General features: G+C 44.8%; 51 protein-coding genes and 2 pseudogenes. 33 read left to right on the top strand and 20 right to left on the bottom strand.

Going from position 1 to position 48,958, the window contains the following annotated elements:
• Nucleotides 1-740 precede the first annotated feature (740 nt).
• The 6 genes from BM021_RS08165 to BM021_RS15230 all read right to left on the bottom strand — a co-directional run bounded on the left by BM021_RS08165 (nt 741) and on the right by BM021_RS15230 (nt 3,862).
• Entirely contained in the window at nt 741-1,112 is a 372-nt protein-coding gene (locus BM021_RS08165; protein WP_090720548.1) for a hypothetical protein, read from the bottom strand.
• Nucleotides 1,113-1,233: 121 nt separating this feature from the next.
• Nucleotides 1,234-1,437: a hypothetical protein gene (locus BM021_RS08160; RefSeq protein WP_143074316.1), complete on the bottom strand. Its 204-nt coding sequence runs from the start codon at nt 1,435-1,437 to the stop codon at nt 1,234-1,236.
• A gap of 117 nt (nt 1,438-1,554) precedes the next feature.
• A complete protein-coding gene (locus BM021_RS08155; protein ID WP_143074315.1) occupies nt 1,555-1,869 on the bottom strand; it encodes a hypothetical protein in 315 nt (104 codons plus the stop codon).
• 683 nt (nt 1,870-2,552) lie between these two features.
• The gene (locus tag BM021_RS08145; protein WP_090720544.1) at nt 2,553-2,957 is read right to left on the bottom strand and encodes a PRC-barrel domain-containing protein; all 405 of its coding nucleotides are present in this window, start codon (nt 2,955-2,957) and stop codon (nt 2,553-2,555) included.
• A gap of 221 nt (nt 2,958-3,178) precedes the next feature.
• Nucleotides 3,179-3,418: a hypothetical protein gene (locus BM021_RS08140; RefSeq protein ID WP_090720543.1), complete on the bottom strand. Its 240-nt coding sequence runs from the start codon at nt 3,416-3,418 to the stop codon at nt 3,179-3,181.
• Nucleotides 3,419-3,607: 189 nt separating this feature from the next.
• The gene (locus tag BM021_RS15230; RefSeq protein WP_143074314.1) at nt 3,608-3,862 is read right to left on the bottom strand and encodes a hypothetical protein; all 255 of its coding nucleotides are present in this window, start codon (nt 3,860-3,862) and stop codon (nt 3,608-3,610) included.
• Between the two features lie 812 nt (nt 3,863-4,674).
• Here BM021_RS15230 and BM021_RS08135 point away from each other — a divergent pair.
• The 5 genes from BM021_RS08135 to BM021_RS08125 all read left to right on the top strand — a co-directional run bounded on the left by BM021_RS08135 (nt 4,675) and on the right by BM021_RS08125 (nt 6,049).
• Nucleotides 4,675-4,857 carry a hypothetical protein gene (locus BM021_RS08135; RefSeq protein WP_090720542.1) on the top strand — a complete coding sequence of 61 codons (183 nt, stop codon included), beginning with the start codon at nt 4,675-4,677 and terminating at the stop codon, nt 4,855-4,857.
• A 40-nt stretch (nt 4,858-4,897) separates the two neighbouring features.
• The gene (locus BM021_RS15525; protein ID WP_177186338.1) at nt 4,898-5,062 is read left to right on the top strand and encodes a hypothetical protein; all 165 of its coding nucleotides are present in this window, start codon (nt 4,898-4,900) and stop codon (nt 5,060-5,062) included.
• Complete coding sequence (locus BM021_RS16605) at nt 5,059-5,223, top strand: DUF6475 domain-containing protein (RefSeq protein WP_371116276.1); 165 nt, start codon at nt 5,059-5,061, stop codon at nt 5,221-5,223. The genes BM021_RS15525 and BM021_RS16605 overlap by 4 nt, the downstream gene beginning before the upstream one ends.
• Nucleotides 5,224-5,316: 93 nt before the next feature.
• On the top strand, nt 5,317-5,520 hold the full coding sequence (locus BM021_RS16600) for a DUF551 domain-containing protein (protein WP_090720541.1): 204 nt from the start codon (nt 5,317-5,319) through the stop codon (nt 5,518-5,520).
• 295 nt (nt 5,521-5,815) lie between these two features.
• Nucleotides 5,816-6,049, top strand: a complete 234-nt coding sequence (locus BM021_RS08125) for a hypothetical protein (protein ID WP_090720540.1) — start codon at nt 5,816-5,818, stop codon at nt 6,047-6,049.
• Nucleotides 6,050-6,391: 342 nt separating this feature from the next.
• Here the strand turns inward: BM021_RS08125 and BM021_RS08120 are convergent, their stop codons facing one another.
• Both BM021_RS08120 and BM021_RS08115 read right to left on the bottom strand, forming a co-directional pair.
• Entirely contained in the window at nt 6,392-6,694 is a 303-nt protein-coding gene (locus BM021_RS08120) for a hypothetical protein (RefSeq protein WP_090720539.1), read from the bottom strand.
• A gap of 90 nt (nt 6,695-6,784) precedes the next feature.
• Nucleotides 6,785-7,084 (bottom strand): hypothetical protein, encoded by a 300-nt coding sequence (locus tag BM021_RS08115; RefSeq protein WP_177186337.1) that lies wholly within the window; start codon nt 7,082-7,084, stop codon nt 6,785-6,787.
• 415 nt (nt 7,085-7,499) lie between these two features.
• Here BM021_RS08115 and BM021_RS08105 point away from each other — a divergent pair, with 415 nt between their 5' ends.
• Entirely contained in the window at nt 7,500-8,537 is a 1,038-nt protein-coding gene (locus BM021_RS08105; protein WP_090720537.1) for a VanZ family protein, read from the top strand.
• Nucleotides 8,538-8,575: 38 nt separating this feature from the next.
• On the opposite strand, the gene BM021_RS08100 is transcribed toward BM021_RS08105, so the two are convergent.
• Nucleotides 8,576-8,962 carry a RidA family protein gene (locus tag BM021_RS08100; RefSeq protein ID WP_090720536.1) on the bottom strand — a complete coding sequence of 129 codons (387 nt, stop codon included), beginning with the start codon at nt 8,960-8,962 and terminating at the stop codon, nt 8,576-8,578.
• A 116-nt stretch (nt 8,963-9,078) separates the two neighbouring features.
• Between BM021_RS08100 and sbcB the strand changes: the two genes are divergently transcribed.
• The 7 genes from sbcB to BM021_RS08070 all read left to right on the top strand — a co-directional run bounded on the left by sbcB (nt 9,079) and on the right by BM021_RS08070 (nt 18,227).
• A complete protein-coding gene (gene sbcB, locus BM021_RS08095; protein WP_090720535.1) occupies nt 9,079-10,500 on the top strand; it encodes an exodeoxyribonuclease I in 1,422 nt (473 codons plus the stop codon).
• 163 nt (nt 10,501-10,663) lie between these two features.
• Entirely contained in the window at nt 10,664-12,175 is a 1,512-nt protein-coding gene (gene ilvA, locus BM021_RS08090; protein WP_177186336.1) for a threonine ammonia-lyase, biosynthetic, read from the top strand.
• A gap of 238 nt (nt 12,176-12,413) precedes the next feature.
• Entirely contained in the window at nt 12,414-16,121 is a 3,708-nt protein-coding gene (locus BM021_RS08085; protein WP_256207842.1) for a chemotaxis protein CheA, read from the top strand.
• 116 nt (nt 16,122-16,237) lie between these two features.
• Nucleotides 16,238-16,528: a response regulator gene (locus BM021_RS16105; protein ID WP_256207841.1), complete on the top strand. Its 291-nt coding sequence runs from the start codon at nt 16,238-16,240 to the stop codon at nt 16,526-16,528.
• Nucleotides 16,529-16,748: 220 nt separating this feature from the next.
• Nucleotides 16,749-17,036, top strand: a complete 288-nt coding sequence (locus BM021_RS08080) for a hypothetical protein (RefSeq protein ID WP_143074313.1) — start codon at nt 16,749-16,751, stop codon at nt 17,034-17,036.
• A gap of 198 nt (nt 17,037-17,234) precedes the next feature.
• Nucleotides 17,235-17,393, top strand: a complete 159-nt coding sequence (locus tag BM021_RS08075) for an HNH endonuclease domain-containing protein (RefSeq protein WP_177186335.1) — start codon at nt 17,235-17,237, stop codon at nt 17,391-17,393.
• Between the two features lie 126 nt (nt 17,394-17,519).
• Nucleotides 17,520-18,227 (top strand): MEDS domain-containing protein, encoded by a 708-nt coding sequence (locus tag BM021_RS08070; RefSeq protein ID WP_090720531.1) that lies wholly within the window; start codon nt 17,520-17,522, stop codon nt 18,225-18,227.
• Nucleotides 18,228-18,405: 178 nt separating this feature from the next.
• On the opposite strand, the pseudogene BM021_RS08065 reads toward BM021_RS08070, so the two are convergent.
• The 4 genes and pseudogenes from BM021_RS08065 to lysS form a co-directional block, all read right to left on the bottom strand.
• Nucleotides 18,406-18,558: pseudogene (locus tag BM021_RS08065) on the bottom strand (transposase); the annotation flags it as partial.
• 198 nt (nt 18,559-18,756) lie between these two features.
• Entirely contained in the window at nt 18,757-19,776 is a 1,020-nt protein-coding gene (locus tag BM021_RS08060; RefSeq protein ID WP_090720530.1) for a glycosyltransferase family 2 protein, read from the bottom strand.
• 528 nt (nt 19,777-20,304) lie between these two features.
• Entirely contained in the window at nt 20,305-20,571 is a 267-nt protein-coding gene (locus BM021_RS15225; RefSeq protein WP_143074312.1) for a hypothetical protein, read from the bottom strand.
• A 228-nt stretch (nt 20,572-20,799) separates the two neighbouring features.
• Nucleotides 20,800-22,308, bottom strand: a complete 1,509-nt coding sequence (gene lysS, locus BM021_RS08050; RefSeq protein WP_090720528.1) for a lysine--tRNA ligase — start codon at nt 22,306-22,308, stop codon at nt 20,800-20,802.
• Between the two features lie 284 nt (nt 22,309-22,592).
• On the opposite strand from lysS, the gene BM021_RS08045 reads away from it, so the two are divergent.
• The 4 genes and pseudogenes from BM021_RS08045 to BM021_RS16100 form a co-directional block, all read left to right on the top strand.
• Nucleotides 22,593-22,874, top strand: a complete 282-nt coding sequence (locus tag BM021_RS08045) for a hypothetical protein (RefSeq protein ID WP_143074311.1) — start codon at nt 22,593-22,595, stop codon at nt 22,872-22,874.
• An 82-nt stretch (nt 22,875-22,956) separates the two neighbouring features.
• Complete coding sequence (locus BM021_RS08040) at nt 22,957-23,232, top strand: hypothetical protein (protein WP_090720526.1); 276 nt, start codon at nt 22,957-22,959, stop codon at nt 23,230-23,232.
• A gap of 746 nt (nt 23,233-23,978) precedes the next feature.
• Nucleotides 23,979-24,701, top strand: a complete 723-nt coding sequence (locus BM021_RS08035; RefSeq protein ID WP_177186334.1) for a Crp/Fnr family transcriptional regulator — start codon at nt 23,979-23,981, stop codon at nt 24,699-24,701.
• Nucleotides 24,702-24,879: 178 nt separating this feature from the next.
• Nucleotides 24,880-25,249: pseudogene (locus tag BM021_RS16100) on the top strand (IS481 family transposase); the annotation flags it as partial.
• A 194-nt stretch (nt 25,250-25,443) separates the two neighbouring features.
• Here the strand turns inward: BM021_RS16100 and BM021_RS08030 are convergent.
• The 6 genes from BM021_RS08030 to BM021_RS08005 all read right to left on the bottom strand — a co-directional run bounded on the left by BM021_RS08030 (nt 25,444) and on the right by BM021_RS08005 (nt 30,425).
• Nucleotides 25,444-26,178 (bottom strand): 2,3-bisphosphoglycerate-dependent phosphoglycerate mutase, encoded by a 735-nt coding sequence (locus BM021_RS08030; RefSeq protein ID WP_090720524.1) that lies wholly within the window; start codon nt 26,176-26,178, stop codon nt 25,444-25,446.
• Between the two features lie 8 nt (nt 26,179-26,186).
• A complete protein-coding gene (locus BM021_RS08025) occupies nt 26,187-27,248 on the bottom strand; it encodes a fatty acid desaturase family protein (RefSeq protein WP_090720523.1) in 1,062 nt (353 codons plus the stop codon).
• 18 nt (nt 27,249-27,266) lie between these two features.
• Nucleotides 27,267-27,731 (bottom strand): HIT family protein, encoded by a 465-nt coding sequence (locus tag BM021_RS08020; protein WP_090720522.1) that lies wholly within the window; start codon nt 27,729-27,731, stop codon nt 27,267-27,269.
• Between the two features lie 5 nt (nt 27,732-27,736).
• The gene (locus tag BM021_RS08015; RefSeq protein ID WP_090720521.1) at nt 27,737-28,492 is read right to left on the bottom strand and encodes a phosphocholine cytidylyltransferase family protein; all 756 of its coding nucleotides are present in this window, start codon (nt 28,490-28,492) and stop codon (nt 27,737-27,739) included.
• 22 nt (nt 28,493-28,514) lie between these two features.
• Nucleotides 28,515-29,672, bottom strand: a complete 1,158-nt coding sequence (locus BM021_RS08010; protein WP_090720550.1) for a cysteine desulfurase family protein — start codon at nt 29,670-29,672, stop codon at nt 28,515-28,517.
• A gap of 108 nt (nt 29,673-29,780) precedes the next feature.
• The gene (locus BM021_RS08005) at nt 29,781-30,425 is read right to left on the bottom strand and encodes a DNA-3-methyladenine glycosylase family protein (protein WP_256207840.1); all 645 of its coding nucleotides are present in this window, start codon (nt 30,423-30,425) and stop codon (nt 29,781-29,783) included.
• Nucleotides 30,426-30,698: 273 nt separating this feature from the next.
• Here BM021_RS08005 and mraZ point away from each other — a divergent pair, with 273 nt between their 5' ends.
• From mraZ to ftsZ, 16 genes are all read left to right on the top strand, one after another.
• On the top strand, nt 30,699-31,145 hold the full coding sequence (gene mraZ, locus BM021_RS08000) for a division/cell wall cluster transcriptional repressor MraZ (protein ID WP_090720519.1): 447 nt from the start codon (nt 30,699-30,701) through the stop codon (nt 31,143-31,145).
• Between the two features lie 22 nt (nt 31,146-31,167).
• Nucleotides 31,168-32,112 carry a 16S rRNA (cytosine(1402)-N(4))-methyltransferase RsmH gene (rsmH, locus tag BM021_RS07995; protein WP_090720518.1) on the top strand — a complete coding sequence of 315 codons (945 nt, stop codon included), beginning with the start codon at nt 31,168-31,170 and terminating at the stop codon, nt 32,110-32,112.
• Between the two features lie 5 nt (nt 32,113-32,117).
• On the top strand, nt 32,118-32,423 hold the full coding sequence (gene ftsL / locus BM021_RS07990) for a cell division protein FtsL (RefSeq protein WP_090720517.1): 306 nt from the start codon (nt 32,118-32,120) through the stop codon (nt 32,421-32,423).
• Nucleotides 32,416-34,140, top strand: a complete 1,725-nt coding sequence (locus BM021_RS07985) for a peptidoglycan D,D-transpeptidase FtsI family protein (RefSeq protein WP_090720516.1) — start codon at nt 32,416-32,418, stop codon at nt 34,138-34,140. The genes ftsL and BM021_RS07985 overlap by 8 nt, the downstream gene beginning before the upstream one ends.
• Before the next feature lie 4 nt (nt 34,141-34,144).
• Nucleotides 34,145-35,683, top strand: coding sequence for a UDP-N-acetylmuramoyl-L-alanyl-D-glutamate--2,6-diaminopimelate ligase (locus BM021_RS07980; protein ID WP_090720515.1), 1,539 nt, complete (start codon nt 34,145-34,147; stop codon nt 35,681-35,683).
• An 8-nt stretch (nt 35,684-35,691) separates the two neighbouring features.
• Nucleotides 35,692-37,083, top strand: a complete 1,392-nt coding sequence (gene murF, locus BM021_RS07975) for a UDP-N-acetylmuramoyl-tripeptide--D-alanyl-D-alanine ligase (RefSeq protein ID WP_090720514.1) — start codon at nt 35,692-35,694, stop codon at nt 37,081-37,083.
• A gap of 46 nt (nt 37,084-37,129) precedes the next feature.
• Nucleotides 37,130-38,215, top strand: coding sequence for a phospho-N-acetylmuramoyl-pentapeptide-transferase (mraY, locus tag BM021_RS07970; RefSeq protein WP_090720513.1), 1,086 nt, complete (start codon nt 37,130-37,132; stop codon nt 38,213-38,215).
• Entirely contained in the window at nt 38,212-39,624 is a 1,413-nt protein-coding gene (gene murD / locus BM021_RS07965; protein WP_090720512.1) for a UDP-N-acetylmuramoyl-L-alanine--D-glutamate ligase, read from the top strand. The genes mraY and murD overlap by 4 nt, the downstream gene beginning before the upstream one ends.
• Before the next feature lie 3 nt (nt 39,625-39,627).
• The gene (gene ftsW / locus BM021_RS07960) at nt 39,628-40,788 is read left to right on the top strand and encodes a putative lipid II flippase FtsW (RefSeq protein ID WP_090720511.1); all 1,161 of its coding nucleotides are present in this window, start codon (nt 39,628-39,630) and stop codon (nt 40,786-40,788) included.
• Nucleotides 40,785-41,876: an undecaprenyldiphospho-muramoylpentapeptide beta-N-acetylglucosaminyltransferase gene (gene murG / locus BM021_RS07955; RefSeq protein WP_090720510.1), complete on the top strand. Its 1,092-nt coding sequence runs from the start codon at nt 40,785-40,787 to the stop codon at nt 41,874-41,876. The genes ftsW and murG overlap by 4 nt, the downstream gene beginning before the upstream one ends.
• Nucleotides 41,866-43,293, top strand: coding sequence for a UDP-N-acetylmuramate--L-alanine ligase (murC, locus tag BM021_RS07950; protein WP_090720509.1), 1,428 nt, complete (start codon nt 41,866-41,868; stop codon nt 43,291-43,293). Before murG ends, murC begins: the two co-directional genes overlap by 11 nt.
• An 82-nt stretch (nt 43,294-43,375) precedes the next feature.
• A complete protein-coding gene (murB, locus tag BM021_RS07945) occupies nt 43,376-44,296 on the top strand; it encodes a UDP-N-acetylmuramate dehydrogenase (protein ID WP_256207843.1) in 921 nt (306 codons plus the stop codon).
• On the top strand, nt 44,296-45,213 hold the full coding sequence (locus BM021_RS07940) for a D-alanine--D-alanine ligase (protein WP_090720508.1): 918 nt from the start codon (nt 44,296-44,298) through the stop codon (nt 45,211-45,213). The genes murB and BM021_RS07940 overlap by 1 nt, the downstream gene beginning before the upstream one ends.
• The gene (locus BM021_RS07935; RefSeq protein WP_090720507.1) at nt 45,203-45,979 is read left to right on the top strand and encodes a cell division protein FtsQ/DivIB; all 777 of its coding nucleotides are present in this window, start codon (nt 45,203-45,205) and stop codon (nt 45,977-45,979) included. The genes BM021_RS07940 and BM021_RS07935 overlap by 11 nt, the downstream gene beginning before the upstream one ends.
• Nucleotides 45,980-45,999: 20 nt before the next feature.
• On the top strand, nt 46,000-47,238 hold the full coding sequence (ftsA, locus tag BM021_RS07930) for a cell division protein FtsA (protein WP_090720506.1): 1,239 nt from the start codon (nt 46,000-46,002) through the stop codon (nt 47,236-47,238).
• A 65-nt stretch (nt 47,239-47,303) separates the two neighbouring features.
• On the top strand, nt 47,304-48,455 hold the full coding sequence (gene ftsZ / locus BM021_RS07925) for a cell division protein FtsZ (RefSeq protein ID WP_090720505.1): 1,152 nt from the start codon (nt 47,304-47,306) through the stop codon (nt 48,453-48,455).
• 158 nt (nt 48,456-48,613) lie between these two features.
• Here the strand turns inward: ftsZ and BM021_RS07920 are convergent, their stop codons facing one another.
• Entirely contained in the window at nt 48,614-48,814 is a 201-nt protein-coding gene (locus BM021_RS07920; protein WP_090720504.1) for a hypothetical protein, read from the bottom strand.
• Between the last annotated feature and the right edge of the window lie 144 nt (nt 48,815-48,958).

The following is a 48,958-nucleotide window of genomic DNA, read 5'->3' as shown; positions in this document are numbered from 1 at the left end:
CTCAAGTTGCTCCGTTCCACTTGCCTTCCGTGCCATGATGACCTCTACCAAAGGTAAAGGCTTATATTATTACTGTTTCTATCTGTAATTGGAATAAGTCCCTCACATCGTCTTCCAGATACAATCCTAAAAAACGCATCACGTGCAGATTCGAGTTCGCCATGTCTTCCATCGACTCATCTACTCAACCACCGTTCCATATCCCCACCAGCAGCATCTTGAACAGTAGCAATCCAGGATAAGCCGGCGACCGGTGACATCCGATGCTGGCGAATAATGCTGTGCTATCGCTTCTTCTATCGGTTTCCAGTCAATCAATTCAGCTATCTGGTTTAGAAACTTCCTTTGCGGGTACGGCGCGTGACATCAAATTCTGAAAAACTCATGGCGATTACTACAATTACATGATTTAAAACATAATTATATCATTCCATGCAATTGAATGCACTTTCTGCCGTGCAAAGGTCTCGAGAAATATTAAATCGCGATGGCTGTTCTGAAATCCAAAAGAAGGGATTAATACAAGGGCCCGGCAAGGTTCGCGAGGCCTGCCGATCTGAGAGCATGAAGCACTGATTGGCAAAAATATTAATGCGAAGTTAAATTAAACTTAAGGATTTTTTAGATGTGATAAAAGTAGAAAAATCCCAACAAAAACCCGCCGGAGCGGGTTATGTTTGGTGTACTTCTCAAAAAAGAATTAACCTATTCTTTATATTAGGTAATTGAAAGTTTCTAATTTATTTCAAAGGAACAGGCTTCTGTGTTTCTAAGGGGGAATCCTCTGCAGGATCGGCACGGGGCCCATCTGAGTGCACTTCACGTTTTTCCTCGACGGTTTTTCCGGCTCTATCTTGATCTCGGGGTTTAGCTGATTCTGAGGTGTGCGCTGAATCTTCTCTATCATGCAATTTCTCTTGCACCTTGTGAGTACCTAGGGTTTCTGCTTGTTTATCTACTGTTAAATTTTTGTTTGACTCAGACAACTCGTCAAATTCTTTATGCATGGCATCTTTTTTTTCTTTATCATACTCCGCAAAGACGGAAGTACTCATAATAAAAAATAAGCTTATTATCAGAAGCATTAAAAACGGGCGGATAGTTGCTAACATAATATTCTCCTCATGACTTAATCAAAAAATTATTGTCTGCTTATTGCCAAGTCCAATCAGTTCGATATCAAACTTAAATAAAGAAAACAAAAATCTACCGCAGCGAATTTGAGTACAAGATTTATATAGTAGGGATATCCTCAACAATTACCAATTGATAATCTGATCGGCTGTTTCTATTTACTTTCTGCTCAGCGATGGCATTTTGCCATGCTGCGTTGCAACAATCTTCCTCGGATAGGTTGAAATGTTTCTTAAATTCAATCCAGTATTCAGCAATAAAACGATCAGTATTTTTGTCTTTGATCTGTATTCTCTTAATCATGTTAATTCCATTTAAATAAAAAATTATTTCTTTATTTGAAGTGGATATCGGTACGGTCCCTAACAATGGCGGAAAACCCGCCGGAGCGGGTTTGAAATACATGAACATCAAACCAAATTAATTTCTCGAAGATGATCCACCAGATGTACCAGTACCGGCTGAACCAGTTCCTGAGTCTGAGGATCCGCCTGTATCCATTGAGCCTGATCCAGAACCTGTGCTACCTGGTCGATGTCCTTCAGGGTGAGTTCCACTTTTATCAGAAGATTTTAAATCTTTCTTTTGTTCGGATTGAGATGGATAAGGCTTAGGAGCATTATCTCTATCATCCACTTTATTCTGTGTTTGGGTATAGTCCTTGTCCGCCGCAAATACTGATACACTTATAAGCAGAAACCCGCTAAGAATGGAAGCAAGTAGAGTTTTCATCATGGTTCTCCTTTTATAAAATGAGATTTCATAATGTCAAATAGTAGCTCATCAGTCTGTACGCCATAGCACATGGGGAATTATCTTGTTAACTCCTGATAACAAAAAAACCTGCCGAAGCGGTAAAGATTCGGCAGGTTGCGTAGGAACTATGTTACTGATTGAGGTAAGGTGGCTTGTGTGAAGCTAATTCGAGCTTCAATAAAAATAAATCCTGTGCTATGGATTACTTGGATTTACACCTGAAGGGCTGCTGGGATTAAAAGCTGATGGATTAGGTGAATGTAGGCTCGTAGGACGATCTGGATTAAATCCAGACGGTTGAGGAGCATTAACGCCAGAGGGGTTAAAAGGGCGCCCCGGGGCAGGTAATCCGGAAGGATCACTTGCATTGCTCCTAGAAGACCTATCAACTTGGGAATCAATGGATCTCTGTACCGATTCGTTCTCCATGATGATGCTAGACGTATCACTTTGACCAAAAGCCGAAACATTGCTTAATAAAAATATTCCACTGATTACGCAAGCCCATGCAAAATGTTTACTTTGAAACATGCTAATTCTCCTCTATAAATTAATAATTACGACAATTATTTCTAACTGTACGTTCGTTATCACCTTTTAAAGAATAAAAAACCCGCCGGAGCGGGTTAATCTTTTAAGCAATTAATTTATTGTATAGTCTCTTACACAGATTTTCTATCGGAACCATAAAACGAGCTAACGGTATTCTGCCAAGAAGGATCTGCCATATCAGGCCAGTCATCTTTATCAAATCCAGGAGCAGACTCTAATTTTTCTTTAGCAACGTCAAGAGTAAACCGCTTATTAACTGTATCCAATTTTAATGAATTCCAAGGTACAGCAAAAAGCTTATCAGCCATACCCAAAAAGCCTCCAAAAGATAGAACTGCGTAACTGACCTCACCGGTATTCATGTCCAGCATGATTTCTTTTATGTCGCCCAAATCTTCACCTTGTAAATTATAAACATCATTACCAAGTAAAGTATCTGCACCCATCAACCGAGGACCAGGACCTTTGTCATTATCTTTGTACATACCATAAGTATCACGCTCAATATAACTCATCTTTGTCTCCTTTAAATTCAAAAAATAAATACATTTTTATTTTGATAAAAATTTGAAAAAGAATCGGTGCGTTTACTAACATCAGAAACTCCTAGGTATTAAGCTGATCTGGTCTATGTGGCGGGAGAACAAGAGCCGAGATTATAAGACTGAATGGAATGAGAGTTGGTTATTGTTCCATAAAAAACCCGCCACAGCGGGTTCGATGGTTTTTATGTTTTTTAAAAAGGTAATACTGAAGAATTAAGGGTTTCAAAGTATTTTTTTGTTAGTTCTTCAGGAATTTTATTTTTATCATTCTCTTCCTCAATGAATAATTCTTCATCATTTTCAAGTAACTCATCATCATTTTCAATTAACTTATCATTATCTTTAACCAGTTCATCGTCTTCTAATATGGAGTTCATGCTTGGAATGATCTCTTCTAGATTTCTTGCTGTCTTTGCTTGCAATGTCATCATAATTACTTCAGTGTTAAAAGGTCAGTTATTAAAAAGTTGCATATTATTCTTCATTGCTGAAGAAAATATCTGTTAGTTATCACACATAAGGAATATTAAATATTTATTGCAACAAAACCCGCAGAGCGGTAGGTGGTTAGAATGTTAATTCTAATTGGAATGATAAGCTTTGCATCCGTTGATCAACCATTAATATGGTGAAGGACCTGAGCCAGTAGGGGCAATTGGATTAATACTGCCGCGATAGCGGGGAGGTTGCCCAAATGATGGGGGTACAATACTTTTTGTAGGCTTCTCTGGATGTGCCTCAGTCGTACTTGTAGAAGAATCTGGTTGTTGTTTTTGTGATGAGTCGTTGTCCTCCTTTTTATTCATGGTATTACAGCCGCTAAATATAAAGGCAGAGCTAATAATAAGCGTGATAAAGAAATTTTTCTTGACCATAATAATTGCATTCTCAGTTTAAAAAATGAACGATTAAATTATTGCACGAGTATTTTGATTGTCTGTACGGTAGAGTACCTGAAAATATAAATCCGCCGGAGCGGGTTTGCCTGAATCCAGAAAAGGATGAGCGCTTAACCTTTGGGCATTGCTGCTATGAATTTCTGCGGTCAGTGCGATCCTTTGATGTACGTATGTGACGAAACATTGCACGCGCGTCCTGACTGAAAAGCTCCAAGTGATGAAAAAGCAAAACTCGTCGAGGCCATAAAAAGCGCATCCGATGTACTGCACAAAGCAATGAAAAAGCTTAAGTATGTGGAGAGTGATTAAAGATGTCGCTCAATTTCCTATAGGTGATCGAATATCGCGCCCAGCGCAGTCGAGTATGCGTAGTTGGATGGTTGGATTTATTTATAAAACTGAGAATGAGAATGAAAATCATTTGCATAATTTAAAGATATTAGGTAATATGCTGATTACAAGTTTTACCTCCCTAAAAAGCTTGTGTCTATTACCCGGATTGCATTCTTCCTCTTTTTGTATTCCGGGTAATTTTTTAAATCCTATTACTCTTTTTTCATTTTGCCCAGTGTGTCTATACTCACTCAGATTCACTGGGTTTTTTATTGGCCTAATAAATGAAAAGAGCCTTAGGTTATCCTGTAGAAGAGCGGTATTTTTCAGGCACAAGGGCTGAAGGTTCAGCTATGTACTACCAGTTCAATATCTGTGATTCCAGATGTGAGTAAGAACGTGATGGATACGCATGCCAGTACTGTGGTGATCATCTAACACAAACCATTCTTCAGTTGATCACACTAAAAGATTATGAGAAATTTCGTGAACGGTTAGCTGGGGGTTATGGATTTTATAAAAAACAAATCAGTGGCTTTGCTCCGGATGTTTGGTGGAATGCGCTGAAGCCGTTTGACCTACCGGCGATCATCCAAGCTTTCAACCAGCGCGTGGTCAACACTAAAGCAGGAAAATGACTTACTAAGACTGTGACATTATCCGCATGCTGCAGGGGCCATGCAAGACGCTATCTCCTGGTGGCTTGGGCAAAGTCGACTGGTGGTGTACTACAAGGGCACGTATGCCAATGTGGTTTTTCTGGATCCTGATCCATCGCGTCTTGCACGACATGGGCAGGTGGAGCTCGCTGGCCGAAAACCGAAGAGGAATGGCCATTCGTGACGCGCGAGTTCGAAAATCGCTGTCGCGGATTCAGGGAGCGTAGCGAAATACCAGCTTATCCATCGATTCTGACCGGCATTGTCAACGCACACTACGAACGCCAGGGCCTTTCGCTGCAGCTGTACGTCATGGATCGGTGGTGTAAGCACTTTGTTTTGTGAAACCAAAATCAATCGATTTAACTCGTACTTCATGGACCAGCAGGGATGAGGCTGTTACACGCAGGAAATGTTTAGCAAAGATGAGATTGATTAATGCAGATAAATTGGATCAAGTGCAAAGAGCGGATGCCTCCGGATGATGACTCAGACATTATTGTTTCTGATCAAGGTAGATATTATATATTACCAAGTTACATGATTAACAGAATGCGCCGATCAGCAATTATGAATGGGTACGAATGGATACCTTACTCAGATGAAGCCTGGAAGGGATTGTTGAATAAGCGACCACCTTAATATCCATAAAGTCAAAGAACGAGGTTACTGGTGTGTTGTTTGTGGCCGGCTGATAGAACCAGAAGTTTATGGGTACGTTTATGTACATGACGATATGCTGCGCCCTTCCATAATGACATTTGATGAGGATAAAAATCCGCAATGATCAATAAATCTACTTTGTAGTACCTGGGTAAGTGTTGATTCTGCATTGGATTGGGCTGCTAAAGCTGCAATTATTAATATCATTGATGAACCATCAATTAATGAGATGTGTTGAAAATCAACAGCCTCATCATGTCAAAACGATCTTCTTATGGGATTGACGCCGCAGCAAGCTCATATGCAGGCATTTAAGATATTGCATTACGCATCAGAATGGGGTGACAAGGCATATAATCAACACATACGAGCTGAATACTGTCAATCAGAAGAAATAGAAGTTTTGATGCACCGAGTTTTATCGACATGCTTTATTCTGGCGGCGTACATCAGCCCGGGATCAGAAAACTGGTCAAGCAATATCTGGGATGTGCAAGTACAGGTATAAGGAATTACGAGAAGCTCTCCCTGTCAGATGTTTATAAATACAAGAATCAAGTTTATTCGGTATCGATAAAATTCATCAGAGAGTAATGAGTGATCTTGATATTAAAATGGTCGAAGTAGCGAGTAGGTTTGGTCGTTGGTTCTTATCAAGCTGCTTTTGTTTAGTTTAATCTGAGGAATAGTTCATGATCAATCATTTAAAGTTATTTTTGATTACTCTAATTATGGCCCTTTGTGTTTATGGTATTTATCTATTTTATGAATCAATAGTACTGGATGCTGTGCATACAGTAGATAATAATCGATGAAAGAAACCGCTACATGAGCGGGTTAGTTTAACTTGTTAGTGAGTTTTTGGATGGCTGCTGGGGTCCGCAGGTTTCTTTGGTTCATCACTTGTGGGAGAAGTAAGATTTTTAGACGTTCCAGACGGTGGTGGAGGAGCACTTAAATTCCCCTCTGTGTAGTCTCTCCGATTAGATTTATCATTAGGAGAATCTGAGGAAGGAGCCGATAACGAATGATATTCTTCTTTTTCATTTACTTTGTTCAACTTATGGGATTCAGAAACGGCATAATTGATAGTTAACAAAATAGCCATACCTGTAGCAATTAACGATAGTAATAATTTCTTGAATTGAATCATGATCATACTCCTAAGGCAATAAATAGTGCATTTAAATTATGTCCTCCGATGATTTTTTGCTCAGTTAGTTAACGCACATTAGAATCCAAGTTAATCGATATCCTTTAATTCCAACAATATTATTTGATTTAAATGACCCGTATCCTTTGGGCGCATCGGGCCGACATCGAACAGACTGGAATCGGCAGGCTTCTTGACGCGCGGCTCATCCATTTGCTTGCTAGTCTGAAATAGCAGCACGATATTGCAGGCTTCATGGGTTTTACCGTTCCAAACCAGCTCCACCTCACGCTTGCCTTCGAACAGCAAAAAGCGGTATTTGTTTGGCAGCGGCTTGTCAGCTTCAAGCCGTTTGATGATGTCGCGCTTTTCGTGATCCGTTAATTTCATTCTGTTGGTTACTCAGCTCAGTAGATTATTATCCGGTAACGGGCGTGAACACGACCCCTGTCAGTTAGCTGTATGGTAGCAATGATGTCGAAATGGTACAGGCACAGAAAGAGGTCATAGCACTTGACGGCAAAGCACAGGATGCGTTTTACTTATGCGTTGCCACAGCAGTTACTCATCAATTAACTGAAAGGAATTCATTCGATGAAAAAGCTTGTCATTATTGCACTCATCATTTTTATCGCTGGATATATCGCCTTAATGGTTCAATATTTCTAAATTACAGAAACGTTGAAGCCCTGCCTGGTGGGCCGTAATGTAGGCATGCAGCAAAAGACTGAGATGGGATATTTTGTATCTCCTGATCCTCAACACCTCATAAGAAACCCAAAGTAATAAGCGCCATATTTCCTGTATGCCTTTATTAAAAACAAATATTTTTATTTTCTTTTTTCTGACAGTTACAACCTCTGTTTCCCTTGCTTTGGTTGATCGATATCAGCAGGTAGGACCTGATTTACTAACCGATCACTGGATTACCAGGACGTCAGACAACAACTGGATTAATATCTCAGAAAATGAATTAAACCTGTTTTCCAGTAATCCACAAGCCGGTGCCATCGTTTATCAGAACCTTCCTATCATTGAACCTGGTTCTGTCTTATTTTTTTCCGCCGAGATAAAGTGCGACAAGGTAGTGCCAGGTAAAAGGCCATGGAATCTGGCAAGGCTTTCACTAGTGCAAAATAACGGGAAAAATGATCGCTGGGATCTGCTGCATGCCATTGCCATGCTCACGGGTACGCATGATTGGCAAAGCTATCACAACTTTTTTTACATTACCCATGATACTCAAGCATCGCGTGTTATTGCAGAATTAAACCACTCTACGGGTTCGCTGCAAATAAGAAATCTTCAACTTTATCCTGTGAATGAAACACAGACGTATTTATGGATCAGAGAAGTCATTCTTTTCTCATGGGGCGCTTTTTTTCTGCTATTGGTCGGTTCGTGCCTTTTTGCAGAAAAAAGATCCGTTCTTTTTCGGGTATTACTAGCTTCGGCCTTTGTTTCCATCGTCATTGGAACAAGCCTGCCAGGCTACATGAAAGAATCGGTATTGCATCAAATCGAATCTCAAATTGATACAGCCAACCCTGTGTTTAGGAATCTCGCGCCATGGGATTTAACCAAGGTCTGGCACGCATGCATCTTTTTCTTATTAGGAGTGGCGCTTTGCTGGATGATGAAAAAGGTGCCTTTTACTCAAATAATGGTGATTATTTTGATGATGGCCGCCGGTACTGAGATTGTGCAATTGTATATCGACGGCCGAACGCCTCTTGTTAGCGATTTTTTCATTGATGCGGCAGGGGGCCTTGCCGGGATCGCTTTGGTCAGGCTTTTTAGCACAAAGGAACAGTTGGCTATTCAAAAGCAAAGTAATTATTGATTTTGAATACAGTGATAACTAATGCCGATTCCTGAAAATCAGGTTTCTGCCCGATAAGCCGTTACCTGAATTTCGATCTTCATGCGCGGATCGGACAATCCTGCCGCGAGCATCATCGCAGACGGTCTGATATCGCCCAAATACTTGCGCATAATCGGCCAGCATTTGGGAAAATCCGCTGCATCCGGAAACACGTAAGTAACCCGCACCACATCCTTTATGCTTGAACCGGCTTCATGGAGTGCTGCTTCGATGTTTTTAAAACATTGTTCTGCCTGTTCCAATAAATCGTCAGAAATGGTCATTTTGCTGTAATCAAACCCTGTCGTGCCGGATACTAAAATCCAGTTGCCTTCAACCACTGCGCGCGAATAGCCGATTTCCTGCTCAAATGTGGAGCCTGAGCTGATAAGTTTACGTGCCATACTACTTTATCCCTTATTATTTGATTTAAAGAATTTTGCATAATATACAACTATAATTGCGCAACGACTACTTAAAGTGAATTCTTGGCTGTTGTTTAATTTAATCTAAAACCCCAATGTCCATAACGCTTTACTGGCATGACTATGAAACTTTCGGCGCTGACCCCAGGCGGGACCGGCCCGCTCAGTTTGCCGGTCTGCGCACCGATGAAGCGTTGAATGAAATTGGCGAGCCGCTGGTGATCTATTGCAAACCGCCGCGAGATTATCTGCCCCACCCGGAAGCCTGTCTGCTCACTGGAATTACGCCGCAAATCGCCGATGCACAAGGATATTTGGAAGCGGAATTTATTGCGCGTATTTATGCGGAATTTGCGCAGGCGAGTACTTGCGGCGTTGGTTACAACTCGTTGCGTTTTGATGATGAAGTCACGCGTTTTACCCTCTACCGTAATTTCTATGACCCTTATGCACGAGAGTGGCAGCAAGGGAATTCACGTTGGGACATTATTGATCTGGTACGTATGACGTATGCGCTGCGCCCAGCCGGTATCGTCTGGCCGCAGCAAGAGGGACAGCCCAGTTTCCGCCTGGAAGATCTGGCCGCCGCCAACGGTATCATGCATGAATCCGCACATGATGCCTTGTCCGATGTGCGCGCCACCATTGCATTGGCCCGCCTACTGCGTACGAAGCAGCCTCGCCTCTACCACTGGCTTTTTCAATTACGCGATAAGCGCCAGGCAGCAGCCCAGCTTGATTTAGTCACTCACAATCCTGTCTTGCATACCTCGCGCATGTATCCGGCCAAGACCGGCTGTACCACGCTGGTCATGCCGTTGATTACAGAACCAGGTAACAATAACAGCATCCTGGTTTACGATCTGCGGCATGATCCCAAATTGTTCCTGTCACTGGATACAAACGAACTCGGTCAATACCTGTTCACCCGCAACGACGAACTGCCTGAAGGTATGCAGCGGCTGCCTGTCAAATCGGTGAAAATTAACAAATGCCCGGCACTGGCCCCTCGGAATACATTAAATGAGGAGGCTATTGAACGCATAGGGCTTGATATGGATGCGTGTTACCGGCATTGGCAAACATTGTGCGCACATCCAGATTTTTTCCAGCGCGTGGCAACCGCATATACCCGCCGCACATTTGGACCCTGCAGCGATGTCGATCTGGCCTTATATGAAGGTTTTTTTAGCAATGCGGATGTTTCATCATTGGCGCAGGTGCGCCGCGCTTCCCCGCAAGATCTGGCAAGCATACCATTTGGTTTTCATGACTGGCGCCTCCCTGATCTGTTGTTCCGCTATCGCGCACGCAACTGGCCGTCAACATTGACGCCAATTGAGGCTGAACGCTGGGAGCAGATACGTCTGCAGCGTCTGACACAAGATGACGGTGGAAATATGACTTTTGCCGCATTCTCTGCACAGATTGCTTTAATGCGTGATACGTATACGGATGAGAATGCTTGGCGGATGCTGGATGCGTTGGAAGCATGGGGTAAAAATTTAGAATCTTGAATTTAGATCATACTTATATCGCTCATTCTCAGCAATCACAGTGGACAAGCCTCCGCAGCTTCTGATCATGATAGAATTTACTGTTTGCTTATCGATCAATATCTTAAATGCCTGATTTGGATTTGAATACCTTAATATCGTTTAGATTCGCCCATGTATTTTTATGAAAAACAATTATCTTGAAAGAATATTGACCGCTCAGGTGTATGATGTTGCAATCGAAAGCCCTCTGGATCATGTCATCAATTTATCTGAGCGCATTCATAATCAGGTATTGTTGAAGCGGGAAGATTTGCAGCAGGTTTTTTCTTTCAAGCTGCGCGGCGCATATAACAAGATGATCAAGTTATCGCCTGCGGTACGCAATCGCGGGGTGATCGCGGCTTCCGCCGGTAATCATGCACAAGGCGTAGCGCTCGCTGCCAGGAAATTGAATTGTAGCGCCACCATTGTAATGCCTGTTACCACGCCGCAAATCAAAGTGCATGCGGTGATGGGGCATGGTGCAACGGTTGCATTACATGGTGATTCTTATAACGACGCTTATGAACACGCGATCACACTAGCCAAAGAAGAGCAGATTACCTTTGTTCATCCCTATGATGACCCGGATGTGATTGCCGGCCAGGGAACGGTTGGCATGGAAATTCTGCGTCAGCATACAGGCGCTATTCACGCCATTTTTGTACCAATTGGCGGCGGGGGATTGATCGCCGGCATTGCAGCTTATGTGAAACGGTTGTATCCAAAGATCAAGGTGATCGGTGTCGAGCCGATCGATGCGAACGCCATGTACCGTTCGCTGCAAAGCGGCCGCCGTGTCAAACTGGCGCAAGTGGGTTTATTTGCGGATGGTGTGGCAGTGCGTCACGTGGGCAAGGAAACCTTCCGCTTATGCCGCGAACTGGTCGACGAAGTGATTCTGGTCGATACCGATGCTATTTGCGCGGCGATCAAGGACGTGTTTGAAGATACGCGCACGATTCTGGAGCCTTCCGGCGCGCTTTCGATCGCCGGCGTCAAAGCGTATGTGGCGCGTGAAAAAATCCTGCATAAAACACTAGTCGCTATTGCCTCCGGCGCGAATATGAACTTCGACCGCTTGCGCCATATTTCCGAACGCGCGGAGATCGGTGAACAGCGCGAAGCAGTGATGTCGGTGACGATTCCAGAGCAGCCCGGCAGTTTCAAGAAGTTCTGTAATTTACTGGGTGCCAAAAGTATTACCGAATTTAACTATCGCTACGCCGATCCAAAAGTAGCGCACGTTTTTGTTGGCGTATCGGTGCGCAATCAGGAGGAAACCCAGCAACTGATCAGCGAATTAAAACAAAGTGGTTTGGCGACCGAAGACCTAAGCAACAATGAAATGGCTAAACTACATATCCGCCATTTAGTCGGCGGGCGGGCGCATAAAGTTAACAATGAAATTCTTTATCGTTTTGAATTTCCCGATCGTCCTGGTGCATTGATGAATTTCCTGAACAACATGAGCCATAACTGGAACATCAGTCTGTTTCATTATCGTAACCATGGCGCTGACTATGGCCGCGTATTGATCGGTATTCAGGTGCCGCCGGAGGAAAAATCCGACTTCAGAACATTCCTGGAGCAATTAGGCTATCGCTATTGGGAGGAAACCAAGAATCCCGCTTACAAATTATTTCTTGCCTAATCATTGCTTATCTAGCAGAAACTTCAGCACTTAAAAGACCTTATTTTTCAGGTTTTATTCTGTTTTTGACTACCAGCTTGAGCGACTATGCTGTCACTCGCCAAGTCGTTGCCATTAAAGAATTCAAGCATCGATAAGCCCTTTTTGAGTGCTGTGTCTGGAGAAGCCCAATGGAAGAACAATTTTCTAAATTAAGACTGACAACTGGTATCACTGTAATCAAAACCAATTTACCGTCATGACCGCTCGATCCAAACTGAATATTGCTTCGATTATTGGAATCAAGGAAGGTATTTATCAAATCTTCTCCTTAATTGATCAGAATCTGGATGCCTATAGCAAGCATCCGGATAAAATTACTCCGATCAGAGATTGCAAGCATTATATTCATCAACTGAACGGCTTGCTTGAAATGCTGAGATTAAGCAGCATTACGCTGGTCAGTGAGAAGATGGAACAGTTGATCGAAGCACTTCTCACTAAGAAAATAGCGTCCAGTGCCCAGATTTGTGAGACGCTGAAACAATCCAATAAAGCATTACTCTACTATCTGAATGAACTCATTGACGGCAAGGAAGAAAATCCGCTGCGCCTGTTTCCGGCTTATCGTGAATTGATGCAGGCATATGGGTTCGAGAACGCCCCGGAAAGCGATTTATTTTTCCCCCGGCTCACGGTAAGCCCGGCGCTGAAAGCTGAATCAGTGCATATGAATGCCGATGCAATGAAGATTTCAGCCAAACAGATGGGTGCCGAATATCAGACTGGCTTGCTCAAGTGGTTGCGTGATCCATCTAATAAAGATGGCTTGCAGCAGATGGCAGACGCAGTGAATCACATCGAGACATTTCCCGGCACTACCGAAGAACGGGCTTTCTGGTGGGTAGTGGCTGGTTTTCTGGAAAATCTGCTGCAGCAAGAAGGCGATCAAATTGAACTCCCGATTCGCCGTTTATGCGGAAAAATTGAGCAAGCCATCCGTCGCCTTGCTGCGGGCACACCTGACAGTACCGCAACACTGATACGCGAATTGCTTTACCACATCGCGCACAGCGAATCAGCCAGCCAACGCATTACTGACATCAAGCGCAGCTATGCCTGGCCGGGACAGCTAGCAGAAACAGATACGCTGACACTGGAACAATCGGAAACATTGCAGCCCATACTGGACCAGTTGCGTAATATCCTGATGCAGACGAATGATATCTGGCGAGAATTTTGTACAGGACAACAGGAAAGTCTGACATCATTACTGGAATATATCGACTGGCTTAAACATTTGTCACAACAAACCGAATGTGCGCCATTAGAAAAATTAATCAATATCATTAGTAGCACTGTCACTGATTTGCATGCCCATCCTCAGGACATGAGCGAAGAACTGATTATGGAAATGGCTACCGCTTTGCTACTAATTGAAAGTATTATTGATGATTTCGCCAAGTTATCGCCGGATCTGCCACAGCAGATTGACGCCCTGGCTTCTCGCTTGCACCAGATCACGAACCAAAGTGCCGGTGAATATACGCTGGCATTTAATGCGATAGAGAGCAGAGCGCAGGAAAAACTATTACTCGCACAAGTTGCTCAAGAAATTCTGACTAATCTGGGACAGATTGAAAATATTCTGGACCAATTCTTCTTTGAGCCTTCCAAACGCTCAGAATTATCCGCACTTTCCACCTTATTCCAGCAAATTTCCGGTGCCTTGGTCATGCTGGATCTGGAGCGTGCCAATACCTTACTGGATCTTTGCCGAAGTCTGATAGAAAAGCTACTGGAACCCTCCTATGAAATCATAGAGGCAGAGCAAATTCTGCTCGTGGACGGTTTAAGCAGCCTCGGTTTCTTCATTGAGTCGCTCAAAAGCGGACAATCTGACAGCGATCAGATTATCGAAGAAGCCATCGCGTTATTTCAAATCGCTTTGCTACCTAAAACAAGTGCACTGGCGACATCAATAACCACTACTGCAGAATCAATTAGCGAAACGCAAACTGATACACAATTCATCCCTGAAGATGTACACCAGACTGCTGTTGAAATTCCACCTGAAAAACCAGCAGTACCCATAGAATCAGCAGCTGCTGCAGCGTTCTTTAAGCCTCTATTACCTGCGCAATCTGGCCTGGATGTGGAAGATCAGATCAATCAAGAATTACTTCCGGTATTTCTTGAGGAAACGCAGGACCTTCTTCCACAGATTAATAGTAAATTACGCGCCTGGCGCATGTTGCCGCAGGACGAAGACATTCACCGGACGTTACTGAGGCTGTTGCATATCTTGAAAGGCAGCGCCCGCATGACTGGGGATTTACACTTGGGTGCATTGATTCATGCCATGGAAAGTCACGTTGAATCAGCTTTCCGCAAACATCATATGCCCGATTCAGCGCTGGATCAGTTGGAGCGTGAATTTGACATCATCATTAGCAAGATTGAGCAGCTTCAGCGCAATAAGCTATCGCCGACTGCAGCCAAGCAAGTTGTAATAGCTATGGCTGCTCACACCTCGGACAACATTGATCCGCTTCAATCAAAAACCTTACGCATTAATTCCGAGCTCATGGATTCCCTGGTCAATGATTCCAGTGAAGTCATTGCTTTGCGTTCAAAAATTGAGGCGCAACTCAATCACTTTAAACAGTCGTTGCAAGATCTGGCTGAAAGTACGCACCGCTTGCACGACCAGTTACGCGAAGTGGAGATCCAGGCGGAAACGCAGATGCAATCGCACCTTGCGCAACAGCATGAAAACGAGCATGCGTTTGACTCGCTCGAATTTGACCGCTTTACCCGCTTTCAGGAGCTGACACGGCTGATGGCCGAAAGTATCGATGACATTATCACCGTGCAAGAGAGCTTGCGCACGACACATCTTGTTGCTGAAGAAGCGATCATGCAGCAATCCATAATCAACCGCCATCTTCAGCAGTCTCTGCTGCAAATCCGCGCTATCCCATTTAGCAATTATGCCGAGCGCTATTACCGCATTGCCCGACAAGTAACGGAAGATTTGGGTAAAAAAGCCCATCTGGAAATCCAAGGTATGGAAGTTGAAATCGACCGCAATGTATTGGAAGAAATTAATCCATCGCTGGAACATCTGCTGCGTAATGCAATCGCGCATGGCATCGAAGAACCGGCGCAGAGGCTACAAACAGGAAAATCGCAGACCGGGCAAGTTACTGTCCATCTGCGCCAGGAAAGCAATGAAGTGGTCATTACCGTCAGTGATGATGGCTATGGCCTGAATTTGCCGCGTATTCGCGGAGAAGCGCAGCGGCTTGGCTTGATTCAAGCAAATGAAGCGCTCGATGATGACAAAACCATGTCGCTGATCTTCATGCCAGGCTTATCGACAACGGATTCCATCACCGGAATCGCTGGCCGCGGCATTGGCCTGGACATCGTGAAGAATGACATTTCGATGCTGGGCGGCCGCATCAGTGTTCAATCTGTTCCCAATCAAGGAACTACTTTCACGATTTATCTGCCGCTCATGCTGTCTATGGCACAGACACTGATGGTACGTGCCGGAAAACAAATTTATGCCATTCCTGCCTTCATCGTCGAACACAATCGAGAATTCGATTCTGAGGCCTTCAAAAAGCTTTACCAGGATTATCGCGTTGCGTTTAATGGAAAAACATATCTGTTTTCTCATCTGTCCCATTTATTGGGCGAGTTCAATCATATTCCAGTCACTCAGCGCAGTCAGGTATTGTTTCTGCATAGCGGCACCCATTATCTTGCCATACATGTCGATGAGCTGATCAGTAACACTGAAGTCGTCGTCAAACATGCTGGACCGCAACTTTCCCAGGCGCCAGGTATTGAAGGCGCCACCATTACCGGTGGCGGTGAAATTATTCTGATTATGAATCCGGTTAAGCTACTGCAACGCAATGATGCACAACAAGCGTTCCAATACGCCTGTACCTGAATTAGCTGTTTCCGCTCGAAAAAAACCGGTTACGGTACCTACCGTTATGGTAGTTGATGATTCATTGACAGTGCGTAAAGTAACTTGCCGCCTGCTGGAGCGCGAAGGCTGCGGTGATGATTGCAAAGAATGGTGCGGAAGCCCTCGAAATACTTCAGGAGACTACTCCCGATCTCATGCTGATCGACTTGGAAATGCCTAAACTGGATGGCTTTGAATTGATCAAGAAGGTGCGCGCCAAACCGGAAACAGCTCATGTTCCGATTGTCATCATCTCATCGCGTAGCGCAGAAAAACATTGGAAAATTGCTGAGGATCTAGGGGTCAATGTATTTCTAGGTAAGCCTTATAAAGAAAATGAATTGTTGAATCATTTGTCCAGGTTTATCAGAACATCCAGAAAATAAGAGGTCGCTTATAGCGCCCCTTTAACTGGGTGCATCTTCTGGTTGTTAGCGTCCAGAGTAAAAATCCCAATAACTATTTCGTTGCATATTCTGATAGCACCTTATAAAATAGTTAATAAAATCATATAGAAAGCATATAAGAGTGCGCCTATCGCCTGGCACTTTTTAGGGCAACTTCAGTTGGCTGGGCAATGAGGGTTGGCTGGTGATCAGCAGCTTTATGCGTTATCAAAGCGAGGTGCACATTTTTTTGTATTGCCTTGTTGATGAAGCCACTGTAGAGCGTATCGCAAATGTTGGGTTGCAGCCAAGTTACGTCAGCTTATGTATAAAAGCACTGCAGCGCATTCTGCCAGAGTTGCGCCGTGACGCGATTGCTTATGACAAGACCGTACAAGCCGCTGGCTTTGACATCACAGTCGACTCGCTTCAAATATTCCCGGCATCACTTTCAAAACCGGAAATATCTACCAGGATTCAGGTGAAATTAAGAATTCAGCATTCATAAGGAGTTATTGACTATGGCGAGTATCTGCAACGTTATGTTAGTTTTGGCAGCGGCAAACCGGAAGATCCAATTGAAAAATGTCACGACAAAATCGCCAACCCCACAGTGCAATCAGAAACGTAACCAACGGTTGCGAAAGAAATTGCGGGTATCTTGCAGATTATTGAAGAACTTGTAAGCCGTGATGACATTGAGAAAATGATTTTGTGGGAGGAACTTAGCAATAATGCTTCCGACCGGAAATGTCTCTATTCAGGTATCCCGATCAGCGCAACTATGCTGTTGAGTGGCGAAGTAGAAATCGAACACATCCTACCTTTTTCGCGACACTGGATGATAGTGGCCAATACCATCTAATAGTTATCCTTAGAAAAATTCAAGCGTTTCCCTGATATGCTCAACGTATTGAGTAAAATAAAATTGTCGATATCAGCGTATTGTCTAATTTTTAAATAGCTATTACTCCTCAAAGGTAATATAGATATGAAAGAGGTCTTTATGAACCAAACAAGGCAGTTAACAAATTCATCAGGCAATCATACTGTACAAATTTGTCTCAATGAGAGCTCTCAGGTTGATTTAGTAACAGGTTACATCAAAGATGGTTTACTCAATGAAGAAGCAGTTATTGTGATAGCTAAACCCGCATTGAGACAAATTTTAAAATCAAAAATGGATGCGCTTTGTTTTGATGGACAATTTCTTAAAGATCAAGATCAAATAAAATTCTTCGATGCTGAATTTCTGCTATCGAACTTAATATCTGATGGAATTCTTGAAGAAAAAGTGTTTCAGGAATATGTAGCAGCTCCGATATATAACGCTCAATCAAATTATAAAAAAGCACGTGCTTTTGGTGAAATGGTTGATATTCTCTGGAAACAGGACCAGCACGATATGGCTATACAGCTAGAAGGTTTTTGGAAGAATTTAACCAGTACACAAGAACTCACTTTTCTGTGTACTTATTCTCTGGATAAATTGGATCCTGACTCTTACGACAATGCATTAGAGCACATCTGTAAATATCATTCTCATTTAGCTCCTCAGGAAGATTCTTATTCGATAGAACCAGGAATGGGTGGAGTAATGCTGAGTGTCTTTGGAGAAGCTTGGAATCGAGTAATAAGTAAATTCTCAGACTCTCAAAAGATTTCAACTCAGATTCAATCTACCCCAACAATTACTTAAACTTGAAAAAATGCACTAGCTCAGATCATACAGTTACCGAATTGACTGGGCATCTGTGTCAGTTGATTTGATTCAAGTTTTTACCGTTCCAGATTTGTTTTACACTGAGCAAAGTCAGGGCATCGGCTGAGGTAATGGGTATTTTGGCAGCATAGAGCTTGCTACTCAGGAGTCTTTTGGAGGGTGGCAAATCATGCCACGGAGCTCCTATTCTTAAAATCTTGAACTCTATATTGATAAACTGGCGGTTATCTCGTGCCCATCCACCTCATACAGGTAGATGCGGCTCTAATAACGTCCATACTGCATCTGAAATTTCGTGCCTGAAAATGCCGTCGTGCCTGCGATACGCTGCATTTCATTGAAATCATGGCGAATCTTCTCATTAGAGCTGGTAGTTTGCCAATTACATCATTTTTGCTATTTTTTAACGACATTACTACACAAACATCACCGATCAATTATCAAAAATTCCGAATTTATAGCGCTTCTTAAAAATAGGAGGTTTTGCAAAAATCTCTCTGAGAATTTATTGGGATGTGCTATTGCCCGTGAGTTCTTGTGCATCAATAGGTATCGATGGATCGGGTATCGACCGCATAGCTCCAAGCACAGCAGCTATCACGTAGACATTCCAAGTGTAAGCAGATAGCAGTGCATCGGCCAAGCTTTTTTTTCTGATTGCCAAAATAGCAATTACACCCAACCAGACCAGGCATTCGGCGATAATAAATATTGGAATGAACGTCATTGCTTCCAAATACGCCACAATGAATGCAAATATTACTGCGGTCAGGTGGAGTATGGGGGCAGTAAATACGAACCACGTTTGGCGTACGCAAAACCGCCACCATGGCTGTCCAAACGCGGTACGAAGATACATGCCGTATGCGTGCATGCGGCGATTTCGCCATAATCGTTTCAGCCTTTGAAAATGACTTTCCGAGTGACCTGTGTGATACACCGCGACAAGTGGTAGTCGAACCAAACGCCAGCCGTTGGCTCTCAATCGAGCGCCAAGTTCCGCTTCTTCACAAGCCGGGAGCCATCGATGCGCAAGATAATTAACAGATTCAATGGCTTTACGGCGATAAAGACCACCTCCATCAAGTTGTCCCACTTCTTCACTTTGCCGTAATGCCGATGCGGCGGAGGCGCGCCGTTTATCGGCCAGGGTTTGTATATTGGTGTCAATTAATTTTCCGGCTACACCCGCAACATCAGGACTGGATTCAAGATAGCTTATCGCTTCTATTAAGAAGCCGGCTTGTATGACCATATCGCCATCCAATACATACAAGTATTCGCCATGTGCATACTGATAGCCCAATTGAACGGCGGATGCGCATCCGCAATCGGTCTTGTGAGAAAACTGAATAACCCTTACTGAATAGTGACGTGCAATTTCAACCGTCCGATCGCTTGAAAGTGAATCAACTAAGATGACTTCACCATCGCCAATTTTCTGTATCTCAGCTAAAGCTGCTTCTAGACAGTTGGCAATCAATGTTTCTTCATTGAACGCTTTAATCAAAATTGAAAGTTTCATTGCTTGTTATCCCCTGAAACAATGGAGATTTCATCGGAGTTTTCTTCCATAGCAGATACGATTCCCATACTGTTATACCTTTCCTTAAGCCTATTCCTTTTGATTACTGCAAGTTGCTAATTATTTTCAAAAATTGTCATTCTATGTTTTTCGAATGTTTCATGGTTGTACCAGATCGGATGCTGTGTACAGTATTGCCATTTCGAATCATAACCAATCCCGCTTTTTACTGGCTGTTCACATATGATTGATAGGAACCAATTTAATGTGAGAAAAGATTTGGTTTAATTGGCTGGTATACCAAATAAACTTCCACCTGTCCATTATCTTGAGATCTTTGCACGGTCAGAAGCAGGTTAGCTGTGCAGAGTGATATAATTTGGATTTTAAATCATGATATTGAACTAATTTCCACGAGTTTTTCAGAACTTAATGTTACCCGCCACACCTGCAAATAGAATTTCTGAATCCAATAAATCAATTGAACCTAAAAACCGCAGTTACCCGATATTCTAGTGTGCCCAAGAATTAACTTGTAATCCAGACTATGAGTGGCTGATGATTGATGCCAGCCACATCAAGACTCATCTGCATACCGTTGGTGGTAATCAAGACGTGAATCGCACAAAAGGGGCTCAACACAAAACCACACCTCGTGGATGTGTTTGGTATGCCGGTCAGAGTTGTTATTACGCAGAATATCGCAGCAGATTGTACCCAGGCTTTTCTCCTGATTGAGGGATTCAGCAGAATATGTGCTTGCAGATTGCGACTACCGATAACGATTGCTGTCATCGTGCAAGCCAAAACCCAAGGTATGAATCCTGTAATACCGCCTCGCGGAGTCGAGAAAACACAGAGAGAATGATCCAGAGCTCTACCGTTCACATCACATTATAGAAAATGCATTTTTACATTCAATCGATGGTGCGGTATCGCTACGCCTTGCCAAGACTCCAGTATCCTTGCCGCTATTCAAATCCGGGGATCGCTCTTTGGGCTAATAGCTTGTGACGACACTATCTAATCTTCCTGTCTTAATTGCGGAAATAGAATGACGTCGCGAATGCTGGGACTGTCGGTCAGCAGCATGACCAGCCGGTCAATGCCAATGCCTTCGCCTGCGGTAGGTGGTAAGCCATATTCCAGTGCGCGAATGTAATCTGCGTCGTAATGCATGGCTTCCGCATCGCCGGCATCTTTGGCTTTGGCTTGCTGCAAAAAGCGGGCTGCCTGATCCTCCGGATCGTTTAATTCCGAGAATCCATTCGCGATTTCACGCCCGGCGATATATAACTCAAAGCGGTCGGTAATTTCAGCGTTATGATCATTGCGCCGTGCCAGTGGCGAGACTTCGGCCGGGTAATCGACAATAAAGGTGGGTTCAAACAGCAAATGCTCGGTGGTTTCATCAAACAAGGAAAGCTGTAAACCACCGATACCATCGTGCGGGTTATAAGGTATGTTTAATGCCTGCAATTGATTAATCAGAAAATTACGATCTTGTAACTGAGCAGCAGAATATGCCGGATGGAATTTCTGGATCGCCTCGGTAATGGTCAGGCGCATGAATGGCTTTGCTAAATCCAGCGTTTTGCCTTGATAGGTAACCTGCGTGGTTCCCAGTACTTTTTGTGCCACTTCAGCCAGCATTTCTTCTGTGAAATCCATTAGATAAGTATGGTCTTGATAGGCCTCGTAAAACTCCACCATGGTGAATTCTGGATTATGCCGCGTGGAAATGCCTTCATTGCGGAAATTGCGGTTAATTTCAAATACCTTCTCCATGCCACCGATAACCAGTCGCTTCAGATAAAGCTCAGGCGCAATACGCAAATAAAGCGCCATATCCAATGCATTGTGATGTGTGGAGAAAGGCCGTGCCGCGGCACCGCCGGGAATCGGGTGCATCATCGGGGTCTCAACTTCCAGATAATTGCGCGCAACGAAAAATTCGCGAATTGCCTGAATTACTCTGGAACGGATGGTGAACACACGGCGGGTTTCTTCGTTAGTGATCAGATCGAGATAGCGTTGCCGATATTTCTGTTCCTGATCGGTCAAGCCGTGAAATTTCTCTGGTAGCGGGCGCAGAGATTTAGTTAGTAATTGTAAATCCGTGACGCGGATCGAGAGCTCTCCGGTTTTGGTTTTAAATAAGATGCCTTGTGCACCAAGAATGTCGCCCAGGTCGTGATACTTGAATGCAGCATGCACTGCTGCACCGGTATGATCATCTGAGATATAAAGCTGAATTCGTCCGCTCATGTCCTGGATTGTGGCAAAGCTGGCCTTACCCATGACGCGTTTTAATACCATGCGTCCTGCTACTTTGACAGTGATAGGATGCTCCTCCAGCCTTTCTTTCGAAAATTCATCAAATTGTTGATGGATTTCTGCTGCTATGTGATCACGCCGGAAGGTATTAGGGAAAGCATTGCCTGCTCGGCGTAATTCAGATAATTTGGCGCGACGTTCAGCAATAATTTGGTTTTCATCTTGGAGTGTGATCGATTGATTTTCCTGGGTCATGTTAGATCTATTATGAGAATGTAAAAAGTTGTGGTTTGATTCTGATGGATTCTTGGTTGAGGGATTGCTTTCTTAAAATTAATCGGAAATTATACGCTTCATAGCCGGGATTTCAGTAATGAGTAAATGGTTTTACGCTACAGTTTTCAGATAAAAACAGATTGTAGAGTAAGCCATAGTTGTATTCTCTAAGTAAATGTCTAGAGTTCAATCATAAGTATAAGTAACTGATTATACTTGTAGATATTCAGCTATTTTGGTGGAATAGTGCACATAAATCAGTAATGACACCAAACCCGTGCATTATGATCCGCTATAAAAGCCAAAAACCACTCACGCTCAAAGGATTTGATACACCACTCGACATAATTCTTGATCTCGAAAATCGCTGGGTAAAGCTGAACGATTGCATTCCATGGGCCGAATTGGCTGAGAACTACTATAAGACACTAGAGCAGATCCGAAGAAATCCTTACTTGCAATATTTTATTGGCCTGAAAGGATTTCGGTTGGAGGCAGCCTTCGCACCCTCACTACTGATTAATGTACGTAAGTGTATGGGATAAACGGTTTGCACTGAATCCCAGCGAGGCTGACTTCAGCGACAAATCACCACTGTGAAGTACAAAACCAATACCAAGCGCTGCGATGATCGCATCGTCAGCATCAGCCAAGCCGTATATTCGGCCAATTGTCAGAGGCAAACAAGACAAGACAGCAGAATTTGGCGCCAGAATAAGCGTGAGCCTGACAGGCGAAGGACTGGCGATGTTGATAAGCTTCACTGAAGTGCCCAACATGAAGGTCATGACCTTCAAGGACAAGTTGAAACATACAAAGCGTTATGGCTACTATCCTGAAGTCGTCATTGCTGACACACTGTATGGTTTGCTGGCAACCGCAGCTCTTTCTGGAGCGCAATAACATTCGTTTCTCAGGCAAACCCCCAAGGATGCCGCAGAGATTAAACCTGAAACAAAGATGAGATAAAAACCTGAAAACACAACGTCTGCAGGGATATCGAGAGCGGATTCTGATTGAAGGAAAGTTTGAGTAGGAAAAGTATGGGATATCGCCTCAACAATATTCGAGCCAGACGCCGGTACGTCTGTAACATGGATTAATATTATCTTCCTGGTCATGAGTCTGCTTATGCTGGTGCAGGTTTTGTTGTCTGAAGAAATATGCTGCCAAAATTGCGTGTGAGTGACAAGAATCTGATAAAACAAGTCTTTTTGATAAAGGTGTGATTTATAGTAGAGCTTGGAACAAGTTGCGATAAATATATTAGAAAACCAGAGAACAATATGGAATAAAGAATTCTGAGTAAATTATTTATTTGATCATTAACCCGGAAGTCGGATTGACGGCCAGGTAGAGGATTATCTTTTGAACTCTGTTTGTTAATAATTGTATGGTAGAACCAATTTAAAAAATAGATTAAACAGAGAAATAATAAATAGCTGAAAAATAAGATTAAAAATTATAATAGACTATGAGACTGAATTGGTATAGGATAATAATAACTGATTCGACATTGTCAGGTTTAACTTCATGATATAGATGTAGCTTTCACTATGCTATTATTCTATATCTCATCCATCCTAATATAACAATAAAAAAGCGACTAAGGATGTCTTTAAGATAATTTCAGATATATGAGAAGACCTATGATTTTTAATCCGCGTGAGAATCATATTCTACGAGCACTTAGTCAATCCGAGTTTGAGCTCTTAGCTCCTCACCTTGAATTAATAAAATTGCCGCGTGCGGAAGTATTGTTTGATGTTTGTGAGAAACTAAATTATATCTACTTTCCCATCACAAGTATTGCTTCGTTATTATGCTATTTAGAAGATGGTACAAGCGTTGAGGTAGGAACGATTGGAAACGAGGGCTGCATAGGCATTTCAGTTTTCACGGGAGGTAGAACATTGACTCAAACAGTTATTAAGGTTGAAGGACATTCCTATCGAATTTCCCTCAAATCGCTGCAAAGCATTTTTGAGGAAAGTGAAGGTTGTACAAGAATATTGAAGAAGTTAATGCTTCGTTATGTCGGAACACTTTTTATACAAATGTCTCAAGCAACTGCATGTAATCGACGTCATAATATTGAACAGCAGTTGTGCAGTTGGTTACTTTTAAATTTTGATCGAATACATCCAAGTAGTTTAACAATTACACAGGAATCAATTGCACATTTGCTAGGGGTTCGCCGAGAAAGTGTATCTGACGTGGCAAAGAAACTCCGGCAAGCTGGCATAATTGATTATCGCCGCAGTTACTTTGAGCTTAAGAATAAAGAAGAACTCGAAGCCAAAGCTTGCGAGTGTTACTCAGTAATAAAAAGAGAATCAGAGCGTTTGATCGCTGACTTGCAAGCTGCTTAAGCTGAGCACAGCGTAAGCAGCCTGTGTTGATTTAATAATTTTTTAAGTTTAAGTGTATTAGTTCAGATCTGTCGTACAGAGCACTTGAAAGAAAGAGCGTTACCGGTATCGAATCCTTAATCAAACATAAAGGAAGTAACGCTCATATTGTTGAGTCCCAAAATCCAATTATCAAACAAAAGACAAAGCAAGATTATTCAATCTCGCTGAAGAATTACAAAATGTCTTCAAAGCCTGCAAGATATGGGGTAGAAAGACACGCTTTATCGTTATCAGGAATTGGTAGAGACAAACGTTCTGGAAGCATTGATTAAATCAGGATCGTGTTCTTAATCTTAAGAGTCGTGAAGCCGCTGAACAAGAAGCGGTTGTGGCTTATGCGATAGAATATCCTGCGCATGGACAGCATTGAACCAGCAGTGTGGTTACGCCATCAACTGGCAAACTTCAAAGACCGCCTTAATGCACGGGAAATCAAAATAGCCAATGAAGGCATCATTCTGAGTGATATGCAAATCGCAGCACTGGAGAAGAAGAAACAGGATGAGACCTATGCATAACTGGTTTTTTGAATAGTTTAGTATTTTTAAGTAATTGATTTTATGAATTAGAAATACATAAAAACTCTAAAAACACGTTATGCAGAGATCCCGCAAAGGTAAAAAATGAGCGCTGGATTTGTCATTAAAATAGTCGGGTATAGGCTAGATTAATGGAAGGCGGGCGTGAAACTTTAGGATGCTTAAGTCAGATAGTCCACATAATAATGCCGGATGGGATTCAGCTGCTGATCCAATTCGTAAACGAGTGGGCGGCCGGTGGCTAGTGTTAATTTCATGACTTGTTCAGGAGTGAGGTGGTCCAATAACATCATTAAAGTGCGTAGCGTATTTTTATGCGAAACGATGAGTACACGTTTCCTTTGTCGTATTTCAGGTTCAATGGTTTCTTGCCAGTAAGGTTTAAGGCGTGAGAGGGTTTGTTGCATGCTTTCCCCCAGTGGAAGCTCATCTTTATCAATGTTAGCGTAGTTGGATTGATTTCCCGGGAAACGGAGATTCTGGGCACTTATATAAGGTGGTGCTGCATCAAATTTGATTTGACAACCCAGGATAGGCCAAATGCCGAATTTTTTTACTGCTTCCCAGCGTCCCATACCTTCCAGCGCGCCATAGTGGCGCTCATTCAAGCGCCAGCTTTCGTGAATAGGTATACTCAATTGCATGACAGACAACACAATCTGTGATGTGGTTCTGGCGCGCTGCAATGGAGAGGAAAAACACAGGTCGAAGGTAAAGCCTGCCTGCTTCAACAGATAAGCTGCCTGCTCAGCTTCTTTTTCACCCTTGGGGCTTAACGCCACATCACTCCAGCCGGTGAATTTCTTGTCCCGGTTCCAGATACTTTGTCCATGGCGCAATAGAACAAGCTTGGTAATTTTTTGCGATTCTGTTGCTGAAGTGGTGGTTTTAGACATTGGCAAAGTTATGAGCGCTGCGATGTCTTTGTCGATGTGGAAGATTCATGCCAGATGTGTTTCAGCGCATCCCACAAACCGCTGCGCATTGTTTTCAGGTACTGTGTATTGTCGGTCAAGCCATTGACCAGGCGGCGCTGTGCTTTTCCCAGATTATGATACGGCATGCTCATGAAAAGATGGTGCGTGGCATGGTAACGCAATCCAACCGGTGCCCATAGTGGCGTAATCAGGAAATTGCCGGGTATGTTGATGGAATCCAGGTACTGTTCTGCTAATGTCATCTTGTGTTCTCCTGGATTGCGATAAGCGTGAGCAGCCAGTGTGCGCAGTGAGTTAAGGATGAAAACCGTCACGGCGATCAGATACCACAATATCAATATTGGATATGGGAACACTTCCAGCACTACCAGGCCAATGACGGTCGCGGCAAACAGGCAAGCGCCCAGCTCCTGCTGACGCCAGTTGAGATCGTTGCGGATAGCATTCTCAGCGCGCCGGTAGCCTGGGTCAATCGTAAGTGAAGAAGCTCGTTCCCAGACAATTTTCCGCAGTGGTGGAATCAAGTAAGACAATGGGGTTAGCAGCAGAAACCGAGCCACCAACAAGACCGGTATCAGGAAAGATAGTAATACATAGATAACCATTTCCATGGGCCTACGGGTGGCAAATGGCAGATATTCGCCATCTTTGCTAGTACCGTAGACGTCCGGTTTGTGATGATCGCTATGCACGCCGTCATAGGTAAATGACGGAATCATCAGTGGGATGCCGCAGATGATATTCCATACGAGGCGAAAATTTTTGAACGTGCCTTTCTTTAAATGCGCCAGTTCGTGCACAAAAATAGCCGAGCGATACAGCGCCAGCACAGCCACTACATAACCACCCAGTTGCCACAGAGAGAACATCGGCGATAACAGCGCCATGAAAAAAGCTGCCCAGCCCAGCGTGATATGAAACATAAAATCGATCCAATAGATCCATGGATTTGGCGTCATCAGGTCGCGCACCAAGCGATGGGCTTCGCGTAATGGAAATTCTTTGGTGTAGGGCTTTGGGTCAGTCACTTGTGTCTCGTATTCATTCTAGGGCCAGCACGTTAGCATGTGATCTATAATCAGCTGATTAGTTGCCGCATCAGTATTATTAATTTGACCCAGGCTAGGCATGGCGGGCCAGCCTGCATCGATAAATTCCATATCTGCAAACTGCCTGGGCTGTGCATAGCGCGGAATTACATGAAAATGAACATCCGGATCGACCATCATCAGCATCAGGTAATTGATTCTGTCATTCTGAAAGGCTTTTTTTAGTGCAGTCTCAATATGCCCAGTGATGGTGTGGAGCTCAGTAAAACTTTCCCGACTGAGTTCTGAGAAGGCTTTTGCAGGTTCATGGGCAGCTAAAACCAGTGCGCCGAGCGTCACCTGAACGGGACGCAACAGGACGGACCAGTATTGATATGAACGGATAATGGTTTGCGGTGCGCCAAACTTGCGCATGGTATCGTTCAAGTTGGGAGATGCTGTAGATATCGGGAGCTTATTCATGATGATTAATGATCGCTGAAAATCATACCCGCTTTGGCCAGGTCTTCGATAAAGTCAATTTCACACCAGCGATATCCTTTGACTGAACATGAATTGACCAGGCGCTGTTTTGCCAAGCTATCGATGATCGATAGATACCATGATTTCAACTCAGCCGGATGGCGCAGCGCCGATTCGACAGCCTGACTGAAAATCTGCGGGCCTTGTTCACGGAAATAAAGTAAACCGATGGATTCTGCATCAATCTGATGCGGAGGAATGATTTTGCTGACTTGTTTAACCCATCCGTTGGTGTCCAATTGTACTTTCATATCATCTGCATCGTAAGCGCTTTTATAGTCTACGCTGAGTGTAATCGGCGCCGATCCTGAATTCAAGACCTGAGCCAGGAGTGCGGGTTCAATCACCGTATCGCCATTTAACAGCAGAAAATCGCTAGTCATGGCAGCGCGTGCAATCCAGCAACTGGCGAGATTATCCGCCACTTCAAAAAAGGGATTAAACAGTATTTTTATCTTCGGGGGATTTGCATAACGCTGTTGTAAAAGTGCTTCAATCAAACCGACCTGAAAGCCTGCAATGATCGTGATTTCGTTAATGCCAACGGCAAGCAAAGCATCAATCTGCCATGCCAGAACCGGTTTGTTGGACACGGGTAGTAGACACTTAGGTGTACTTTCAGTCAATGGCAACAGTCGCCGCCCTTGCCCGGCGCTGAGAATGATGGCTTTAACCGATCGTTCGATTTGATTATTCGTCATAAATAAAATGTCTTAGGGCGCTTTAGATGGAAAGGCTGCTGATATGCCTTAGTTCTGCAGTAATGCGCTGAATGGCTTGCAAGAAATCTTCAATTTGCGCATGGGTGTTGCTGCTGCCAAGGCTCACGCGCACGGCGCAACGCGCCAGCATCGGATCAACTTGCATGGCTGCCAGTACATGGCTTTGCCCCGGATTGACGCTGGAGCAGGCAGCGCCCGCAGCGGCGGCAAAACCAGCCTTATCCAGTTTGACGACTAAAGTATCACCTTCAATATCCGGTAGCGCAAAATAACAAGTGTTGGGTATGCGTGCAGCAGCTGCGCCAAAAATGGTTGCACCCATCACTACCAGCCCTTTTTCCAGGTGATCACGCAACCGGGAAACACGCTGGGCGGTTTCTGCCATGCGGGAATGGGCTAATTCGCAGGCAACCCCAAAGCCCACGATTGCGGGAATATTTTCCGTGCCGGAACGCAGCCCGTTTTCATGGCCGCCGCCATAAATCAGCGGTTTTAATAATAGCCGTTTGTCGACGATGAGAGCTGCCGCACCTTTGGGACCATAAATCTTGTGCGCGGACAAGGTCATGGCATGCACTTTAAGCGCGGCGAAATCGACTGGAATTTTCCCTAATCCCTGGACGGCGTCGGTATGGATAATAGCGCCCTGCGCCCGCGCCATTTCAGCGATACTGGTGACATCCTGAATGACGCCCGTTTCATTATTGGCCAGCATGACGGAAACCAGTTCGGGTTTGTGCGCATGCATTGCAGCATCGGCGGCGCCCAAATCAACCTGCCCCTGTGCATTGACGGCTAATTGATGTGCCGCCCATTGGTCACAACGGCGGCGTGCCAGTTCCTGTGTCGGCTTCAAAACACAAGGATGTTCAATGGCGCTGATGAAAAGATTTGATGGTTTTAAACTATCTGCTGCACCGCGAATAAACAAGTTATTAGATTCAGAACCACCGCTGGTAAAAATAACTTGTGCTGGCTGCACACCCACTGCATCAGCCACTTGTTTGCGCGCCTTATCAATTGCTTGCCTGGCAACTCTCCCATAAGCATGGCGGCTGGATGCATTGCCGAATTCCTGCTGGAAATAGGGCAGCATGGCATCCAGCACGGCGTCATCGACGCGAGTAGTAGCATTGTGGTCGAAATAGATTTGTTCCATGAGTTTCGTGTGTGATGAATATCGATAGAAGATAAAGGCAATGATAATACTTAATGATATTTTTAATGATAAGTATTTATTTTGTGCATCGCCCATTGCTTTGGGCTGTCAGTACTCTACTGGTAAGGGGTCCAAGCTGCGCCATAAGTACCAGGTAGCTACCGAACGCCATGGCTGCCAAGGCTTGGCCAGTTCGAGCATCATTTTCTTATTTACCGGTTGATTGTCATTATAGTGTTGACTGACTGCGCGCTGTAAACCGATATCGTCCAAGGGCAAAACATCTGGGCGCTGCAAGTGAAAAATCAGAAACATTTCTGCTGTCCAGCGACCTACTCCTCTAATTTGTATCAATTGAGCGATTAAGGCTTCGTCATCCATTTCCATCCATTGAGTTTCCTTTAGCGTTCCTTGGAGAAAGTGGCGGGACAAATCCTGAAGGTAAGTTATTTTTCTGGCGGATAGTCCGCATGTCCGTAATAAATCCTGCTCTGCTGAAGCGATATGACATGGTGTAAGTTCAGGAATTGCGCTAATCACTTTCTGCCATACGCTTTCAGCGGCTTTTACGGAAATTTGTTGCCCGACGATTGAGCGCGCCAGCGTAGTGAAGGCGCAGCCTCGCGATGTGAGTATCGCCGCGCTCTCAAAGTGCTGAGTTAGACGATGCATGACTTTATCGCATGCGGCCAATTCTTGTATTGCTTGTTTCCAGTATGTGGGTGTCATGTTTACTGTGACGCGAATCTTCATAGGAAGTGTGCAATTTTTTAGGAAAGTAAACAAGCTTATTCAGGGGTATTATCGAGAGAAATTTATAATCCACATTTAATTTATGTTCTATCTTTCTTATTTATTTAGATATTTTAATGTCGATTGAGCCGCTATCGGCAATGTGATTAAGTCTTTGTCATATCGCCATATTCTTGCTTGACTATCGTATTTTTTTTCATTAAAGTGGGAAGAAGTGGGGGGATGTGGGAAATTAATTATCCCAATTAATTTTCCGTAAATATGGGAGACAGCATGTTTCGTGGTGTCACGCAACTCAGTCTGGATGCAAAAGGTAGGCTTGCGATACCTGCAAGATACCGTAGTGAACTGATGTCTTTTTGTGAGGGACGCTTGATTGTCACTGCTGATCCTTCAAGATGTTTGTTAATTTATCCTCAGTCAGCCTGGGAACCAATAGAACAAAAACTCAATAATCTTTCTAGTTTCGATCCAAGAACTCGCAGTTTGCAGAGATTGCTGGTAGGTAATGCCAGTGACGTCGAGATAGATGCCGCGGGTCGTATTTTGATATCACCGCCATTGCGTCAATTTGCTGGTTTATCCAAAGAGGTGGTTTTGGTTGGGCAAGGTGCAAAATTTGAATTATGGGATGAAGAGCAATGGAATTTGCAGATTGAGAATGCATTGGCTTTCAAGGACGGCAATATGCCACTTGAGCTAGAAGGTTTTTCATTGTGATAAATAATTTTAAAAAGAGCAGATGCACATTCCGGTGTTGCTCCATGAAGCGGTAAATGCATTAGCGATAAAACCAGATGGCATTTACGTGGATGGCACATTCGGTCGCGGCGGGCATAGCCGCCTGATCCTGTCGCGGCTTGGGGAGAAGGGCCAATTAATCGCTTTTGATAAAGACCCTGTCGCGGTTTTATCAGGGAAGACAATTGAAGATGAGCGATTTTGTATCAAGCATGGCGGTTTTTCCAGAATGCAGCAGAGATTGCAGCAGATGGGCATTGCAAGGATTGATGGCGTATTGCTGGATTTGGGAGTGTCTTCACCGCAACTGGAAGAAGTTTCGCGCGGATTTAGTTTTCGTTTAGCAGGACCGCTCGATATGCGTATGGATACTAGTAGGGGAAAGACTGCAACAGAGTGGCTTGCTTCGGTTGCAGAAGATCAATTGGAAAAGGTAATAAAGGAATATGGCGAAGAACGGTATGCTCGGCAGATTGCAAGAGCGGTTATTATGGCAAGAGCGCGGCAGCCTATTGTTACCACATTACAACTTGCCGAGATTGTCGCAACGGTCGTGCGTGCACGTCAGCGGCAGGGGGAGACTATGCGGCATCCGGCGACGCGCACTTTTCAGGCAATACGGATTTATCTCAATCAGGAGCTTGAAGAATTGTCGTCAGTTTTGCCGCAATGTGTCGAATTATTAAATCCTGGCGGGAGGCTAGTAGTGATCAGCTTTCATTCGTTGGAGGATCGAATGGTTAAGCAATTTATGCGAGCAGCGGCCAGTACGGACGAATTGCCACGGGGAGTCCCGTTGCGGGAAAAGGATTTGCAACGATTTAGTAAGCAAAAATTAAAGCTAGTCGGAAAAGCGATACGTCCGGGTAAAAATGAAGTGACTGAGAATGTAAGAGCGAGGAGTGCTGTCATGCGTGTAGCTGAAAGAATTACTTTAAATGGGTAGTCTTAATGTTCAAATTGAACATTTTCTTTGTATTGGTGTTAATTGCTTGTGCATTGGGCATTGTAACCTCACAGCATACAGCGCGTAAGCTTTTTATGGCGCTGGAGAGAGAAAAGGAAATAGAACGGAAGCTGGATGTGGAATGGGGTAGGTTGCAACTGGAGCAAAGCACATTGATTATGCATGGACGTATCGAACGTGTTGCGAGAGAACATTTAAATATGATAGTGCCCGCTGCTTCAAGCGTACAAATTGTATCGATTGGTAGCGCAGAAGATCAATCAAATTCAGGGAATCTGGGCCATGATTAAAAATGAAGCGCCACCCATCAAATTATCGGCATGGCGCTCATTCCTGTTAATGACTTTGCTGGTGCTGGGCTTAATCAGTCTAGCGGGGCGTGCTGCCTATCTGCAAGGTATGCACAATGACTTCTTGCAGGAGAAGGGAGAGTCGCGTTATAGCCGGGTGGTAGAAATGAATGCGGATCGTGGCATGATTACCGACCGGAATGGGCAAATACTGGCGATCAGTTCACCGATTGCGTCCGTGCATGTAGATCCGAAAGTCGTCAGGATAACGCCCGAACAATTGAAACAATTATCCACTTTACTTGAAATAAATAGTCAGGACATCAATGAACGCATTAACCGACAAAATAGCCGGTTTGTTTATCTGAAACGGCAGGTGGTGCCTGATATTGCCGAGAAGGTGATGAAGTTAAAGATTCCGGGAATATATTTAACGCATGAATCCAAGCGTTATTATCCAGAAGGTGAATTTGCAGCACATGTGCTAGGTTTTACCGATATTAACGATGAAGGCCAGGAGGGTGTTGAGCGTGGTTGGCAGGAAACACTTGCTGGTGAATTGGGAAGCCGTCGTGTTATCAAAGATAACAAAGGCCGGATCATTGAGAATATTGAAAAAATTCGCTTGCCCAAAGAAGGGCAAGACTTGATTCTGTCGATAGATAGAAGAATTCAATATCGTGCGCATGCAGAGCTAAAAGAAGCGGTAAAACTCAATAAAGCCAAGGCGGGCAGTATTGTAGTTTTAGATGCGCAGACAGGTGAAATACTGGCATTGACTAATTTGCCGGTTTACAACCCAAATAATCGATCAACGATTAACAATGAGAGAATTCGTAACCGGGCATTGATCGATACGTTCGAACCCGGATCCACCTTGAAGCCATTTACGGTAGCCATCGCCATGGAAGTGGGTAAGGTGAACTCCAATACTGTGATGCAAACCTCACCGGGAGTATTGCAAGTAGGCAGAAAAACCATCCGCGATGTCAATAACAAGGGAGAATTGACGGTCGCTCAGGTGATTCAGCAATCGAGCAATGTCGGAACGGCAAAAATAGCCTTGTCGCTTGCCCCGCAAACGATGTGGGAAATGTTTAATCGTTCGGGGTTTGGGACACTGACCAATTCCGGTTTTCCAGGGGAAGCAAGTGGAATATTGCGATCATATAACGCTTGGCGGCCGATCGAGCAGGCTACGATGTCTTATGGTCATGGCATCTCAACCAGTCTGATGCAGTTGGCTCGCGCTTATACAATCTTTACCAGCGGTGGCGAATTAAAACCTATATCACTGTTGAAGCAGAATATGCCTGTCATGGGGCAGCGCGTGATTTCTCGCGATACAGCATTAGCCTTGAATTATATGCTAGAGCTGGCGACTAAACCCGGGGGCACAGCGCCGCTGGCGCAAATTAATGGCTATCGCGTTGCTGGTAAAACCGGAACGGCGCATAAATTGATCGATGGTCAATATGCCAAGAAACACTATATTTCAACTTTTGTGGGTTATGCACCGGCGTCATATCCACGTTTGATCATTGCGGTAATGATTGATGAGCCCTCCGCAGGTAAATATTTTGGCGGTGCCGTGGCTGCGCCTGTTTTTAGTAAGGTAATGAGTAGTGCTTTACGCATCTTGAATATTCCACCTGATGCGCCGGCTAATAATGTGATTACCTTTACTGCGACGCCAGAAATGGATGATGAAGGATAATTTGATGGCGGCTAAAAGAAAAGCATCAAAATTATTTAATAGTCATCTGTTGGATGATGTGGGTGTGCCTGTTCATAATCTTGTCACCGATAGCCGGATAATAAAACCCGGTGATACATTTCTTGCTTATGCAGGAGAAAAAAATGATGGTCGTCGATTTATTTCGCAAGCAATAGCAGCGGGTGCCAATGCGATCCTGTGGGATCCGCAGAATTTTTCATGGAATCCGCAATGGCATATTCCTGCATTACCAGTCAGTGAATTGAAGGCTAAGGCAGGCTGGATTGCCGATTATGTCTATGGTAGTCCATCGCAAGGATTATGGATGGTTGGGATCACGGGAACCAACGGCAAGACATCCTGCTGTCATTGGTATGCGCAAGCCATGACAAGCTTGAACAAGAAAACTGCTGTGATGGGAACACTGGGAAATGGTTTTAACAGCGAGCTTGAAACCGCTGAGAATACTACACCGGATGCCACTGTATTACAGCGCTCGCTGGCAAAATTTAAACAGCAAGGGGCTGATAGCGTAGCGATGGAAGTTTCATCGCATGGCATCGTTCAAGGACGCGTCAATGGAACCACTTTTTCAGTTGCTGTGCTCACCAATTTGTCACGTGATCATTTGGATTATCACCAGGATATGGATGCCTATGCAGCCGCTAAAGCACGCTTGTTTTTCTGGCCGGGATTGAAATATGCAGTGGTTAACATGGATGATGTGCTGGGCGTCGAGTTATCACGACAGCTTGCGAATAAAACAGCAAAAATAATTGGTTATGGGTTTAGATATCCGGAACTCGGCTGTTATTCCAAACATTTTAGAATGGTCTATGGCTCAAATCTTAAAGCTGATATCAATGGGATTGAATTTGATATTCAGTATGAAGGTTGTCATGAGCATTTAAAAGTTAATTTGCTGGGTAAATTTAATGCATTGAATCTGCTGGCGGTGGCGGCAGCTTTGTTAGCAAGCGGTATCAGGCTGTCAGATGCAATCCTGGCCTTGAAAAATGTACGCTCTATTCCAGGGCGAATGGAGAAATACACAGCGATTGATCAGCCTGTTGTCATTGTAGATTACGCGCATACTCCCGATGCGCTGGAGAAAGCGCTATGCACACTGCGTGAAATTCTGCGTAATAGTCATCAAAGCAAGGGTGCAGCGCTGCGAAATCCTCGTTTGCATTGTGTGATTGGTTGTGGGGGAGATCGGGACAAAGGTAAGCGTGCATTGATTGGTGAAGTGGCGGCACGTTTGACGGATGAAGTCATTTTTACCAGCGATAACCCACGCTCTGAAGATCCTCTGAGCATTATTAAGGATATTTCCACTGGCATGGGTGCGCATCATTACCAGATAGAAATTGATCGTGCATTGGCCATTTATCAGGCAATCGATAATGCTGATCCAGGTGATATTGTCTTGGTCGCCGGTAAAGGCCATGAAAAATTTCAGGAGATAAAAGGGCAGAAAATTCCTTTTAATGATGCAGAGGTTGTGCAGCAAGTACTGAAGGATTTGACCAGGAAAGTGTGAGCACAGGAATGATGATGGTCAAACAGGCTGCTCAGGTGTTACACGCCGATTGGAGCGGAAAAGATGTGCTATTTACCGCAGTGAGCACAGATAGCCGCACACTAAAGCAAGGTAATTTATTCGTTGCTTTAACCGGCGAAAATTTCGATGGCAGCAAATTTGTTAGCAGTGCTGTTGAAAAAGGCGCCGCTGCGGCCATGGTTAATCAACAAGCAGATAGCTATGATATCCCCATCCATATTCCTTTGATTCGAGTTAAAGATACGCGATTAAGTTTAGGACAGTTGGCATCATACTGGCGCAGCCGTTTTACGTTGCCAGTCATTGGAGTTACTGGCAGTAATGGCAAGACTACCGTCAAGGAGATGATTGCATCGATACTTCGTCAAACAATTCCTGATGGTGGAGTAAAAACAGATGAACAACTGAATTATGTATTAGCGACCGAAGGTAACCTTAATAACGATATTGGCGTACCACAAATGTTATTGCGGCTGCGTCAGCATCATTGCTATGCCGTTATCGAAATGGGCATGAATCATATGGGTGAGATTTCCTATCTGACACAATTGGCGAAGCCAACGGTTGCGCTCATTACCAACGCAGGGGCAGCACATATTGAAGGATTAGGTTCAGTTGAAACAGTGGCGTACGCCAAGGCTGAAATTTTTGAAGGATTGGACCAGCAAGGAATAGCAGTGATTAATGCGGATGATGTGTATGCCCCCTTGTGGCGTAAATATGCGGGTTCGCGGCAAATCATGGACTTTGGTTTGCATGAGAAGCCTCGGATAAGCGCTGAATATCAGGTTAACGCGTTGATGAGCAGGATTAAATTGAAATTGCCAGACGGCATTGCAGAAGTGGAGTTGCACGTGCCGGGCGTACATAACATTTATAACGCATTGGCAGCGGCAGCGGCAGCGGCTGCATTAGGCATGAATAAGACATTGATCGCATCTGGGTTGGAGAATTTCCAGGGTGTGCAAGGGCGCATGCAAAAAAAGCTTGGTTTGCATCATGCTTTATTAATTGACGATACATACAATGCCAATCCAGCATCGGTTCGCGCTGCTCTGACTGTTTTGGCCGCAACTGCCGGAAAAAAAATACTGGTATTAGGCGATATGGGTGAGTTAGGTAAATCAGCCATAGATTTGCACCGCGAGATTGGCAGGGATGCCCGCAAAGCTGGGCTTGATCAGTTGTTGACATTAGGCGAATTAAGCGCTTATGCCACAGAAGAATTTGGCAAAGGTGCGAGACATTTTAATTCACTCGATGAATTGCTCAATGTGGTTGAGAGCCTGCTTGCAGAGGATGTCACTGTATTGATAAAAGGATCGCGCTTTATGCAGATGGAACGAATAGTCAGGCAGCTAGAGATTAAACGTTCATAAAGGGACGAACGATGCTCAACAACCGGTTACAACGTCTGGAGTTCTTATGCTGTTAGCGTTCTCTCAATGGCTGGCTCAGGATATTCGTGCCTTCAATGTGTTCAGTTACATCACCTTGCGTACTATGTTGGCTGTCCTCACAGCACTGGTGATTTCTTTCATCATTGGTCCAATGATGATCCGCAAATTGACTGCTTATAAAATCGGCCAGTCAGTGCGTGATGATGGTCCACAGACACATCTTGTGAAAGCGGGAACACCCACCATGGGGGGTACACTGATATTGATGTCAATGGTATTGACGACTGTGTTATGGGCCGATTTAAGTAATCGATACGTTTGGGTGGTGTTGCTGACTACACTGGGGTTTGGGGCAATTGGCTGGATCGATGATTATCGGAAAGTGGTATATCGCAACCCGAAAGGGCTGTCCGCGAGCGCCAAATTTTTTTGGCAATCCGTGATCGCGATCATCATTGCGGTGTACCTGGCTTTGACTGCTGAAATGTCAGCCCAGACAGATATGATTGTGCCGTTTTTTAAGGAAGTAGCGATTCCATTGGGAGTGACAGGGTTTGTCATATTGGCCTATTTTGTCATCGTTGGCACCAGTAATGCAGTGAACCTGACTGATGGATTGGATGGTTTGGCGATTATGCCCACAGTCATGATCAGCAGTGCACTGGCAGTTTTTGCCTATGCCACAGGGCATGTTGTATTTGCCAAGTATCTGGGAATTCCTTATATCCCCAATACGGGAGAACTATCCATATTTTGCGGCGCGCTGGCAGGCGCAGGGCTCGCTTTTTTGTGGTTTAACGCCTATCCGGCCGAAGTGTTTATGGGGGATGTAGGTGCGCTCGCTTTGGGTGCTGCGTTGGGTGTTGTCACTGTTATTGTGCGTCAGGAAATTGTGCTGGTGATTATGGGGGGAGTGTTTGTCGTTGAAGCGTTATCGGTGATGTTGCAGGTTGCTTCCTTCAAATTGCTGGGTAAGCGTATTTTTCGCATGGCGCCATTGCATCATCATTATGAATTGAAAGGCTGGAAAGAAAATCAGGTAGTGGTCAGATTCTGGATTATTACGCTCATTCTGGTGCTGTTTGGATTATCGACATTAAAACTAAGATGAATCTGGAAGGTAAAATAATATTGGTGTTGGGGATGGGTGAAACTGGCTTGTCCATGATGAAATGGTTATCCCGCCAGGGCGCGGAAGTGCGTGTGGCGGATAGTCGTACAGAGCCGCCTGGGTGGAAGGAAATCGCGAATGCTTTTCCTCAGTTGAAGGTTCACATAGGCAAGTTTGAGGCCAGAATTTTTGATGATATCGAGATGATTGCAATCAGCCCTGGTGTTCCCTTGGCGGATCCTTGCGTGCAGCAGGCCATTCAGCGTGGCATACCGGTGGTCGGCGACATGGTTCTTTTTGCGTGGGCGCTTGAGCAGAGCAATTTGCCTCGACCGAAGATTGTTGCGATCACGGGATCTAATGGAAAAACAACAGTCACCGCCATGGTAGGGGCGATGCTGAAAAAAGCGGACTGGAATGTGGAAGTGGCAGGCAATATTGGCCCGGCCGTTCTGAATGCGCTGATGCAACGCATGGATGCAGGCAATTTGCCGCAAGCTTGGATTCTTGAAATATCCAGCTTTCAATTGGAAACCACCCATAATTTAAATGCAGATGTGGCTACAGTGCTTAATCTGAGTGAAGATCATTTAGACCGCTATGCGAATATGAAAGATTACACCACGGCAAAAGCCAGAGTTTTTTTGCATGAAAAAAATGAGGGAATACAGGTCTTAAATCGGAACGATCCATTGGTTCGTGCTGTGGCATTGAGCAGTAGAAAGCAAATCACTTTTGGTATTGATGAGCCTCCGACCCAAGCAGATTTTGGCCTTATCCGTGATGAGGATGATTTATGGCTGACGGAAGGAGATATGCAATTAATGAAAACTTCCGAATTGGTTGTGAATGGATTACATAATGCCGCCAATGGCTTGGCAGCACTGGCCATATGTCGTGCACTGGGGGTAGCGGTTGAGCCGCTACTGTCAGCTTTACGGGAGTTTAGAGGCTTACCGCATCGAATGGAAAAGGTTGCGGCGTTCAATGGTGTCACTTTCTATGATGATTCCAAAAGCACGAATGTAGGTGCGACAGTGGCAGCCTTAAATGGCATGAAACAGAACGTGATTTTAATTGCTGGCGGTGATGGCAAGGGTCAGGATTTTTCTCTTTTGAAGCAATCTGTTGCTGATAATGCACGAGCGGTGGTGTTGATTGGCCGAGATGCAGGGCTCATTGCGGATGAACTGAAAGACTGCGGCGTGCCTTTGCATTTTGCGGTCACGATGGAGGAAGCCATGCAGAAAAGTTTTTTATTGGCGCATGGTGGCGATGTGGTATTGCTGTCACCTGCATGCGCCAGTTTCGATATGTTTAGAAATTACATTCACCGCGCAGAAGTGTTTGTAGCAGCGGTCAAGGACATTGAAAATAGATTTTTTAGTTTCGGACAGAAGAAACATTAACGGATGATCTACCAAGCAAACAATCAGAAACCAAGGGTGATGACTGACTTTGATCAGGTGCTGGTGTGGTCGACTTTGCTGTTGCTGAGTATTGGATTAGTCATGATTTACTCCGCCTCCATTGCGATTGCAGAAGCACAATTTGGTGTTGATCGTGCTTATCATTATTTATTACGACACAGTATCTATCTGGCTGTGGGGTTGATATTGGGATTCATCGCTTTTCAGGTCCCGCTGCAGGTATGGCAAAGGTATGTCAGCTATCTGTTTATCGCGAGCACTTTATTGTTGGTGCTTGTTTTAGTTCCAGGCATTGGTCATGAAGTCAATGGCAGCCAACGCTGGATTTCACTGTATGTGGTGAATTTGCAACCGTCTGAATTTATGAAATTGGTGATGATCCTGTATGCCGCTGACTATGTGAATCGTAAGACAGCAGATTTGAGTTATCTGCTGAAAGGATTTCTTCCAATCACCCTTGTAATGGCCTTGGTAGGTTTTTTATTGTTACTGGAACCGGATTTCGGCGCTTTTTTTGTAGTAACGACGCTGGCAATATCTATCCTATTTCTGGGAGGGGTCAGTTTAAAAATATTTATTGGACTGATCAGTATCCTCGCTGCCGGTTTATATGGATTAATTCTAACTTCGCCATATCGGTTGGACCGAGTGGTGGCATTTATGGATCCCTGGGCCGATCCCTATGGGAAGGGCTATCAATTGAGTCATGCGCTGATCGCATTTGGACGGGGTGAATGGCTTGGTGTTGGCTTGGGAGGAAGTGTCGAAAAACTATTTTATCTGCCCGAAGCGCATACCGATTTCTTGCTTTCGGTATTGGCTGAAGAACTTGGTTTTGTTGGCGTTGTTGCGGTCATTGCTTTATTTATCGGGTTGATTTTGCGCGCTTTTATTATCGGTCGGCTGGCTGCGAAACTGGGATATCCCTTCTCCGCCTTGGTAGCGCAAGGAATTGGTATCTGGATCGGTTTGCAGGGATTGATCAATATGGGCGTCAATATGGGCGTTTTGCCGACTAAAGGCTTAACGCTGCCTTTGCTGAGTTTTGGCGGTAGCAGCATCACGGCAAATTGTATTGCTTTGGCGGTATTGTTGCGCATTGATTGGGAAAATCGTCAGCGCTTGCGAGGGCTTACTGTATGAGACCACGAACTATTTTGATTATGGCTGGGGGAACAGGTGGGCACGTGTTTCCAGGCCTGGCGGTGGCTGACTATTTAAGGGAATTGGGATGGCATATTGTATGGCTGGGAACCAAGGCGGGTATGGAATCAACGCTGGTTCCACAGCATGGGTATGCAACAGAAGTCATCAGCTTTTCCGGATTGCGGGGTAAGCGATTGACTACTTGGTTAATGTTGCCACTACGTTTAATTAAAGCATTTCTGCAAAGCGTTCGCATCATACGCCGAGTAAAACCGGATGTGGTTTTAGGAATGGGGGGGTATCCAGCTTTTCCAGGCGGCATGATGGCATCTCTATTCAATAAGCCACTGATCATTCATGAACAGAACTCATTGCCGGGTTTAACCAACAAAATTCTGGCCAGCCTGGCAGATAAAATCATGCTGGGTTTTCCGGGTGCCATGCTTGCGAATAAAGAAAAAATAGTTTTCTCAGGTAATCCAGTACGTTCTGAAATTGCGCAGATGGAGGCACCAGACAAGCGTTTTCTAGGGCGAGAGGGAAAACTCAAGTTGCTCGTTGTGGGCGGCAGCCTTGGTGCACAAATTTTAAATGCCGTGGTGCCGCAGGCGCTTAAATTAATACCCGAGCGCCTACGCCCGACTGTAGTTCATCAAGCGGGCACGATGCATTGGGAGACAGTGAAAAAAGTCTATGCAGATCTGCAATTGGAAGGAGAAGTGCGTGCATTTATCGATGACATGGCTAAACGCTACGCCGCCAGTGATTTGGTGCTTTGTCGTGCTGGCGCATTGACGATCGCAGAATTGAGTGCAGCAGGGGTTGCCAGCATACTGGTGCCGTACCCCTATGCTGTCGATGACCATCAAACCAATAATGCCAGGTTTCTTTCCAGCCATGGTGCTGCCATGTTAGTGCCGCAAAATGAATTGACTGCGCACAAGCTGGCTGAGTTGTTAATGAATCTGACGCGGGAGAAATTACTCGGTATGTCAATGATTGCGCGCAGTCTGGCAAAGCCAGAGGCAACCAGAATAGTGGCTGAAGCCTGTATTGAACTCAGTGGAGCGCTGCATGAAGCATAAAGTCAAGCACATTCATTTTGTGGGTATCGGTGGTGCTGGGATGAGCGGTATTGCTGAAGTTTTCATTAATCTGAGCTATCAGGTAAGTGGTTCTGATTTAATGGATAGTCCAGTCATCCAACGTTTGAGCAGGCTTGGTGTGAAAGTACACGTAGGTCATGCAAGCCAGCAGATAGCCGATGCTGACGTGGTGGTTACCTCGACAGCAGTCAAACCGGATAATCCTGAAGTGATTGCAGCAAGAAACAAAAATATTCCAGTCGTACCGCGTGCGCTCATGCTGGCCGAATTGCTCAGATTGCGTAACGGCATCGCGATAGCAGGCACCCATGGCAAAACCACTACCACCAGCTTGATTGCCAGCATACTGGCGGCAGCTGATATGGACCCTACATTTGTTATCGGCGGAAAACTGCAAGCAGCAGGTTGCCATGCCAAACTAGGAAAAGGAGAATTCATTGTCGTTGAGGCCGATGAATCGGATGCTTCATTTCTGTATTTGCAACCGGTGCTAGCGGTGGTGACCAATATCGATGCTGATCATATGGAGACCTATGGTCATGACTTCAACCGATTAAAGCAAACATTTGTGGAATTTGTACAGCATCTGCCTTTCTACGGGATGGCGGTATTGTGTATAGATGATCCGAATGTGCGCGAGGTGATGTCAGCAATTACCAAGCCAATTACTACCTATGGATTGTCTGAGAATGCACAAGTTCGCGCCATTGATATTCAACATCATAGCGGTCAAATGATATTTACTGCCGTAGTGGGTGTGAATGGTTCGGGGCGTAAACTCGATATCACGCTTAACTTACCAGGACTGCATAACATTCAAAACGCACTAGCGGCCATTACCGTCGCCAATGAGATCGGTGTGCCGGATGCAGCCATTGCCAAGGCGCTTTCAGAATTCAAAGGCGTAGAAAGGCGTTTTCAGCGATATGGAGAAATTAAATTATCCGCGCAGAAAAGTTTTACGCTGATTGATGACTATGGCCATCATCCGGCCGAGATGGAAGCAACCATCAGAGCGGCTCGAGGCGCTTTTCCTGGTCAGCGCCTGGTATTAGCATTTCAACCGCATCGCTATACCCGTACCCGGGATGTATTCGAAGATTTCATTAAAGTCTTGTCCCAAGCTGATGTGTTGTTACTAACGGAAGTGTATCCGGCAGGTGAGGATCCCATTGTTGCCGCTGACAGTAAATCACTAGCGCGTTCCATCCGGGTGCTAGGTAAGGTTGAGCCTATTTATATTGAGGAGGTAGATGATTTACCAGTTGCGATACTTGATGCGGTGCAAGATGGCGATATCGTGCTGATAATGGGCGCAGGCTCTGTCGCAAAGGTTGCACCGCATATCGCGTATGTGAGAGATAAGCGGATTGTTGTGAATGGTTATGACTACTGAGCATCAGTGGAGATTGGCCGGTCTGTCACAAAACACAGCGTCCGGTATATCAATAACTGATCAACTGATCGATGAGGCAGCTATGCCAATTCTGCGTGGAGAAATGCGCATTAACGAACCTATGAGAAAGCATATTTCATGGCGCACTGGAGGATATGCAGAACGTTATTACATACCGGCGGATTTGGATGATCTTGCAAATTTTCTGCTGAAATCGCCCTCTGAGCCAATGTATGCCATTGGATTGGGCAGCAATCTGTTGATCAGGGATGGAGGTTTACGCGGTACTGTCATAGCGCTGCATGGGCGACTCAAGGATTTGCGATTGATTGAGCAAAATCAAGCCGGCGGGCTGATCTATGCCGGTGCCGGTGTAGCTTGTGCAAAGGTTGCTCGATTTGCCGCCAGGCATCATCTGGCAGGTGCAGAATTTCTGGCAGGTATTCCAGGCACGATAGGCGGCGCATTGGCTATGAACGCCGGCTGTTTTGGATCCGAGACCTGGGGAATCGTAGCGCGTGTGCAGGTAATTAATCGTAGCGGACAAATGTTTATCCGCCGGCCTGGCGAATATGCGATTGGCTATCGCAGTGTAAAACTGCAGCGCACATTGACCAGTACAGCTGAAACAGAATGGTTTGCAGGCGGGTATCTGCAGTTGCCAGGTGGCGATCAGACCGAATCCCAGCAGCGAATTAAACAATTGCTGGCGCGGCGCGTTGGCAGTCAGCCGCTCAATCAGCCAAATGCAGGTTCAGTATTTCGCAATCCTCCTGGAGATTATGCGGCACGTTTGATTGAAGTTTGTGGTTTGAAGGGGAGGTGTATGGGTGACGCCATGGTGTCACCCATACACGCCAATTTTATCGTCAACACAGGCAATGCCAGTGCGACCGATATTGAAGCATTGATGATGCTGGTGCAAGACAAAGTTAGGAAAGAGACAGGGATTGAGCTAATCCAGGAAGTCCGGATTGTAGGCGATGTCAGGGGGTATGCGTAGTGGTTGCGTATAACTTTGCCAAAGTGGCAGTACTGCTGGGCGGTCGGTCTGCGGAACGTGATATTTCGCTGCAAAGTGGAAAAGCTGTTCTGGAAGCATTGCGTCAAAGAGATGTTGATGCACATCCGTTTGATCCAGCAGAGCATGCACTGGAAGCCCTGTTGCATCAAGGCTTCGACAGAGCATTTATCGCACTGCATGGACGCTTTGGTGAAGATGGTACGATTCAGGGCGCGCTCGAATGGATGCGGCTGCCTTATACCGGCAGTGGTGTAATGGCCAGTGCGCTGGCGATGGATAAATGGCGTACCAAATTGGTGTGGCAGGCAGCCGGTATTCCATCTCCTCGTTATACTCTATTGCAGGCTGACAGTAACTTTGAAGAAATAGCTGAAACACTGGGTTTACCGCTGATTGTTAAACCGGCACGCGAGGGATCAACGATTGGTTTGAGTAAAGTGCATCGCAGCCAGGATCTGGTAAAAGCCTATCAATTGGCCGCACAGCATGATGCTTTGGTGCTTGCTGAAGAATTTATTGCAGGCAAGGAACTGACAGTCGCCATTCTGGGGGAAACGCCGCTGCCAATCGTGAGAATTGAAATAGCAGGGGAGCTTTATGATTATGAGGCCAAGTATTTCTCGAGTCATACGCAATATTTCTGCCCAAGCGGTTTGCCGGATGAATTGGAAGCGGCAATTCAGGCGCAAGCATTACAAGCTTATAAAGTGCTGGGATGTGAAGGATGGGGAAGGATTGATCTGATACTCGATCAGACAGGACAATTTTATTTTTTGGAAGCGAACACTTCTCCTGGTATGACAAGTCACAGCCTGGTACCGATGGCAGCAGGAGCGGCAGGAATTTCATTCGAAGATTTGGTAATAAGAATATTGGCTTTGTCTCATGTGGAATAACCATCGGGCGCTCAATTTACTCTCCACCAGCTTGTTTACTTTAGTAGCGGTAACGGTTTTGTATGCGATCAGCTTGCGGTTTACCAAGCCACCATTCTTTCCCATTAAAGAAATTAATATTCAAGTTGTGAATGGTACGAAAACTGATGCTAAAGATTTGCTGAATGTGACTCGCGAGCAAATAGAGCACCTTTCCAGAAATGAAATTAAAGGAAACTTCATCTCAGTGAATCTCGTTGAAGTGCGCGAAGCTTTTATAAAGTTACCTTGGGTGCGTGATGCCAAAGTGAACAGGGAGTGGCCCTATGGTTTGAATGTAATACTTGAAGAGCATCAGGCATTGGCCTATTGGGGGAGTCATGCATTAGTTAATACCTATGGCGAAGTATTTCGCGTCACAGTAGATAAAAATTTACCTGTTTTTACCGGACCTAAAGAGGCGAGTGCACAAGAAGTAGCGCGGCAATACCAGCGATTCAGCGAAATCTTGACACCATTACAACAATCTATTGTGGAGATCAGTCTAACTCCACGCTATGCATGGCGCATTCAGTTAAATACTGGAACTGTGCTGGAATTAGGGCGCAATGAAGTTGAAGAAAGGCTTATTCGCTATGTTTCAGTATATAACCACAGCATTGCCCGATTTAATCAGGAAGGGTCGTTAGCATATGTAGATTTGCGCTATCCGAATGGTTTTGCTATCCGCATGCCAGAAGTGATGCAGCATGGACCCCGTAAATCCGGTTCGAAAAGAGAAACGTGAGACCCTGGAGATATAACTAGATGAATAAGGCTAGAGAAAACAGAAATCTGATTGTTGGTCTTGATATTGGTACATCCAAAATTGTTGCCATTGTTGCAGAAGTCATTCCCGAGGGGGGCTTTGAAGTGATTGGCCTGGGCAGTCACCCTTCACGTGGATTGAAGAAAGGGGTAGTGGCCAATATCGAAACTACGGTAAATGCCATTCAACGGGCGCTGGAAGAAGCGGAATTGATGGCTGATTGTAAGATCCATGAAGTTTATACCGGAATTGCCGGCAGTCATATCAAAGGCTTCAATTCAGATGGCATGGTCCCCATCAAGGATAAGGAGGTTACTGAGAAAGATGTTGAACGGGTGATGGAAGCAGCTAAAGCCGTGAATATACCCGCTGATCAGCAAATTCTGCATATCCTGAATCAGGAGTTCATCATCGATGGCCAAGAAGATGTGCGTGAGCCGGTAGGCATGAGTGGTATACGGCTGGAAGTGAAAGTGCATATTGTGACAGGCGCAGTCTCTGCGGCGCAGAATATTATGAAATGTGTGCATCGATGCGGCCTGGAGGTTCGGGATTTAATATTGCAGCCATTGGCGTCTGCGATGGCGGTATTGTCCGAAGATGAAAAAGACCTGGGAGTCTGCCTGGTGGACATTGGGGGCGGAACAACGGATATCGCGGTGTTTACCAATGGCGCAATCCGGCACACGGCAGTTATTCCGATTGCTGGTGATCAGATAACGAATGATATTGCGATGGCATTGCGTACCCCAACTAAGAGTGCTGAAGACATCAAGTGCCATTATGGGTGCGCATTGAGAAGCCTCGCTGATACACAAGAAATGGTGGAAGTTCCTGACGTGGGTAATCGCGGTTCACGTCAGCTTTCCCGACAAACACTGGCTGAAGTGATAGAACCACGAGTAGAGGAGCTTTACTGTATGGTGCAGGCCGAGCTGCGCCGTAGTGGATTTGAGGAATTACTTTCCTCAGGAATAGTCATTACCGGCGGTTCTGCCTCATTACGGGGTATGGTGGAGTTGGGCGAGGAAATCTTTCACATGCCAGTGCGATTAGGTCTGCCTAATTATCATGGCAATTTAAAAGAAGTAATTCATACACCGCGATATTCTACGGGCATTGGCTTAATTCTTGCCGGAATCGAGCAAATGCAACATCAACAAGGTTCAAAATTGCAGGGCGGTTCCGCCAAACAGATTCTTTCGAGAATGAGAGGTTGGTTCCAGAGGAATTTTTAATTAGATTCCAAAGATTGTGTTAGCAGTCAAGTAGCTTAATTTCAATGTACTAAAGGAGAGATATTATGTTCGAAATCATAAATAACGAAACTCAAGAGGCAGTCATCAAAGTCGTCGGTGTAGGTGGTTGCGGAAGCAATGCAGTGGATCACATGATTCAGAATGGCATGCAAGGCGTTGAGTTCATCAGTATGAATACTGATGCGCAGGCATTGAAAGGCAATAAAGCACCAACAATATTACAGCTGGGTACAGGGATTACCAAGGGATTGGGCGCAGGAGCGAATCCCGACATTGGTCGTGAAGCTGCACTTGAAGACCGTGATCGGATTGCGGAATTGATCCAAGGTGCAGATATGTTGTTTATAACGGCAGGCATGGGAGGAGGAACAGGAACGGGTGCAGCACCGGTGGTTGCGCAGGTTGCCAAAGAAATGGGTATTTTAACCGTGGCGGTTGTCAGTAAACCGTTTGCATTTGAAGGAAAACGCTTGGTCGCTGCCAAGGCAGGCATGGAAGCACTCTCACAGCATGTAGATTCATTGATCGTGATTCCTAATGATAAGCTCATGATGGTATTAGGTAATGATATTTCTATGCTGGATGCATTTAAAGCTGCTAATGATGTGTTGTACGGCGCAGTAGCCGGTATTGCTGAAGTGATTAATTGTCCAGGCTTGGTTAACGTTGACTTTGCAGACGTAAAAACTGTCATGTCAGAAATGGGTATGGCAATGATGGGTTCAGCCATTGCAGCAGGCGTAGATCGTGCCCGTGTTGCTGCAGAGCGTGCGGTATCAAGTCCTTTGTTGGAAGATGTTTCCTTGTCGGGAGCACGCGGTATTCTGGTTAACATCACTGCCAGTTCATCGCTAAAAATGAGAGAAGTCCATGAAGTGATGAATGCGATTAAGAATTTAACCGCTGAAGATGCAACCATTATTGTGGGTACCGTCATTGATGAAAATATGGCTGAAGATTTACGCGTAACGATGGTTGCTACGGGATTAGGCGGTCTGACCAGCCAAAGTCAGAGCACACCCTTGACGGTTATTCACAGCCGTACCGGAACAGATGACCGGGATTCAATATATTCAGCAGAAGAACCTGCAGTCATGCGTACTGGCAGAAGAAGCAATGCTACAGTGGCAGCTATGCGCCAATCGGGTGTTGATCCAATGGATATACCAGCATTTTTGAGAAGACAAGCTGACTAAGGGGTTAAAGGATACTCTTTTGTCACTTTGTGGTTAGCACAAGAAAGTGGTTTGACAAAATTAAATTAATAGCTGAGGTTTAATCGGTAACAAGAATCGGTAATAAGTGTAGTCAATTTCTGCATTCCAAAAATTACTGCCAAGCAACACTTGTTCTTTTAATTATTCAATGGATTGAGGAGCTTCCGGTGTTCTAGAAGGGTAACTGCCGGTGGAGTAGTCGGCACAGGAACAGGTTTCGCCTCATCCATGCGTTTTTTTGTCCAGTAAGATTTAATCGCCGCCGGGTCTATCGCTTTGGCGCGGATTGTATCTCTTCCGAAACAGGTTTTTTTGCGATGATAGCTATTCCAAACCATAATCCGACAATAGCCATCATTTTTCTACATTTCTGCTCCATGATAAGCCTTATATGGACGCCTCCCGGTATGGCAAGAGATATTTCATGTTCTGGCGATGCGAGGAATCGGCTGCAGTCTTATATCCGGCCTTGTTGCAGAGTA

Source organism: Nitrosomonas sp. Nm166, from assembly GCF_900112825.1.
In the GTDB taxonomy this organism is placed as follows: domain Bacteria; phylum Pseudomonadota; class Gammaproteobacteria; order Burkholderiales; family Nitrosomonadaceae; genus Nitrosomonas.
Note: the sequence above shows the minus strand (reverse complement) of the source record. Positions and strands in the feature narration are given on the sequence as shown.

Excerpts from the sequence above, each read along its gene's own strand:
- BM021_RS08030 (WP_090720524.1), bottom strand. The coding sequence starts at position 26,178 with ATGTCTAAAACCACCACTTCAGCAACAGAATCGCAAAAAATTACCAAG.
- BM021_RS16600 (WP_090720541.1), top strand. The coding sequence starts at position 5,317 with ATGCAGATAAATTGGATCAAGTGCAAAGAGCGGATGCCTCCGGATGAT.
- BM021_RS08060 (WP_090720530.1), bottom strand. The coding sequence starts at position 19,776 with ATGAAACTTTCAATTTTGATTAAAGCGTTCAATGAAGAAACATTGATT.
- BM021_RS08015 (WP_090720521.1), bottom strand. The coding sequence starts at position 28,492 with ATGACGAATAATCAAATCGAACGATCGGTTAAAGCCATCATTCTCAGC.
- BM021_RS08080 (WP_143074313.1), top strand. The coding sequence starts at position 16,749 with ATGCGTTATCAAAGCGAGGTGCACATTTTTTTGTATTGCCTTGTTGAT.
- mraZ (WP_090720519.1), top strand. The coding sequence starts at position 30,699 with ATGTTTCGTGGTGTCACGCAACTCAGTCTGGATGCAAAAGGTAGGCTT.
- BM021_RS08010 (WP_090720550.1), bottom strand. The coding sequence starts at position 29,672 with ATGGAACAAATCTATTTCGACCACAATGCTACTACTCGCGTCGATGAC.
- BM021_RS08160 (WP_143074316.1), bottom strand. The coding sequence starts at position 1,437 with ATGATTAAGAGAATACAGATCAAAGACAAAAATACTGATCGTTTTATT.
- ftsA (WP_090720506.1), top strand. The coding sequence starts at position 46,000 with ATGAATAAGGCTAGAGAAAACAGAAATCTGATTGTTGGTCTTGATATT.
- BM021_RS07985 (WP_090720516.1), top strand. The coding sequence starts at position 32,416 with ATGATTAAAAATGAAGCGCCACCCATCAAATTATCGGCATGGCGCTCA.
- ftsW (WP_090720511.1), top strand. The coding sequence starts at position 39,628 with ATGATCTACCAAGCAAACAATCAGAAACCAAGGGTGATGACTGACTTT.
- ftsZ (WP_090720505.1), top strand. The coding sequence starts at position 47,304 with ATGTTCGAAATCATAAATAACGAAACTCAAGAGGCAGTCATCAAAGTC.
- BM021_RS08155 (WP_143074315.1), bottom strand. The coding sequence starts at position 1,869 with ATGATGAAAACTCTACTTGCTTCCATTCTTAGCGGGTTTCTGCTTATA.
- BM021_RS15525 (WP_177186338.1), top strand. The coding sequence starts at position 4,898 with ATGCAAGACGCTATCTCCTGGTGGCTTGGGCAAAGTCGACTGGTGGTG.
- murF (WP_090720514.1), top strand. The coding sequence starts at position 35,692 with ATGATGATGGTCAAACAGGCTGCTCAGGTGTTACACGCCGATTGGAGC.
- BM021_RS07980 (WP_090720515.1), top strand. The coding sequence starts at position 34,145 with ATGGCGGCTAAAAGAAAAGCATCAAAATTATTTAATAGTCATCTGTTG.
- BM021_RS08165 (WP_090720548.1), bottom strand. The coding sequence starts at position 1,112 with ATGTTAGCAACTATCCGCCCGTTTTTAATGCTTCTGATAATAAGCTTA.
- BM021_RS15225 (WP_143074312.1), bottom strand. The coding sequence starts at position 20,571 with ATGACAGCAATCGTTATCGGTAGTCGCAATCTGCAAGCACATATTCTG.
- BM021_RS08070 (WP_090720531.1), top strand. The coding sequence starts at position 17,520 with ATGAAAGAGGTCTTTATGAACCAAACAAGGCAGTTAACAAATTCATCA.
- murB (WP_256207843.1), top strand. The coding sequence starts at position 43,376 with ATGCCAATTCTGCGTGGAGAAATGCGCATTAACGAACCTATGAGAAAG.
- BM021_RS08075 (WP_177186335.1), top strand. The coding sequence starts at position 17,235 with ATGATTTTGTGGGAGGAACTTAGCAATAATGCTTCCGACCGGAAATGT.
- murD (WP_090720512.1), top strand. The coding sequence starts at position 38,212 with ATGAATCTGGAAGGTAAAATAATATTGGTGTTGGGGATGGGTGAAACT.
- BM021_RS08045 (WP_143074311.1), top strand. The coding sequence starts at position 22,593 with ATGACACCAAACCCGTGCATTATGATCCGCTATAAAAGCCAAAAACCA.
- BM021_RS08145 (WP_090720544.1), bottom strand. The coding sequence starts at position 2,957 with ATGAGTTATATTGAGCGTGATACTTATGGTATGTACAAAGATAATGAC.
- BM021_RS08100 (WP_090720536.1), bottom strand. The coding sequence starts at position 8,962 with ATGGCACGTAAACTTATCAGCTCAGGCTCCACATTTGAGCAGGAAATC.
- BM021_RS08125 (WP_090720540.1), top strand. The coding sequence starts at position 5,816 with ATGGGATTGACGCCGCAGCAAGCTCATATGCAGGCATTTAAGATATTG.
- BM021_RS08115 (WP_177186337.1), bottom strand. The coding sequence starts at position 7,084 with ATGAAATTAACGGATCACGAAAAGCGCGACATCATCAAACGGCTTGAA.
- BM021_RS08035 (WP_177186334.1), top strand. The coding sequence starts at position 23,979 with ATGATTTTTAATCCGCGTGAGAATCATATTCTACGAGCACTTAGTCAA.
- BM021_RS08085 (WP_256207842.1), top strand. The coding sequence starts at position 12,414 with ATGACCGCTCGATCCAAACTGAATATTGCTTCGATTATTGGAATCAAG.
- sbcB (WP_090720535.1), top strand. The coding sequence starts at position 9,079 with ATGTCCATAACGCTTTACTGGCATGACTATGAAACTTTCGGCGCTGAC.
- murG (WP_090720510.1), top strand. The coding sequence starts at position 40,785 with ATGAGACCACGAACTATTTTGATTATGGCTGGGGGAACAGGTGGGCAC.
- BM021_RS07935 (WP_090720507.1), top strand. The coding sequence starts at position 45,203 with ATGTGGAATAACCATCGGGCGCTCAATTTACTCTCCACCAGCTTGTTT.
- BM021_RS15230 (WP_143074314.1), bottom strand. The coding sequence starts at position 3,862 with ATGGTCAAGAAAAATTTCTTTATCACGCTTATTATTAGCTCTGCCTTT.
- rsmH (WP_090720518.1), top strand. The coding sequence starts at position 31,168 with ATGCACATTCCGGTGTTGCTCCATGAAGCGGTAAATGCATTAGCGATA.
- BM021_RS16105 (WP_256207841.1), top strand. The coding sequence starts at position 16,238 with ATGATTGCAAAGAATGGTGCGGAAGCCCTCGAAATACTTCAGGAGACT.
- ftsL (WP_090720517.1), top strand. The coding sequence starts at position 32,118 with ATGTTCAAATTGAACATTTTCTTTGTATTGGTGTTAATTGCTTGTGCA.
- BM021_RS08120 (WP_090720539.1), bottom strand. The coding sequence starts at position 6,694 with ATGATTCAATTCAAGAAATTATTACTATCGTTAATTGCTACAGGTATG.
- BM021_RS08005 (WP_256207840.1), bottom strand. The coding sequence starts at position 30,425 with ATGAAGATTCGCGTCACAGTAAACATGACACCCACATACTGGAAACAA.
- BM021_RS08140 (WP_090720543.1), bottom strand. The coding sequence starts at position 3,418 with ATGATGACATTGCAAGCAAAGACAGCAAGAAATCTAGAAGAGATCATT.
- lysS (WP_090720528.1), bottom strand. The coding sequence starts at position 22,308 with ATGACCCAGGAAAATCAATCGATCACACTCCAAGATGAAAACCAAATT.
- BM021_RS08020 (WP_090720522.1), bottom strand. The coding sequence starts at position 27,731 with ATGAATAAGCTCCCGATATCTACAGCATCTCCCAACTTGAACGATACC.
- murC (WP_090720509.1), top strand. The coding sequence starts at position 41,866 with ATGAAGCATAAAGTCAAGCACATTCATTTTGTGGGTATCGGTGGTGCT.
- mraY (WP_090720513.1), top strand. The coding sequence starts at position 37,130 with ATGCTGTTAGCGTTCTCTCAATGGCTGGCTCAGGATATTCGTGCCTTC.
- BM021_RS08105 (WP_090720537.1), top strand. The coding sequence starts at position 7,500 with ATGCCTTTATTAAAAACAAATATTTTTATTTTCTTTTTTCTGACAGTT.
- BM021_RS07920 (WP_090720504.1), bottom strand. The coding sequence starts at position 48,814 with ATGGTTTGGAATAGCTATCATCGCAAAAAAACCTGTTTCGGAAGAGAT.
- ilvA (WP_177186336.1), top strand. The coding sequence starts at position 10,664 with ATGAAAAACAATTATCTTGAAAGAATATTGACCGCTCAGGTGTATGAT.
- BM021_RS08040 (WP_090720526.1), top strand. The coding sequence starts at position 22,957 with ATGATCGCATCGTCAGCATCAGCCAAGCCGTATATTCGGCCAATTGTC.